Below are 54539 nucleotides of genomic sequence, written 5' to 3'. Positions count from 1 at the left end.
CCCATCGTCATCGGCCAGGCCTGCGAGTTCGACTATTCCGGCGCACAAGCCTGCAAGGCGCTGCGCGAGGAGGGCTACCGCGTCATCCTTGTGAACTCGAACCCCGCGACGATCATGACAGATCCGGGCATGGCCGATGCCACCTATATCGAGCCGATCACCCCCGAGGTCGTCGCCCGGATCATCGAAAAGGAACGTCCCGACGCGCTGTTGCCGACGATGGGCGGGCAGACCGGGCTGAACACCGCGCTGGCGCTGGCCGACATGGGGGTGCTGGAAAAATACGGCGTCGAACTGATCGGCGCCCGGCGCGAGGCCATCGAGATGGCCGAGGATCGCAAGCTGTTCCGCGAGGCGATGGACCGCATCGGGCTGGAAAACCCGCGCGCGACGATCATTTCCGCGCCGAAGCTGGCAAATGGCAAATATGACATCAATGCCGGTGTGGCGCAGGCCATGGCGGAACTGGATGCCATCGGCCTGCCCGCCATCATCCGCCCCGCCTTCACCCTGGGCGGCACCGGCGGCGGCGTCGCCTATAACGCCGATGAATATGAGGCGATCTGCCGGTCGGGTCTGGATGCCAGCCCGGTGGCGCAGATCCTGGTCGATGAATCCCTGCTCGGCTGGAAGGAATATGAGATGGAGGTGGTGCGCGATACCGCCGACAACTCCATCATCATCTGTTCCATCGAAAACGTCGATCCGATGGGCGTGCATACGGGCGATTCGATCACTGTCGCCCCGGCGCTGACGCTGACCGACCGCGAATACCAGATCATGCGCAACGGCAGCATCGCCGTCCTGCGCGAGATCGGCGTTGAAACCGGCGGATCGAACGTGCAATGGGCGATCAACCCCGCCGATGGCCGCATGGTGGTGATCGAGATGAACCCGCGGGTGTCGCGGTCTTCGGCGTTGGCCTCGAAGGCGACCGGCTTCCCCATTGCCAAGATCGCCGCGAAACTGGCCGTCGGTTACACGCTGGATGAGCTGGACAACGACATCACCAAGGTCACGCCCGCCAGTTTCGAGCCGACCATTGATTATGTCGTCACCAAGATCCCGCGCTTTGCGTTCGAGAAGTTCCCCGGATCGAAGCCCGAACTGACCACCGCGATGAAATCCGTGGGCGAGGTCATGGCGATCGGCCGGACCTTCCACGAAAGCCTGCAAAAGGCGCTGGCCAGCATGGAAAACGGCCTGACCGGCCTTGACGAAATCGCCATCCCCGGCGCCAGCGATGAGGGCAAGCCCGCCGTCATCAAGGCGCTGTCGCGCCAGACCCCCGACCGCATCCGTGTCATCGCCGAGGCGATGCGCTTTGGCATGTCCGACGCCGAGATCGGCCAGGCCACCGCCTTTGACCCCTGGTTCCTGGCCCGCATCCGCGAGATCGTGGACGCCGAGGCGCAGATCCGCGACAAGGGCCTGCCCGCCACCGAACCCGCCTTCCGCGCGCTCAAGATGCTGGGCTTTTCCGACGCGCGCCTTGCGCATCTGACCGACCAGCCCGAGGACGCCGTGCGCCGCGCCCGCCGCGCGCTGGACCTGCACCCGGTGTTCAAGCGCATCGACACCTGCGCCGCCGAGTTCGAGGCACAGACCCCCTATATGTATTCGACCTATGAAGCCCCCGCGATGGGCGAAGCCGAATGCGAGGCGCGCCCCTCGGATGCGAAAAAGGTCGTCATCCTGGGCGGCGGTCCGAACCGCATCGGCCAGGGGATCGAGTTCGATTACTGCTGCTGCCACGCCTGTTTCGCGCTGACCGATGCGGGCTATGAGACCATCATGGTCAACTGCAACCCGGAAACGGTCAGTACCGATTACGACACCTCGGATCGCCTCTATTTCGAGCCGCTGACCCTGGAACATGTCCTGGAAATCCTGCGCGTCGAACAGCAGAACGGCACCCTGCACGGCGTCATCGTGCAGTTCGGCGGCCAGACACCGCTGAAACTCGCCAACGCTTTGGAGGCCGAGGGCATCCCGATCCTGGGCACCACGCCCGACGCCATCGACCTGGCCGAAGACCGCGAACGGTTCCAGAAACTGCTGAACGATCTGGGCCTGAAACAGCCGGTCAACGGCATCGCCACCACCCGCGATCAGGCCTTCCAGATCGCCGCCCGCGTCGGCTATCCGCTGGTCATCCGCCCCTCCTACGTTCTTGGCGGCCGCGCGATGGAGATCGTGCGCTCCGACGACCACCTTGACCGCTACATCCGCGAGGCGGTGCAGGTTTCCGGCAAGAACCCGGTGCTGCTGGACAGCTATCTCGCCGGCGCGATCGAGGTTGATGTGGACGCCCTGTCCGACGGCAAGACCGTCCATGTCGCGGGTATCATGCAGCATATCGAGGAAGCGGGCGTGCATTCCGGCGACAGCGCCTGTTCGCTGCCCCCCTATTCGCTGTCGGCTGAGACCGTCGCGGAGCTGAAGCGGCAGACCGAACACATGGCCTTGGCTTTGGGCGTCGTCGGCCTGATGAACGTGCAATTCGCGATCAAGGACGGCACGATCTATGTGCTTGAGGTGAACCCCCGTGCCTCGCGCACCGTGCCCTTCGTCGCCAAGGCCACCGACAGCGCCATCGCCAGCATCGCCGCGCGGCTGATGGCGGGCGAGCCGATGTCGGCCTTCCCCGCGCGCGCGCCCTATCCGGCGGGCGTCGGTCCCGACACGCCCCTGCCCCTTGCCGATCCGCTGACCCTGGCCGATCCGAACACCCCCTGGTTCAGCGTGAAAGAGGCGGTGATGCCCTTCGCCCGCTTCCCCGGCGTCGACACGCTGCTGGGGCCGGAAATGCGCTCGACCGGTGAGGTGATGGGCTGGGATCGCACCTTCCCGCGCGCCTTCCTGAAGGCGCAACTGGGCGCCGGCACGCATCTGCCCGAAGGCGGCCGTGTGTTCATCTCGATCAAGGATGACGACAAGTCTGACCAGCTGGCCGCCGCCGCCCGCGACCTGCGCGCTATGGGCTTCGAGATCGTGGCGACGCGCGGCACCGCCGCATGGCTGACCGAACAGGGCATCCGCGCCGAGGCCGTGAACAAGGTCTATGAGGGGCGCCCGAATATCGTCGACCGGATGAAGAACGGCGATATCGCGCTGGTCTTTAACACCACCGACGGCAGCCAGGCGGTCAGCGACTCGCGCTCGATCCGGTCGGTCGCGCTGATGGACAAGATCCCCTATTTCACCACCGCCGCCGGCGCCATCTGCGCCGTCGCCGCCATGCGGTCGCGCGAGGACGGTGAAATCTGGGTGCGGCCGTTGCAGGCGTGATCGTGCCGAAAGAACGAACGCCCGGTCGATGACCGGGCGTTTTCATTTCAACATAAGAACCTTACAGCCCCGAATAAAGCCCCTCATAGATCGGCACCAAAGTGTCGGTCTCGAACAGCGAACTGACCGAGGTGCCGTTCCAGGTGTTCAGGATCGCCTGGGCGAACATCGGGGCGGTCGGCACGATGCGGATGTTCGGGGCGCCTTTCACGGCCTCGGTGGCCTCGATCGAGTCGGTGATGACCAGCGACTTCATAACCGAATTGGTGATCCGCTCGACCGCCGGGCCGGACAGCACGCCGTGGGTGATATAGGCGTGAACCTCGACCGCGCCGGCCTCGATCAGCACCTCGGCGGCCTTGCACAGGGTGCCTGCGGTGTCGCAGATGTCGTCCACGATGATGCAGGTCTTGCCCGTCACCTCACCGATGACGGTCATGCCTGCGACCTCACCGGCCTTTTCGCGGCGCTTGTCGACAATGGCCAGCGGCGCGCCGATGCGGGTCGCCAGTTCGCGCGCGCGGGCAACCCCGCCGACGTCGGGCGAGACGACCATAACGTCCTGAAGTTTCTCGCGGAAATGGTGCTTGATGTCCAAGGCAAAGACCGGCGCGGCGTACAGGTTGTCCACCGGAATATCGAAGAAGCCCTGGATCTGGGTCGCGTGCAGATCCAGCGTCAGGATCCGGTCGACGCCCGCCTCGGTCAGCAGGTTGGCGACCAGTTTGGCGGAAATCGGGGTGCGGGCCTTGGCGCGGCGATCCTGGCGGGCATAGCCGAAATAGGGGATCACGGCGGTGATGCGATCGGCCGAGGACCGCTTCAGCGCGTCGGTAATGATCAACAATTCCATCAAGTTGTCATTCGCCGGGTTTGAGGTCGGCTGGATGATATACATGTCCTCGCCACGGACGTTTTCGTAAACCTCGACGAAGATTTCCTGATCGTTGAAACGTTCCACGCGCGCATCGACCAGCCCGACATTCATGCCCCGGTGCATCGACATGCGCCGCGCGATCGACTGCGCCAGCGGCCGGTTGGCATTGCCGGAGATCAGCTTGGGTTCGGTCATGGCGGGCATGGGGGGCGTCCTTCCGGGCTGGCCCCGAGGCGGCGTCCGGGGCGGGATTCGCGTGATTGCGCCTGCCTTAGCACCCGGTTAGCCTTGCCGCAAATTGAACGGAGGGTTCGATGCCCCGGATCGACTATTATTTCGCCACGCTGTCGCCATACGCCTATCTGGCGGGGTCGCGTCTGGAACAGATCGCCGCGCGTCATGGCGCGACCATCACCTATAAGCCCATTGATATGATGGCGCTTTTTGATCGCACGGGGGGTGTGCCATTGGCCGCGCGCCACCCTAACCGTGTGGCCTATCGCACACAGGAACTGGCGCGCTGGTCGGCGCATCTGGGACTGCCCCTGAACCTGCGGCCTGCGCATTTTCCCACCAATGCGGCGCCGTCATCCTATGCAATCATCGCGGCGCAGGCGGCGCGGACCAAGGGGGGCGGCGGCGATCTGGGCGGGCTGGTGCAGGGCGTGCTGCGCGCCGTCTGGGCCGAGGATCGCGACATCGCCGACGATGCCGTGCTGCGCGATCTGCTGGCCGCGCATGGCTTTGATCCGGGCCTTGTCGATAGCGGTCTGTTCATCGGGGCCGAGACCTATGGACGCAACCTGGAACAGGCGGTCGATGCGGGTGTGTTCGGCTCACCCTTCTACATCACCGACGACGATGCCCGTTTCTGGGGCCAGGACCGGCTGGATTTCCTTGACGCGCATCTGGCAGCGCGCGGATGAGCGATACGTTGGCAGGCCACCCGACCCGCATCCGTCGCTTTGCGGGCAATGACGACCGTCCGGCCTTGGCGCTGCACTGCATGATGGGCCATTCCGGTGCCTTTCTCGGCATCGCCGAGGCCTTGGCCGATGCGGTGCAGATCACCGCCTTCGACCTGCCCGGCCATGGCGGTGCCGCGCCGTTTGATCCGGCTGCGGGGCTGGATTTGACCACGCTTTGTACGCGGATGGCGGGGGCCGCGATCAGCCGTCCGGTTGATCTGATCGGCCATAGTTTCGGCGCGGTCGTGGCGCTGCGCCTTGCGCTGCGCGCCCCGCAGGCTGTGCGGTCGCTGACCCTGATCGAACCCGTGCTGTTCGCCGCCGCGCAGGGCAGCGCCGCCTTTGCCCAGGCCCGTGACGAGGGGCTGGCGATGCGCGCCCATCTGGACCGGGGCGAGGCCGAGGCCGCCGCCCGCGCCTTCATGGCCCGCTGGGGCGGTGTCGGCGGTTGGGACACCTTGCCCGCCCCGGTGCGGGCGCAATTCACCGCCCAGGTTGCATTGGTCGATGCCACCGGGCCGGATGTCTTCGACGACCGTGGCGGCCTGCTGGCCGAGGGCGGGCTTGAGGCGCTGGACCTGCCGGTGATGCTGATCGCGGGTGCCGACAGCCCGCCGGTGATCGGCGCCATTCAGGACGCCATCGCCGATCGCCTGCCCGATGTCGCGCGCGCGCAGGTGCCGGGTGCGGGGCACATGCTGCCGATCACGCATCCGCTGGTGGTGGCCAATCTGATCCGCCTCAATCTGGACCGCAGCTAGGGGTGGCGGGGGCGGATGCCTCCGGCCGGGATATTTGGAGCAAGAAGAAAGCCCGTCTGGCGCGGCGCGCAGGATTGGGGCAGAAGGCGGCCATGACCGAGGCTTTTCTGAATGTCGTGCAGTCGCTGGGCGGGCGGCGCTGGATCGGGCCGGATGCGCAATCCGACCGCCTGACCGAGGCGATGGCGCAGGCCACGCGCCTTCCCCTGGCGCTGGCGCGGCTGCTGGTGGCGCGCGGTGTCGCGCCCGAGGATGCCGAGGGTTTCCTGCGTCCGTCGCTGCGCGATCTGCTGCCCGACCCCCGCAGCCTGCGCGACATGGAGCAGGCCGCCGCGCGGTTCGTCGCTGCCGTGCAGGCGGGCGAGCCGGTAGCGATTTTCGCGGATTATGATGTGGATGGCGGCGCCTCGGCGGCGCTGCTGATCCATTGGCTGCGCGCCATGGGGCGGCGCGCGACCCTGTATATTCCCGACCGCATCGATGAGGGTTACGGCCCCAATGACGCTGCGATGGCAATGCTGGCGCGCGATCACCGGCTGATCCTGTGCGTCGATTGCGGCACGCTGAGCCACGGTCCGGTGGCGGCCGCCGTGGGCGCGGATGTGGTCATTCTGGATCACCATCTGGGGGCCGAGACGCTGCCCCGCGCTTTGGCCGTGGTGAACCCGAACCGCCAGGATGAGGACGGCACACTTGCGCATCTCTGCGCCGCTTCGGTTGTGTTCCTGATGCTGGTCGAGGCCAACCGGCAGTTGCGGCAGCAGGGCATCGGCGGGCCGGATCTGATGGCGATGCTGGATCTGGTTGCACTGGCCACGGTCGCCGATGTGGCTCCGCTGGTCGGCGTGAACCGGGCCTTCGTGCGGCAGGGGCTGCGGGTGATGGCGGGGCGCGACCGGCCCGGCCTGCGCGCGCTTGCTGATGTGGCGCGGCTGGACCGCGCGCCTGCGGCCTATCATCTGGGCTTTGTGCTGGGGCCGCGCATCAATGCCGGGGGCAGGGTTGGCGCCTGCGATCTGGGCGCGCGTCTGCTGGCCACCGATGATCCCTCGGAAGCCGCGCGGCTGGCGCGCGAGTTGGACAGCCTGAATGAGGATCGCCGCGTGCTGGAGGCCGCCGTGCGCGACGAAGCCATGGCCCAGGCCGAGGCGCGGGGTCTGGATGGTCCACTGGCCTGGGCGGCGGGCGAGGGCTGGCATCCCGGCGTCGTCGGCATCGTCGCCGCGCGTCTGGCCGAGGCGACCCACCGGCCCGCCGTGGTCATCGGGCTGGACGGGGCGGTCGGCAAGGGGTCGGCCCGGTCGGTGCCGGGCGTCGATCTGGGCGCCTGCGTGCATCGGCTGGCCGAGGAAGGCCTGCTGATCAGGGGTGGCGGCCACAAGGCGGCAGCCGGGCTGACCGTCGCGCGCGACGCGCTGGAACCGGCGATGGACCGGCTGGGCGAATTGCTGGCGCGGCAGGGCGCGGGGGCGGCGGGGCCGCGCGATCTGAAGATCGACGGGCTGGTGATGCCGGGCGCGGTCAGCGCCGATCTGATCGAGGCGCTGGATCAGGCCGGCCCCTTTGGCGCCGCTGCCCCCGCGCCGCGCTTTGCGCTGTCGCGGCTAGCCGTCACCAGCTGGCGCGGGATGGGCGAACAGCATCTGTCGATTCGCCTGGCCCAGCCCGGTGCCGGCCCGACGATCGAGGCAGTCGCCTTCAACATCGTCGGCACACCCGTGGCGCAGGCGCTGACCAGTGGCGGCGCAGGGCTGTTTCACGTCGCCGGGCGGCTGGAAATCAACAGTTGGGGCGGGCGAAACACCCCGCGTCTGCGCCTGGACGATGCTGCCATCGCCATGTGAATTTTTCGCAAAAAACCGCTTGCAGAGGTCGCGCGAAGCCCCTAAATACCGCCCCACGCCAGCCAAGGCTGGTACGCGGAAACGCACAGTGGCCCGTTCGTCTATCGGTTAGGACGTCAGGTTTTCAACCTGAAAAGAGGGGTTCGACTCCCCTACGGGCTGCCACCATACTTCCCCACGCGTCCCAGATCGAACACAAGCCCTTGAATTGCAGGGGTGCCGCGTTTCATACATCCCAATGTTTGCCTATAATATTTCGGCGTTTATGGTCTTAAAATACGGTCTGTCCAGCCTAGCCCAGACCGCAGGGAAAGCCATGCCCCTTACGAGCGGATAAATATTCTCACGTGGCAACTCATGCGCCTGGTGCCGCCGATAGCGCGGAGCATCAAGGCTTCGCGGCGAGCGGGGGCTACGTCGAGACCGGCACATCCGTTTCCGCCAGTGCAGTCTTGTAAGCGTTCAACGCATCAACGAAGGCCAGCGCGGCGTTGGCATCCGATACCATGTACTCCTCGGTCACGCCCGTCTGGGACCGAAAGGCTATTTGCCCATAGAGGCAGATCGGGATTTGATAGTTCTCCTTGAACCGGCGATCCGGCGCGCCGTCCTTGTTCGTTTTTGCCCACGTGTGACCGACAACCTTCGCATCGCGAGGGACGCCCTCAGCCTCGTGGAATCTCACCCCCTCAACGCTAACCTGCAACTCCCGTATATCGATCAAAGCGAACAACCCGTCGGCACGTGGGATGACCGCTACGCCGGGGTAAATCAGAATGTCGTCGCCGTTCACATTCTCGAAACGCATTGCTCGTCCCGAAAACTGGATCAGGTCAGTTGAGCTAAACTCGAACGTCACTGGGCGCCTGTCGACGGTTCGGTTGGCAAGGGTGCGCTCCACGAACTGGTTCGTAGACCTGTCAGCCGTTACGTCCCATTTCCTTTCGCTCAGCCTCAGCGCGTCGAACGCACGAACCATTGACGAGTAGGCGCGTTGGGCAGCGTCGCCTGCTTCGAACGTCACCGCGATCTTGGTATTGTCCTGCCAGCTCGCAAGCCGGGCCACCTCTGCCTTTGTCACAGGCAGCTCCGCTTCCAGCTCGGCAATCCGTCTTTTGTAGAACCAACGGAACAAGCTCCCCTTGCGTCGGGTCAGTTCCCCTTGCTGCTTCGCTTCTTCTTCTCGCGCGTCTCTTAGATCAACTTTCACCTGCGCGTGCTGTTCACGTGCCTTCGCAATCAGGTCGCGCAGGGACATCAGCGAGGTGCTTGTCAGCACCTCCACCGAGGCGCTGGCAATCTCATTCATGCCTGCCTGCGGCATGTAGACCTTCGCAGAGGCAGGGCTATTTCCTGCCGCAGGGCTTTCGACCGGCGTCGGCATGAAACTGGCCGGGGTAGGTTCAGGCTGTGGTGACGGGCTTCCGCCTTGCCCGAACGGCATGACCAAGGCGCTGTATGAAAGCCCGGTGCCCGGCGCCCCGACTGTAGCCCGGACCCCTTGCCGTCCGATGTTTACGGTCGCGCCGGGGATGCCGATGCTCGTGCTGATGCCACGCTTTCCAACGTTGATTCGAACGCCGGGGAACAGTGTAAATGTCTGCCTGAAACGAAGTGTCATGTCACAACCTCAGAGATTCTCGGATCACCCTAGCCGGGTTCAGCCTCCGATGCGACAGAGCTAACTCGACCTCGCGCCGGGTTTGCGGGTTGTGAAGCCAGTCCACTGTGGTTTTCAGCGACAAGAAGGAGCTTTCGACGGCCGGATTGTTGCGGCAGCACCGTCAAACAGCAAGACCAAGCACCTAGCCGATCCGAGATTTTATGGTCCATCTTATGGTTCGAACCGAATCTTCCGCTTTACTTTCAATGATGAAAAGGCCCCTACGGGCTGCCACATCTCTCCAAATGACACTGCTGCCGCACAGGTCTCAGCCCGCCTGATCCTGCCCCATCCATGCCTCCACCCCGGCGCGGGCGGCGGTGCGGAGGTGGCGGAAGCGGTCGCCGCCCAGATGCGTGCCGCCGAACCAGCGGGTGACGATGACGACATGGCCGTGCAGGCCCGCCGCCTCAAGCTCGGCGCGCAGGATGGGCCAGGCGCCGGCCTCGCCATCATCATCGCCGATCGGTTCGCCGGTGGGCGTCAGCAGCGCCCAACTGTGATGGGTAGCGCGGCGGAACTTGCCCTTGCGGCAGAGTTCCGCAACCACCGCCTGCGCCTGGGCGCGGGTGGCCGCAGGGGCGACGGTCACCGCATAGCGCGATCCGCGATCGGACAGCAGCTTGTCCAGCACCAGCACCGACTACAGCCGGTTGCCCGCGCGCAATTGCCGGACGACCTCGCGCACCGCGTCGACGCGGCGGGCATTCGAAGGGTGCGTGCCCAGGAAATGATCGCCGGGGTCGGGCACGCGGGCAAAGAACACCGCGCCCCGCTCGGGATCGAAGCCACCGTTGAAGGCAATCACGGCGCCCAACTGGTCGGCCTGCAATTCCCAATCCTTCGCATAGGCGCGCGCGCCGACGGTCGAGCCGATCTCGCGCGCCGCACCGGCGGCCAGACCGCCCGCCCCCGCGACCGAGGCGATCGCCCCCGCCACCAGCCCACCCGCCATCGAGATCCGCTCTTTCTGGTCCAGATGGCCCAGGATGTGATGCGCGGCCTCGTGCCCCATCACAAAGGCCATTTCATCGGCGTTGCGGGCCTCGGCGATCAGCGGCAGGTTGAACCCAATGATCGGCCGACCCGAGGCATCGCGGGTCTGAAAGGCGTTCGGGCTTTGGCCGGGACGGTCATCCACCACGATGTCGTAATCGCAGTTCATCCGGCCGCCGGTGCGGGCCAGGCATTCGCGTTCGATCTGCGGCTCCATCCGCCGGGCGACCGCGACAAAGTTGCGCGCGGCGCTGCGGCTGTCCAGCGGCGGGGCGTTCAGCGTCGGCGGGGGCGTGCCGGGGGCTGCGGTCGCGGGCGGCATGTCTGTGGCCGGTTCGACCACCACGGGCACGCCACATGCCGTCAGCGCCAGCAGCGCCGCCAAAGTCAAACCGAACCGCCCCAAGGTCTTGCCCTGCATCGCCATCATCCTTGTCACCTGCCCCTGTTGCCGGGGTCTCGGCGCGACCATGCCACAGCCTTTCCGCCACGAAAAGATGGACGAATGTCCGGCCCGGTCACGACCGCGCCGCCGGGCGCTTGCGATCATGCCCCGGCGCACCTATCTGTTGCCCATGTTCACCATCGAGCACAATTTCGACGCCAGCGTCATCACCCTTGTCGATGAAGTCGACGGCGACGAGCCGTTGATGGAGGACGTCATCATCCGCAGCTATGAGGACCGGATCGAGGTCGAGCAATTCGACCCCGCCACTGGCGAGGTGATGCTGGTGATGCTGTCGATGGCGCAACTGAACGAATTGCGCCTGGCGCTGGACCTGCCCGAGGGATCCTATCGCCTGTCGCCGCGCCCTGCCGCGAAGGGCGACTAATCCAGCCGGAATACCTTGTCACGCCCCGTCGCTCCGCGCAGCAGGCTGAGACGCGACTTCGGCACGCCAAGGGTGCGGGCCAGCAGGTCGGTGACGGCGGCATTGGCCTTGCCGCCCTCGGGTGTGGCTGTCACGCCAATGCGGATGGTGCCGTCACCGTCGCGCGCAATCGCGTCGCGCGCGGCATTCGGGGTGACGCGCAGCGCGAATGTCGCCCCGCTCACCGCCAGATCCGCCCATGCGCCGCGCTTGACGATTGCCACCTCTGGTCCCCCCGTGCTTGCGGCGCTAACCTGCCCGGCGATGAAGGAGCTGTCCAGATGACCGATCACCCCCTGCCCCCCGATGACGCCGCGATGGCCTTTCTGCTACGCCGCCGGTCGCACCCGCCCGCGACGCTGCGCGACCCGGCCCCCGATGCCGAGACGCTGCACCGGCTGCTGACGGCAGCGACCCGCGTGCCCGACCATGGCAAGCTGGAGCCGTGGCGCTTTATCGTCATTGAGGGACCGGCGCGCGAGCGGCTGGCCGAACAGGCGCGCCAGACGGCGGACCGGCTGGGGATCGACCCCGCCAAGGCCGCCAAGGGGATCGCGGCCTTCACCGACACGCCGATGATCGTGGCGGTGATCGCCAGCCCCAAGGTCAGCGACAAGATCCCGGTGATCGAACAGACGCTGTCGGCGGGCGCGGTCTGCCTGGGGCTGGTGAATGCGGCGCTTGCCTCGGGCTTCGGGGCCTGCTGGCTGACCGGCTGGGCGGCCAGCGACATGGACTTCGCAACCGAGGCCCTGGGTCTGGCCGATCACGAATGGGTCGCCGGGATGATCCATCTGGGCACGCCCTCGGCGGTGTCACCCGACCGGCCGCGCCCGGATGTTGCCAGCCTGATCCGCTATCTTTGAAGCCGGTTGAACCAGTCGATATCGGCCAAGGTCACCCGCCCCGACACGATCACCGCCGCGATCGCCGCCCACAGCAGGGTGGCGATCACGGTGGTCCAGATCGCCTTGCGTCGGATCTGCGCGTCGGCAGGCGCCGATCGCGGCGTGCCGGGAACCACCGCCCCGACCTCATCCTGGGTTTTCAGGCGGATCGGCAGGATCACGAACAGGACCATGAACCAGACCACGGCATAAAGCACGATCGCGCCGGTCAGGTTCATCAGACCTGCTCCAGCTCGATCAGGCAGCCGTTGAAATCCTTGGGATGAAGGAACAGCACGGGCTTGCCATGGGCGCCGATCTTCGGCTCACCGCTGCCCAGAACGCGCGCGCCCTCGGCCTTCAGCCGGTCGCGTGCGGCGATGATGTCGTCGACCTCGAAGCACATGTGGTGGATCCCGCCCGAGGGGTTCTTGTCCAGAAACCCCTGGATCGGGCTGTTGTCGCCCAACGGATACAGCAGTTCGACCTTGGTGTTGGGCAGTTCGATGAACACCACCGTCACGCCGTGATCGGGTTCGTCCTGCGGGTCGCGCACGACCGCGCCCAGCGTGTTGCGATACTGGTCGGCCGCGGCGGTCAGGTCCGGCACGGCGATGGCGACATGGTTCAGGCGTCCGATCATGGTCATCTCCTTGGCTGGTTCCTGCATAACACCCCGCCGCCTTCGCGCAAGCGCGTTAACCAAGCCTTAGGCATTGCGGGCGTTAACTGCGCGCAGGGGCCGACACGCGGCCGATTCGGGACAAGGATATGACGATGCGCGAACAGATGCAGGACATGTCGGCGCCGACCTTGGCGCTGAACCGGGTGATGGCGATGGGGATGGCTGGCCGACCGCTGTCCGGGCTGACCGTTCTGGTGGTCGAGGATAGCCGCTATGCGTCCGAGGCGGTGCGGCTTTTGTGCCTGCGGTCGGGCGCGCGGATTCGGCGCGCGGATTGCCTGCGTTCGGCGCAGCGCCATCTTGCGACCTATCGCCCGGCGGTGGTGATCGTCGACATGGGCCTTCCGGATGGGTCGGGGGCCGATCTGATCGCCCAGATCGCGCGGATGCAGCCGAAGGTGCCGGTGGTGCTGGCGACCTCTGGCGACCCGGACCAGCAGGCTGTGGCACTGGCTGCCGGGGCGCAGGCGTTTCTGCCCAAGCCGATCGCCGGGCTTGCGGCGTTTCAGCAGATGATCCTGGCGCTGCTGCCTGACGAGGCCCGCCCGCTTGGCCTGCGGCTGATCGAGGATGACATCGTCCACCCCGACGCCGAGGCGCTGCGCGACGATCTGGCACATGTCGCCGATGTGCTGTCGGCCGCGCCCGACACGGCGGCGTTGGACTACATCGCGCAATTCCTGGCCGGTGTGGCGCGAACGGCGCGCGATGACGTGCTGGAACAGGCAGCCCGCGCGCTGAGTGCCGATCACCACGCCGGACGCGCCCTGGCCCCGGACCTGGCCCGGATCAGCGGGCTGGTGCAGGATCGTCTGGCCGCAGGGGGGCAGGCTTACTGAAGGGGTGTCGCGCGCGGTTCGCGGTGCGGTCGGCGCTGTCCCGGTCGGCGGGGTGCGGTGTGGATCGGTGCTGCGCAGTCAAGGCAAGGCCCGTGCAGGCGGCGGCCAAGGCATCCTGGGCCGCGGGCGGCGCAGCATATGGATCTGCGCAGGCAGGATGGCCAATAGGAAGGCGGCTGCCCTTGATGCGAGGGCCGAAGGCGCAGCACTCGCCTCCGCCAGCTTGCGTCCGCAATTGGTCAGGTCAGCCGATTGTGCGGTGACCATCTGCTGCGGGCGGCAATCGTCGATGGCGCAACGGCATGGCGAACTCGCGGGCTGGCGCGCTCACCATGCCTGGCAATGCCGCTGCTGCGGGCAACTGGCGTGTCGATTCATCTGACGCATGGAATCCTGCCGATCCTTCGGGGGCGACTGCTTGCCCGCCCCCATTCAGATCCGCGCAGCGACGACCTCGATCTTAGTTGCCGGACGGCGCCGCGGCGGATGTCGGCGCAGCCGCGGCTTTTGCCAAGGCGGGCCGAATGTCCGAGGCGATGCTGCGTTCGGTCAGCGGCCCGGAATAGCGGGTGATGACGGTCCCGTCGCCCGCGATCACAAAGGTTTCCGGCACCCCTGTAATACCCCATTCCAACGCGCCACGCCCATCGATGGCCGACAGACCGGCATAGGGATTGCCCAGCTCGGCCAGGAAGGCTTCGGCCTTGGCGGGGTCATCCTTGTAATTGATCCCATAGATCGTCAGCCCCTCGGCCGCCAAGGCGGTCAGGGCGGGGTGTTCGACGCGACACGGCCCGCACCAGCTTGCCCAGAAGTTGACCAGCTTGACCGTGCCATCGCGCAGCACCGCATCGGTGACCGTCGGATGTGCGCCCAGCGGCGTCACCGCCAGCGTCGGCGCCATGCGCCCGGCATAGGCCGTGGGCATCGCATTCGGATCCTCGCGGCCCATACCCCAGACGAACAACCCTGCAAGCGCCGCGAAAATCAGCGGCGGGGCCAGCATCAACGGCGACACCTTAGCCATGGCGCACCCCCTGCCCCGCAGCCCGACTCGCGGCCAGATGGCGCGCCTCTTGCGCGGCAAGGGCGCGGCGCACACGGGCCGCGCGGATCAGCGACAGCGCCACCAGCCCCAGGATCAACAGGATCGAGATCGCATAGGCCCACAGCACCGGCCCGGCATATTTTCCCAGATCTGGCAGCATCAACCCATCCTTTCGCGCGCTTCCAGCGCCTTCAGGCGGCGCAGGCGGATTTCGGTGCGGGTACGGATCAGCACCAGGGTGACGAACAGAAGGCCGAAACCGATCATCGTCAGATATAGCGGATAGCGATAAACCGCGCTCATCCGCTCACCCGGTGCAAGAGACAGGCTGGCGCCTTGGTGAAGGCCCTGGTTCCAGAACAGCACCGCATAGCGCGACAGGATCGCAAAGACCGAGCCGACAAGGCAGAGCACCGCCGTCAGATCAGCAGCGGTATCGGGATTCTCGATCGCTTCCCACAGGGCGATATAGCCGAGGTAGAACAGGAACAGGATCAGGAAACTGGTCAGACGTGGATCCCATTCCCACCAGGTGCCCCACATCGGCTGACCCCAGATCGCCCCGGTGATCAGCGCGATCGTCGTCATCACGATGCCGACCGGCGCGGCGGCGCGCGCGGCCAGCGCGCTGACATGGTGACGCCGCACGACCCAGATCAGCGACGTGACCAGCATCATCGCCCAGATGTTGATCGCCATCATCGCGGCTGGCACATGGATATAGATGATCTTGACGGTCGATCCCTGCTTGTAATCGTCCGGGGTCAGGAAAAAACCCCAGAACAGCCCGCCCAGAAGGGCGGCCAAAGCGGCAATCGTGACCCAGGGCAGCAACAGCCCCGAGGTCTGCATGAACTTTTTCGGGTTGGCATATTCCCAGATCGACATGGTGACTTGCTACTGTCCTTGGCTGGCCCGCTCAAGAGCTATCACAGGGCTTTCATAGATACCTTAGCGCAGATTGACGCGGAGCGCGGCGGCGGCGGCAAAGGGGACCAGGGCGACAACCCCGGCGGTAATCCCCGCCAGCAGCGCAAGCGGCGTGGTGACGTCGCCCCCGACCATGCCGCGCCGCACCAGTTCCGAGCCAAAGATCAGCGTCGGCACATAAAGCGGCAGCACCAAAAGCGACATCAGCAGCCCGCCGCGCCGCAGCCCGACCGTCAGCGCCGCGCCAAAGGCACCCAGCACCGACAGCGCCGGTGTGCCGACCGCGAGCGCGATGGTCAGCCACCAGGCCCCCGGTCCGGTCAGATGCAGCAAGATGCCAAACACCGGCGCCGCCATCACCAGCGGCAGGCCGGTGGTCAACCAATGCGCCAGCGCCTTGACCGTCACCGCCCCCTCAAGCGGCAGCGGCGATGTCGCCAACAGGTCCAGCGAGCCATCCTCCCAATCCAGCGCAAAGATGCGGTCGAGCGACAGAAGGCAGGCAAGCAGCGCCCCCAGCCACAGGATGCCCGGCGCGATGCGCGCCAGGATCCCGCCTTCGGGTCCAACACCAAAGGGCACCAGCGTGGTGACGATCAGGAAGAACGCCAGCCCCAGGCCAAAGCCGCCACCGGCGCGGACGGCAAGGCGAAGGTCGCGGATCAGCAGCGCGATCATGCCAAGCCCCCGGCCTGGGTGGAGCGTGCGGAATGCGTGTTTGGGCAAGAAAGAATGGCTGCTTCTTCCTTGTTCAAATACGCAAGAGGCAACGGTCCTGTCACAGGAAGGCCTCATCAAATGCGCCTTTCAGGCCGCCCTGTTCCGGCGCGCGGGCGCGGAAGGGGGCAAGGTCCAGAAGGCTGGCCTGCGGCAGGCCCAGGTCGATATGGGTGGCCATCAACGCGGCGCCGCCACGATCCAGATGTGCGCCGACCGCCGCGCCGAACAGCGCGACCGAGGCGGCATCCAGCGACACGGTGGGTTCGTCCAGCACCCAGACCGGGCGGCCGGTGACCAGCAGACGCGCAAGGCCCAGGCGGCGCTTTTGACCTGCCGACAGCGCCGCAGCCGGACGCGCGGCCAAGGCGCGCAGGTTCATCGCGTCCAACGCCCCCTGCACCGTGGCCTCATCCGTGCCAAAGACCGCAGCCCAGAAGCGCAGGTTCTCGGTCACGCTCAGCGCAGCCTTCAGCCCGTCGGCATGGCCGGCATAGGCGATGGCATCCGTCCCGCCCGTCACCTGCCCCGCGCGCGGCGGTTGCAGACCGGCGACGGTGCGCAGCAAGGTTGTCTTGCCAATGCCGTTCGGGCCGCGAAGGATCACAGCCTGACCGGGGTGCAGCGCAAGGTTCAGCCGCTCCAGCACGGTCACCCCGCCACGGTCGACGGCCAGATCGTGCAGGGTCAGCAGCGCGGTCATCCGGCAACCGGCAGCAGCGCGCAGGCGACGCTGCGATCCTCGGACAGCAGCACGTTATAGGTGCGCGCGGCAGAGGGCGTGGACATCGCCTCAACCCGCACACCGGCATCGTCCAGCGCCTCGGCCAGGCCCTGAGGCGGATGGGCGATGTCGGCGCCCATGCCCAGGAACAGCAGGTCAACCCGGTCGGCAAGCGCCATCAAAGCGGCGCGATCATCAAGCCCGGCCCAGGGCTGCACACCATCTGGCGTGACGATCACCGGGCCGCGATGGACCGCGCCGCCGACCCGGAAGAAGCCCGGACCGTAGCCGTCCACCGGCACGCGATTGCCATATTCGGCCTCGGTCAGCGGCATCCTAGCCCTGCCCCTCGGTCGTTTGCTCGGCCTTGGCAAAGGGGTTGCCGTCGTCGCTGCGCTTGGTCCAGTCGCGTTTGACGCCCAGCCACAGCACGATGTTCTTGGCGACATAGATGGTGGAATAGGTGCCGACGATCACCCCCCACAGCATCGCAAAGACGAAGCCACGGATCACGTCGCCGCCCAGGATCAGCAGCGCGGTCAGCGCGATCGCGGTGGTGACGGCCGTCATGATGGTGCGCGACAGGGTTTCGTTCACCGTCAGGTTCATCACGTCGATCAGCGGCATTGCCTTGTATTTGATCAGGTTTTCGCGCAGCCGGTCGAACACCACTACGGTATCGTTGATCGAATAGCCCAGGATCGTCAGCAGCGCGGCGATGGTTGTCAGGTCGAAGCGCAACTGGAACAGCGAGAAGATGCCGACCGTCAACAGCACGTCATGGATCAGCGCGACCACGCCGCCAACGGCGAACTGCCATTCGAACCGCACCCAGATGTAGAACAGAATGCCGATACAGGCAGCAGCCACCGCATAGAAAGCGGTCTTGATCAATTCGTTCGAGACTTTCGGTCCCACCGATTCCACCGCGGCAAAGCGCACATCGGGGTCGACGGCTTTCAGCGTCGCCTCGATCTGGGCCAGTTGCTCGGGGGTGATTGCCTCACCATCGGTGGCAGCGCCAATGCGCACCTGGGCCACATGGCGATCGGCGGCGAAACCGGGGTCGAACACCTCGGTGATCGACACATCGCCGATGTTCAGATCGGTCAGCACGCGGCGGTATTCGCCCAGATCGAAGGACGGCCCGCTTTCAGTGCGGATCGTCGTGCCACCCTTGAAGTCGATGCCGAAGTTCAACCCCATCATCAGCGTGATGACAACCGAGGCCACCATCAGGACCGCCGACAGGCCGAAGGTCAGGAACTGCCACCGGAAGAAGTTCCAGTTGGTCTGATCCGGGACGAGTTTAAGACGGAATGCCATTTCTGCCCCCTTACAGAACCAGTTCCTTGGGCCGACGCCAGTCGATCCAGACGATGATCAGCAGCCGCGTCAGGTAGATCGCGGTAAAGACCGAGGTGATCAGCCCGATGGTCAGCGTGACCGCGAAGCCCTTGACCGGGCCAGAGCCGAGATAGAACATCACCAATGCCGCGATGAAGGTGGTGACGTTGGCGTCGATGATCGCGCTCATCGCTTCGCTGAAGCCCACGTCGACGGCGCGGATCGGCTTCAGGCCTTTGCGCAATTCCTCGCGGATGCGTTCATAGATGATGACGTTGGCGTCGATCGCCGTGCCGACGGTCAGCACGATACCGGCGATGCCCGGCAGGGTCAGGGTCGCGCCCATCGCGGACATGACGGCCAGGATCATGATGACGTTCACGATAACGGCGATCGAGGCAAAAACGCCGAACAGACCATAGCTGGCGACGATATAGGCCACCACGCCGATCACCGCCGCGATCGAGGCGATGCGCCCGGCGTCGATACTGTCCTGGCCCAGTTCCGGGCCGATGGTGCGTTCCTCAAGAAAGGTCATGCCGGCGGGCAGCGCACCGGCGCGCAGCAGCACTGCCAGATTGGTCGATTCATCCACGGTGAAGCGGCCGGTGATGATGCCCGATCCGCCGGGAATATGGCTTTGGATCTGCGGCGCGCTGATGACCTGATCGTCCAGCACGATGGCGAACAACTGCCCGATATTCGACGCGGTATAATCGCCAAAGGCGCGCGCGCCGGTCGGGTTGAAGCGGAACGACACCGCCGGTCGGCTGTTCTGGTCGAAATCGGGGCGCGCGTCGGTCAGCTCCTCGCCGGTGACGACGGGGCTGGCGTCCAGCGTATAGGTGACGCCGGGTTCGTCGGCCGAGGAAAGGACGATCTCGCCCGCCGCAGCCACCGGCGATTCGCCGCCCGCATTGCGCGCCAGCACCGGATGGAAGGTCAGTTTCGCCGTGGTGCCGATCAGATCCTTCAGTTCCGCAGCCGAACCGATGCCCGGCACCTGGATCAGGATACGATCCGCGCCCTGGCGCATGATGGTGGGTTCCCGGGTGCCGACCTCATCGACGCGACGGCGGATGATTTCCAGGCTTTGCGCCATGGTGCGGTCATCGGTGGCGCGCTTTTCGGCATCTGACAGTTGCACGATCAACTGATCGCCCTGCGCGGTCACCGTGATGTCGTTCTGCCCGACATCGGTCAGGCTGACCACCGGGCTGGCCAGGGCGCGGGCGGCCTCGACCGCGGTGCCCATGGCATCGGGCGTGCCGATCTGCACGCGCAATTCGCCATCGGGCGCGGGGGCGCGGCGGATCGCGCCGACCTCGGCCCGCTTTTCGGCCAGCACCCGGCGCAGTTCCGGCCACAGCGCATCCATCCGCGCCTTGTAGACATCGCTGGTATGCACCTCGGCCAGCAGATGCGCGCCGCCGCGCAGGTCCAGGCCAAGATTGACCAGCCCCGAGGGCAGCCAAGTCGGCCAGGCCGCTGCCGCCGCGGTCTGATCTTCGGTCATGAAACCGTTGCGCTCTTGCGCAACCAGGGCATCGTTATGCCCCTCGACACGGGCGTAGAACAGGTTCGGCATCGCGATCAGCAGCGCCGCCAGAACGGCGCCGATGATCAGGATACGCTTCCACAACGGGATCAGCAGCATGGCATACTCGGGCAGAGGGGCGCGCGGGCCGGATCAGGAATTGGCGGCCGGTTCAGTCTTGTTCAGCACCTGGGTGATGGTCGCCTTGACGACATTCACCTTGACGCCCGGGGCGATCTCGACCTCGACCTGGCCGTCCTCACGGACATGGGTGACCTTGCCGACGATGCCGCCGCCGGTCACCACCTGATCGCCGCGACGCAGCGCCTCGACCATGGCACGGTGTTCGCGCAGGCGCTTTTGCTGGGGGCGGATCATCAGGAAATACATGATCGCGAAGATCAGGATCAGCGGGATGAACTGGCCGAAGGCGGCAGCGCCGGAGGAGGCACCGGCGGCCTGGGCGTAAGCGGGGGTCACGAACATGATCGCTCCGTTGCAAGGAAAGGGGACGGACGAAAGGCCCGCAGATTGCGCGCAACCTAAACCCCCATCCCCCCAAGCGCAAGGCAGCGGGGCAAAACGTCCCGACCGGCGGGCTAGCCCGCGACGGGCTGCGCGCGTTCGACCAGCCGGGCAAAGAAGCTGGCGCCAACCGGGGCGATTTCATCGTTGAAATCATAGGCCGGGTGGTGGACGCTGGCGGTATCGCCCTGGCCCAGGAACAGATAGCAGCCGGGACGTGCCTCCAGCATGTAGCTGAAATCCTCGGCCCCCATTTCGCGGCCCGCGTCGTCCTGCACGGCGGCCTCGCCCGCGATCTCGCGCGCGACGGACACGGCAAAGGCGGTGCGGTCGGGGTCATTGACGGTGGCGGGGTAATAATCGTGATAATCCAGCCGCGCTGTTACGCCATAGGCTGCCGCCTGCCCCGCGACGATGGCGGTCATGCGGTCCTTGACCATCGCCTTGACCTTGGGCCGGAAGGTGCGGACGGTGCCGCAGATATAGGCGGTGTCGGGCACGATGTTTTCCGCCGTGCCCGCATGGACCTGCGTGACCGAGACGACCAGATCCTCGATCGGCTCGTGGTTGCGGCTGACGATCGTTTGCAGCGCGGTGACGATACCCACCGCGGCGGTGATCGGATCGGCGGTCAGATGCGGCATGGCGGCGTGGCCGCCCCGGCCTTGGACATGGATTTCAAACGTATCCACGGCGGCCATGATCGGGCCGGGCGTGGTGCGGAAGCCGCCGGTGGGCGCGCCGGGGTTGTTGTGCAGGGCGTAAACCTCGGTGATGCCGAAGCGGTCCAGCACCCCTTCGGCCACCATCACCCCGCCGCCGCCGCCATCTTCCTCGGCGGGCTGAAAGATCAGCGCGACGCGACCGGCGAAGTTGCGCGTCTCGGCCAGGTATTTCGCGGCGCCCAGCAGCATCGTGGTGTGGCCGTCATGCCCGCAGGCGTGCATCTTCCCCGGATGCTCCGAGGCATAGGCCGCCCCCGTCACCTCAACCAGGGGCAGCGCATCCATATCGGCGCGCAGGCCCAGGGTCGTGCCGTTGCCCGGTGCGCGCCCGTTGATGATCGCCACGATGCCGGTGGTGGCGATACCTTCGTGAACCTCATCGACGCCGAAGTCGCGCAGCCGTTCGGCGACAAAGGCCGCCGTCTGGTGGCAGTCAAAACCCAGTTCCGGGTGGCGGTGCAGGTGCTGGCGCCACTCGACCATCTCGGGGGCGAAGGCGGCGATGCGGTTCAGAACGGGCATGGTGGACTTTGACCTTGGAATGACGAAGATGCGCGCAGGGTTTCGCAAGGGGGACGGAATGTCAAATCCGGGACAGGCGGTGAATGAACTGGCGGCGATCATGGCGCGGCTGCGCGACCCGGCCACCGGCTGCCCCTGGGATATCGAACAGACGTTTGAAACCATCGCCGCCTATACGATCGAAGAGGCGCATGAGGTGGCCGATGCCATCCAGCGCCAGGCCTGGGATGAGCTGCCGGGCGAATTGGGCGATCTGCTGTTCCAGGTCGTCTATCACGCGCAAATGGCGGATGAGGCCGGGATGTTCGATCTGGAAACGGTCGCCCGGCAGATCAGCGCCAAGATGATCGCCCGCCACCCGCATGTCTTTGGCAGCGAGAGCCGCGACAAAAGCGCCGATCAGCAGACTGCCGACTGGGAGAAGATCAAGGCCGCCGAACGCGGTGCGCGGGCGGGGGTGCTGGACGGCGTGGCTCTGGGCCTGCCGGGGCTGACGCGGGCGGTCAAGTTGCAAAACCGCGCCGCGCGGGTGGGGTTCGACTGGCCCGATGTCGCCCAGGTCGTCGACAAGATCGCCGAGGAGGCCGCCGAACTGGTCGAGGCCCGCGACCATCTGGATCACGACGCCCTGACCGATGAGTTCGGCGATCTGCTGTTCGTCATGGCCAATCTGGCCCGCCACCTGAAGATCGACCCCGAGGCGGCGCTGCGCGGTGCCAACGCCAAGTTCACCCGCCGCTTTCAGGGGATCGAGGCGCGGCTGGCCGCCGAGGGTCGCAGCCCCGCCGACAGCGATCTGGCGGAAATGGATGCGCTGTGGAACGCCGTCAAGGCGGCGGAACGCACGGGTTAGACCATTTCCCAATCGTCGTCATGCGCCAGCGGGCCGATCGCCAGCCAGTCGGCGCGCACCCGTGCAACGCGGGTATCGCCCCAGGTGCGGAACACGATCACAAAGCCCTCGGGCGTGATGTCGGCGGCAGAAATGTCGGCGCGCTGGTTCGACTGCTGGTCAATGTCCCACATCGACATCGACACATGCACGACCGGCGGCGCGACATAGGGCGTGGGAAAGCGGATCTGATGATGCGCCACGCGCGGGCCATGGCCCGTCCACATGTCGCCCCCGTCCTGAAAGGCCGAGAATAGCACCTGCGATCCTTGCGAAACGCCGACCGCATGACAATCGAACCGCCGCATCCGTCCCCCCAAACCCCGAAACCACGCACCGATGAAAACAAGAACGCCCCGGCCTGAACCAGGGCGTTCGCGTTTCTATCCGCACCACCCCGGCACCGCAACATCGTGCAGCGCCAAAGTGGTTTACGCAACGTCAATCAATGAAGTTCGCGTGGTTCGGATCCAGACCGATATGGGTGCCGACGGCAACCATGTCGGCCAGCAGCTTGGCGGCCGCGTCGACGATATTGGCATCGGCGCCCCGCTCCTTGTGCGCGGCATGGGCGGCGCGGGCCTCGGCGACCATCGACGAATAGATCGCCTGGGTCATCTCGGCCTTGGCATGGCCGCGCTCTGCCAGCAGCGTCACGCCGTCTTGGGCGATCTCGGCAAAGCCGCCGGTGACGACAAAGTCACTGGCCTGGCCGTCGGCGCCGATGACCGTCACCACGCCGGGGCGCAGGGTCAGGATCATGGGCGCATGGCCGGGCATCGCGGTCAGATCGCCGTCGGTGCCCGGCAGGCGCACCTCGCGCACCGGGCGGGCATCAAGGCTCCGCTCGGGTGACACGAGGTCGAACTGCATGGTGTCGGCCATGTCTTCCCCCTTACGCCGCGTCGGCGGCCAGACGCTGCGCCTTGGCTTTCACTTCCTCGATGCCGCCAACCATATAGAAGGCCGCCTCGGGCAGGTGGTCATATTCGCCAGCCACGACCGCCTTGAACGACTTGATCGTGTCTTCCAGCGGCACCTGCACCCCGTCCGAGCCGGTGAACACCTTGGCCACGTCGAAGGGCTGCGACAGGAAGCGCTGGATCTTGCGCGCGCGGGTCACGGTCAGCTTGTCCTCTTCGGACAGTTCGTCCATGCCCAGAATGGCGATGATGTCCTGCAACGACTTGTATTTCTGCAGGATGCCCTGCACGTCACGCGCCACCTGATAGTGTTCTTCGCCCACGACCTGCGGGTCCAGGATCCGCGACGAGCTGTCCAGCGGGTCCACCGCCGGATAGATGCCCAGTTCCGAAATCGCACGCGACAGAACGGTGGTCGCGTCCAGGTGGGCAAAGGTGGTGGCGGGCGCCGGGTCGGTCAGGTCGTCGGCCGGAACATAGACGGCCTGGATCGAGGTGATCGAGCCAGCCTTGGTCGAGGTGATGCGTTCCTGCATCGCGCCCATGTCGGTGGCCAGCGTCGGCTGGTAACCCACGGCGGAGGGGATGCGGCCCAGCAGCGCCGACACTTCCGAACCGGCCTGGGTAAAGCGGAAGATGTTGTCGACAAAGAACAGCACGTCGGTGCCGGTCGCGTCGCGGAACTGTTCGGCCAGCGTCAGACCGGTCAGCGCCACGCGGGCGCGCGCCCCCGGAGGTTCGTTCATCTGGCCGTAAACAAGCGCCACCTGCGATTCCGCCAGGTTGTCGGGCTTGATGACGCCGGATTCGATCATCTCGTGATACAGGTCGTTGCCTTCGCGGGTGCGTTCACCCACGCCCGCGAACACCGAATAACCCGAGTGCACCTTGGCGATGTTGTTGATCAGTTCCATGATCAGAACCGTCTTGCCCACGCCGGCGCCGCCGAACAGGCCGATCTTGCCGCCCTTGGAATAGGGGGCCAGCAGGTCGATGACCTTGATGCCGGTGACCAGGATTTCCGAGGCCGTCGACTGGTCCGCGAATTCGGGCGCGGGCTGGTGGATGGCGCGGGTCTGGGTCGCCGCGACCGGGCCTTTTTCGTCCACCGGCTCACCGATGACGTTCAGGATGCGGCCCAGGGTGGCGTCGCCCACCGGCACCGAGATCGGCTTGCCGGTGTCGGACACGCGCTCACCGCGGACCAGGCCTTCGGTGGCGTCCATGGCGATGGTGCGGACGGTGTTTTCGCCCAGGTGCTGAGCGACTTCCAGAACCAGTTTCTTGCCGTTGTTGGTGGTTTCCAGCGCGTTCAGAATCGCCGGAAGGTGGTCGTCGAACTGCACGTCGACGACGGCGCCGATCACCTGCGTGACTTTGCCCTGTGCTGCCATTGTCTTGTCTCCGGTAACGTCAGAGCGCCTCGGCGCCCGAGATGATTTCAATCAGTTCCTTGGTGATCGCGGCCTGACGCGAGCGGTTATACTGGATCGTCAGCCGGTTGATCATGTCGCCCGCGTTGCGCGTGGCGTTATCCATGGCCGACATCCGCGCGCCCTGTTCCGAGGCCGCGTTTTCCAGCAGCGCCGCGAACACCTGGGTGGTGATGGATCGCGGCAGCAGATCGGCCAGGATCGCTTCCTCGCCGGGCTCATAGTCATATTGCGCACTGGCACCGCCAGCGGCGCCTTCGGCCGTTTCGATCACCGCGGGGATGATCTGCTTTTCGGTCGGGATCTGGGCGATCACCGACTGGAAGCGGTTATAGAAGATCGTCGCCACGTCATATTCGCCGCCATCGAACCGCGACAGCACGTCACGGGCGATGTTCTGCGCGACGTCATAGGACATGCGCTTGACCTCGGACAGGTCGACATGGCCGACGAAATGCTGGCCCAGGTCGCGGCGCAGCTGCTCGCGGGCCTTCTTGCCGACGGTCAGGATCTTGACGGTCTTGCCCTGCCCCAGCAACTGCTGGGCACGGTAGCGCGCCAGTTTCACGATCGAGCTGTTGAACGCGCCCGCCAGGCCGCGTTCCGAGGTCATGACGACCAGCAGATGCACCTGATCCGCCCCCGTCCCCGACAACAGCCGGGGCGCGGTGGACGAACCGGCGACCGAACCCGCCAGCCCCGACATGACCGCGTTCATGCGGTCGGCATAGGGGCGGGCGGCCTCGGCGGCCTCTTGCGCGCGGCGCAGTTTCGCCGCGGCGACCATCTGCATGGCCTTGGTGATCTTCCGCGTGTTCTTGACGCTTCCGATCCGGTTTTTCAGATCCTTAAGGCTGGGCATGGCCGCGTCCTTTCAGGGCTTCAGGCGTAGGTTTTCGCGTAAGCGTCCAGCGCTTCGCGGATCTTGTCCTCGGCCTCGCCTTTCACCTTGGGGTCTTCGCGGGTGATATAGTCCAGCAGATCCTTGCGCTGACCGCGCAGGAAGGACAGCAGGCCCTGTTCCCACTTGGCGACATCGCGGACCGGGATCCCGTCCAGATAGCCCTTGGTGCCGGCGTAGATGACGCAGACGATTTCCGCGTTGGTCAGCGGCTGATACTGCGGCTGCTTCATCAGCTCGGTCAGGCGCGAACCACGGTTCAAGAGCTTCTGCGTGGCGGCGTCCAGATCCGAGCCGAACTGCGCAAAGGCCGCCATTTCGCGATACTGCGCCAGTTCCAGCTTGACCGGACCCGCGACCGATTTCATCGCATTGGTCTGCGCCGCCGAACCCACGCGCGACACCGACAGACCGGTGTTCACGGCAGGACGGATGCCCTGATAGAACAGTTCGGTTTCCAGGAAAATCTGGCCGTCGGTGATCGAAATCACGTTGGTCGGGATATAAGCCGACACGTCGCCCGCCTGGGTTTCGATGATCGGCAGCGCGGTCAGCGAGCCGGCACCGTTGTCCTCGTTCAGCTTGGCCGAACGCTCCAGCAGGCGGCTATGCAGATAGAACACGTCGCCCGGATAGGCTTCACGCCCCGGCGGACGGCGCAGCAGCAGCGACATCTGGCGGTAAGCGACGGCCTGCTTGGACAGGTCATCATAGATGATCAGCGCGTCCATGCCGTTGTCGCGGAAGTATTCCGCCATCGCGGTCGCGGCATAGGGGGCCAGGAACTGCATCGGCGCGGGGTCCGACGCGGTCGCGGCGATCACGGTGGTGTAGGCCATGGCGCCGGTTTCTTCCAGCTTCTTGACCAGCTGGGCAACGGTCGAACGCTTCTGGCCGATGGCGACGTAGAAGCAATGCAGCGTCTTCATGCCCTCGGCCTCGCGGCCGTTGTAGTTCTTCTGGTTCAGGATGGTGTCCAGCGCGATCGCGGTCTTGCCGGTCTGGCGGTCACCGATGATCAGTTCGCGCTGACCACGGCCAACCGGGATCATCGCGTCGACGGCCTTCAGGCCGGTCGCCATCGGTTCGTGCACCGATTTGCGCGGGATGATGCCGGGCGCCTTGACGTCAGCGATGCGACGCTCAGCGGCTTCGATCGGGCCTTTGCCGTCGATCGGGTTGCCCAGACCGTCCACGACGCGGCCCAGCAGGCCACGGCCCACGGGCACGTCCACGATGGCCTTGGTGCGCTTGACGGTATCGCCTTCCTTGATGTCGCGGTCGTCCCCGAAGATCACGATCCCGACGTTGTCGACTTCCAGGTTCAGCGCCATGCCCCGGATACCGCCCGGAAACTCGACCATTTCACCGGCCTGGATATTGTCCAGCCCGTGAACGCGCGCGATGCCGTCACCGACGGACAGCACGCGGCCAACTTCTGCGACCTCGGCGTCTTGACCGAAGTTCTTGATCTGCTCCTTGAGGATCGCAGAGATCTCGGCTGCTTGGATTCCCATTATCCGACCTCTTTCATGGCATTCTGGAGGGAGGCGAGCTTCGAGCGGACCGACGTGTCGATCATCTTCGAGCCCAGCTTGACGATCATGCCGCCGATGAGATCCTCATCGACGCGAATGTTCAGGTTGACTTTCTTGCCGGTCTTTCCGGCCAGGGTTTCGGCAAGGGCCTTTTCCTGCGCAGCGCTCAGCGCCTGGGCGGCGGTGACTTCGGCGGTCACTTCGCCCTTGTGATCTGCGATCATGTCCGCCAGCCGCGCCAGCAGCTGCGGCAGCGTGAACAGGCGGCGATTGGCGGCCATCAGCGACAGGGTATTGGCCAGGATGGTCGACAGGCCCATCTTTTTCGCCAGGGCCGAGATCGCACCCGCCTGCTGGTCGCGGCTGTAGATCGGCGAGGCGATCAGGTCGCGCAGATCGGCGCTGTCCTTCAGCGCCGCGCCCAGGGCCGCGACGTCCTGTTCAAGCGTCGGGATGGCATTGCCATCCTTGGCAAGATCGAAGACCGCGCTGGCATAGCGCCCGGCGATACTCGTGGAAATGGATGCTGATTCCGACACGTCCACCCTTTCGCAATCTGGCCGTCGCCGCCCGGATCGACCTGTCCGCGCCTGCTGGCAGGCACAGACCACGACCGGCGCGCGAGGCATCGCACGTCTGAAACTTGCACTGCCTCTAGCAGGAAGGCCATGGCCTCGCAACCGCCTTGGTCACGCATTTGCGACCTAAATCCGGTGCCGAAAGCCCCGCTTTGTGACGATGCGACAGCACGGCGGCGGCTGACGCGGACTGACCGACGCTAACACCCATCCGAATGGGGGATGGGGCGGCAAAAAGGGAATCGCCCGGCCCGTCGGGCCTGTTCCGCAGCGCCCGCGCGGTTCAGCGCCGGACGTGCGGGTTGCGGCGCCAGCATCGACAAGGGCCTGCGCACCCGCGCGCCAAGGCCAGGGTGCAGGGGCGCGTGGACCTGTTTGCTGACCTCGGCGATGATGACGCCGGCCACGATCAGCCGCCCCAGCCGCAGACCCAGCCGTTCCCACAGCGCCGCATTGCCCAGCCAGAACCGCCGATCCGATGGCGGGATATACAGCGCCGCGCCCATGTGTTCGGCCACGAAATCGACGCCGCGCAGCTGCGATTCCAGCTGCCCCGCCGTATAGGGGCGGCCCTGCCCAAAGGGCGTGGCATCGCTGCGCGACCACAGCCCCGCCCTGTTCGGCACGATCACCACGGCCCGCCCGCCGGGGCCGAGCACGCGCCACAGCTCATCCAAAAGGGCGGCGGGCTGGTCGGCGGTCTCAAGCCCGTGCAGCAGCACGGCGCGGTCGACCATCCCGGTTTCCAGCGGCCAGGCGGTTTCCTCGCACAGGGTGGCGACATTGGGCAGACCGGCGGGCCAGGGCATAACCCCCTGCGGCCCCGGCATCAGCCCGATCACCCGCCGCGCCGTGCCCAGATAGGGGCGCAGCAGCGGCACCGCAAAGCCGAAGCCCGCCACCGTCATGCCGGTCGTCTGCTCGGGCGGCCACAGCGCCACCAGCCGATCCCGGATCGCCCGCTGCGCCGCCCGGCCCAAAGCCGTGCGATAATAGAAATTGCGCAGGTCGCGGACGTCGTGGTGCATGGACAGATGCCGCCGTGTGGTTAATCTGCGCCTACCATAGCCGACAAGGGGAAGGATTCCATGCACGAACTGGTGGTTGTGCCCTGCCTTCAGGACAACTTCGCCTATCTCCTGCACGATCCGGTGACAGGCGGCACGGCCTGTATCGACGTGCCCGAGGTCGCGCCGATCATGGCCGCCCTGCAGGATCGCGGCTGGAAGCTGTCGCATATCCTGCTGACCCATCACCATGACGACCATGTTCAGGGGGTTGACGGGCTTCGCGCGACGACCGGCGCCAAGCTGCTGGGGGCCGCGGCCGATGCCCACCGCCTGCCACCGCTGGATCAGCCGCTGCACCCCGGCGACCTGGTCACCATCGGCGCGCTCGAGGGGGTGGTGATCGACGTGCCGGGCCATACCATCGGCCACATCGCCTTTCACTTCCCCGACGCGGGCATCGTCTTTACCGCCGACAGCCTGATGGGCCTGGGCTGCGGTCGCCTGTTCGAGGGCAGCCCCGCGCAGATGTGGGACAGCCTGTCGCGGCTGGCCGCGCTGCCGCCCGACACGCTGGTCTGTTCGGGCCACGATTACGGGCGCGGCAATGCGGCCTTTGCCCTGTCGGTCGATGCGGGCAATGCGGATCTGCGCGCCCGCGCCGATCAGATCGCGGCGGGCCATGTCTGCGTGCCCGCGCCGCTGTCGGTAGAGCTGGCGACGAACCCGTTCCTGCGCGCCGCCGATCCGGCGCTTGCGCGGGCGGCGGGCACCGATGGCTCCGACCCCGCAGCGACCTTTGCCGCGCTTCGCGCGATGAAGGACCGGTTCTGAGGCCCGCGCGCCGATCACATTTCGATGCCGGTGCAGGCGGAAAGGACGATTTATCGCAAAAGGGCTTGAAGCCGGGCAAAATGCACCGAACTTTAACCCTTGTGGTGCCAGACTTCCTGACACCCGCAAGGACAGGAGGCCCGCCATGCCATCTTTCACCACCTCGCTTGAGCAGGCCATTCACGCCGCGCTGTCGCTGGCCAACCAGCACCGCCACGAACTTGCGACGCTGGAACATCTGCTGCTGGCGCTGACCGACGAACCCGATGCCGCTCGCGTCATGCAGGCCTGCGGTGTCGATCTGGACGAATTGCGTCAGCGCCTGGCCGAGTTCATCGACGACGACCTGTCCAACCTGATCACCGATGTCGACGGCTCCGAGGCGGTGCCGACCGCCGCGTTCCAGCGGGTGATCCAGCGCGCCGCGATCCATGTGCAATCCTCGGGCCGGTCCGAGGTGACAGGGGCGAATGTGCTGGTCGCGATCTTCGCCGAACGCGAATCGAACGCCGCCTTCTTCCTTCAGGAACAGGACATGACCCGTTACGACGCGGTCAATTTCATCGCGCATGGGGTCGCCAAGGATCCCGATTATGCCGAACAGCGCCCCGTCAGCGGTGCCGATGACGACGCCCAGGGCGAGGCGCGGGCCGACGCCAAGGATTCGGCGCTGGCGAAATACTGCGTCGATCTGAACGCGAAATCGAAAAAGGGCGACATCGATCCGCTGATCGGCCGCGAGGCCGAGGTCGAGCGGGCGATTCAGGTGCTGTGCCGCCGTCGCAAGAATAACCCGCTGCTGGTCGGCGATCCTGGCGTCGGCAAGACCGCCATCGCCGAGGGGCTGGCGCTGAAGATCACCCGCGGCGAGACGCCGGACATCCTGTCGGGCGCGACGATCTACAGCCTCGACATGGGCGCGCTGCTGGCCGGCACGCGCTATCGCGGCGATTTCGAGGAGCGGCTGAAAGCCGTCGTCAAGGAGCTTGAGGACCACCCCGACGCGATCCTGTTCATCGACGAGATCCATACCGTGATCGGTGCCGGTGCGACCTCGGGCGGGGCGATGGATGCCTCGAACCTGCTGAAGCCCGCGTTGCAGGGCGGCAAGCTGCGCTGCATGGGCTCGACCACCTATAAGGAGTTCCGCCAGCACTTTGAAAAAGACCGCGCCCTGTCGCGCCGGTTCCAGAAGATCGACGTGAACGAACCCTCGGTCGCTGACACGATCAAGATTCTGATGGGGTTGAAGCCCTATTTCGAAAGCCACCACGATCTGCGCTATACCAATGACGCGATCAAGGCGGCGGTCGACTTGTCGGCGCGCTACATCCATGACCGCAAGCTGCCCGACAAGGCCATCGACGTGATCGACGAGGCCGGGGCCGCGCAGCATCTGCTGCCCGACAGCAAGCGCCGCAAGACCATCTCGCCCAAGGAGATCGAGGCGGTGGTGGCCAAGATCGCCCGCATCCCCCCGAAAAACGTCAGCAAGGACGATGCCGAGGTGCTGCGCGATCTGGAAAAGACGCTCAAGCGCGTCGTCTTCGGTCAGGATGCCGCCATCGAGACGTTGTCCAGCGCCATCAAGCTGGCCCGCGCCGGTCTGCGTGAGCCCGAAAAGCCCATCGGCAATTACCTGTTCGCCGGCCCCACCGGCGTCGGCAAGACCGAGGTCGCCAAGCAACTGGCCAACACGCTGGGGGTCGAGCTGCTGCGCTTTGACATGTCGGAATACATGGAAAAGCACGCCGTCAGCCGCCTGATCGGCGCGCCCCCCGGCTATGTCGGCTTCGATCAGGGCGGGATGCTGACCGATGGCGTTGATCAGCATCCGCATTGCGTGCTGCTGCTGGACGAGATCGAAAAGGCCCACCCGGATGTCTACAACATCCTGTTGCAGGTGATGGATAACGGCAAGCTGACCGATCACAACGGTCGGCAGGTCGATTTCCGCAACGTGATCCTGATCATGACGACCAACGCCGGGGCCGCCGATCAGGCCAGGTCAGCCATCGGCTTTGGCCGCGATCGCCGCGAGGGCGAGGACACGGCGGCGATCGAGCGCACCTTCACGCCCGAGTTCCGCAACCGTCTGGATGCCGTCGTCAGCTTTGCGCCGCTGCCGCGCGAGGTGATCATGCAAGTGGTCGAAAAGTTCGTCCTGCAACTTGAGGCGCAACTGATCGACCGCAACGTGCATATCGAACTGACGCCCGCCGCCGCCGGTTGGTTGGCCGAAAAGGGTTATGACGACAAGATGGGTGCGCGTCCCTTGGGCCGGGTGATCCAGGAGCATATCAAGAAGCCTCTGGCCGAGGAGCTGCTGTTCGGCCGCCTGACCAAGGGCGGGGTGGTGCGCGTCACCCTGCGTGACGACGCGCTGGTGCTGGATGTCGAAGGCCCGGAGAAGCCGCGTCTGGCAAAGGACAAGCCACCGCTGCTGACAGCAGAGTGACCCCTGCCCGGCCGCCCGTTCATGGCGGCCGGGTCGCCTCTGTCGAAAGGCGCGCCGGTGGGCCTGTCGGTGCCTCCGGCGGGGATATCTGGGCCAAGAAGAAGGCGGCCTTGTCTGGTTGGGCGTGTGGTTGACCCGACAGCGGCTGACCCGTGACGATGGCCGTTCAGAGGCGGCCGGTGGGCTTCAGGTGCCGATGGTATCGCGGTGCGAACGTGATGACGGATGGCGTCAGATCCGACAAGACGGCGAAGGCGGAACGGTCAGCGAATGCGTGAGCCACGGCCCCTTGGTGCGGTCGTTCATCATGGCGAGAGGCAGGTGAATCGGCCGGCCCTTGCCCCGCACCACCGGCGCGCTGTCACGGGTCACCACGCCGCCCCCAGGCGCGACGGCGGGGCCACCGAACGAACGGCCGCACGATAGGAATGCCGCGTGACTGGTGATGCGGGCGGCCCGTGGAGAAAGGCGCGCGATGCGCGCTCATCGGGCAGAGGGACAGCGGGGCCAGGGGGGGCAGAACGATCATCATGAGGGATCACGGCCTGCACGATCCATAGGCGGTTGCGCAGCACATCTTGTCATGCCTAGCCCCGGCCACCCGTTTCGGCGCGGCATGGGGATAGGGCTTGGCTGGGAGGGTTGGCAAGGCCGGTCCGCCATAACCTGCGGCCGGATCTGCCGCGGCAAGGCCGATCCCTGGCCGAAGTTTCGGGCATTCCCAATCCAGCATATTCGAGGTGTGGCGAGGGCCAGACCACGACACCAGTGGCAACAGGCACGCCGGTCGTCGCCATGCGACAAGACTGCGCGACCTTCCGTCGCCCGCCCCTTCGTCTGCAACCTTGCGCCCCGCGCCTGTCGCGGCTGGCCGCCCCCACTTGCGGCCTCAGTCGTGGGCCCGCCCGCCGACCCTTGCGGCGCCCCGCGCAACTGCCTAGGCTCCGCCCGCCGACCGGAGGAACCATGCCCGACCAGACCGATACCCGCATCCCCGTCACCCTGCTGACCGGCTTTCTTGGCTCGGGCAAGACCACCGTCCTGAACCACCTCATCCGCGATCCCGGCGCCGGGCGGATCGCCGTCGTGATGAATGAATTCGGCGAGGCGGGCCTTGATCACGACCTGATCGAGGAGGCGACCGAAGAGACCGTGCTGCTGGCCTCGGGCTGCGTCTGCTGTTCGATCCGGGGCGATCTGGCGCGCACGTTGATGTCGCTGCTGGGGCGGCGCACGCGCGGCGAACTGGCGTTTGACCGGGTGGTGATCGAAACCACGGGCCTTGCCGACCCCGGCCCGATCCTGCAAACGCTGCTGGTCGACGACACCCTGGCCGCGCATTTTCGGATGGATGGTGTGATCACCACCGTCGATTGCGTGCTGGCCCCGGCGACGCTGGACCGCCAGTTCGAGGCCGTCAGCCAGATCGCCATGGCCGACCTGATCCTGCTGACGAAGACCGATCAGGTCAGCGCCAGCCAGATCGAGGCGCTGTCGCGCCGCATCGACGGCATCAACCCCGGCGCGCGGCGCATCCGCGCCGACCATGGGAAGGTGGCGCCCGGCAAGCTGTTCGCGCTGTCGGGCCTGCGCGCCGACGCGACCGAGGCCGAGGCGATCGGCTGGGTCAATGCCGCCGCCCATTCCGGCGCCCCCGCGCCCTTTGTGCTGGCCCGCCCCGAGACCGACCCCTTTGCCGGGATCAGTGGCCTGACGCTGACCCACGACAGGCCACTGGCCGCCGCACATCCGCATGACGCGCGGATCGGGTCGGCCTCGATCACCGTCGATCAGCCGCTGTCGGATGAGGTGTTCGATTACTGGATGAACGCGCTGATCAACCTGCGCGGCAAGGACATCCTGCGCATGAAGGGCATCGTGCATGTGCAGGGGATCGATCACCCGTTCGTCTTCCACGCTGTCCAGCATGTGTTCGACCCGCCGGTTGCGATGACGCATTGGACCGGCGCCGACACGACATCGCGCGTGGTCATCATCGCGCGCGACATCGACCGCGCCGATCTGCGCGACTGCCTGGAAACGCTGCGCCTGCGGGTGGGCGAGGACGCCGGGCCGGTGCGCGTTCACCGTCTGGACGACGCATTTTGACATGTCGCTATGTCGCAGGCTAACCCCGTGACGGCATTCACGATTTTCACCCCTCGGCCCGCCCTTCCTTGACAAGGCGCGGCAGCCTGTCGCAGATTGGCAGAACCTATCTATTCGACAGGCACAAGGAGGGTCACATGAATATCGACCTCTCTCGCCGCGGCTTTCTAAGGCTCGCGGGCGCGGGGGTTGCCGCAACGTCGCTGGGGGCCATGGGCTTCGGCGGCGCCGAGGCCGCCGAGGCTGCGCATGTGCGCGCCTTCAAGCTGGCCACCACAACGGAAACGCGCAACACCTGCCCCTATTGCTCGGTCGCCTGCGGGGTGATCATGTACAGCAAGGGCGACGCCAAAGCCGGCGACCCGGCCGAGGTGCTGCACCTGGAGGGCGACGCCGATCACCCGACGAACCGCGGCACCCTGTGCCCCAAGGGCGCGGCGCTGAAGGATTTCGTCCATTCCGAGCATCGACTGACCGAACCGAAGATCCGCCGCCCCGGCAGCGACCGGTTCGAGCCGATCACCTGGGAGGAGGCGCTGGACAAGATCGCCCGCGCCCTCAAGGATGACCGCGACGCGAACATGGTTCAGGTGAACGAGGCCGGCGTGCCCGTGAACCGCTGGACCACCGCCGGTTTCCTGGCCGCATCCGCCACCACGAACGAAACCGCCTGGGCCACCTTCAAGGTTGTGCGCGGGATGGGGATCGCAGGATTCGATAACCAGGCGCGCGTCTGACACGGCCCCACGGTGTCCAGTTTGGGCCCGACCTTTGGCCGTGGAGCGATGACGAACTCCTGGACCGATATCAAGAACGCCGATCTGGTGATCGTGATGGGCGGCAATGCCGCCGAAGCCCACCCCTGTGGGTTCAAATGGGTGACGGAAGCCAAAGCGCATCGCGGCGCCAAGCTGATCGTCGTGGACCCCCGGTTCACGCGCACGGCAAGCGTGTCCGATTACTATGCCCCGATCCGTCCCGGTTCCGACATCGTGTTCCTGATGGCGCTGATCCGCTGGATGATCGAGAACGACAAGGTTCAGTGGGAATACGTCAAGAACTTCACCAACGCCGCCTTCCTGGTGAAGGAGGAATTCGGCTGGTCCGATGGCCTGTTCACCGGCTATGACGAAGGCAAGCGCGATTACGACCGTTCAAGCTGGGATTACCAGATCGGCGAGGACGGTTTTGCCAAGGTTGACACGACGCTGACTGACCCTCGCTGCGTGTGGAACCTGCTGAAGGCGCATGTCGATCAGTATACGCCGGAACTGGTGGAACGGGTCTGCGGCACGCCGAAGGACCGGTTCCTGAAGATCGCCGCGATGATCGGGGAAACCTCGGCGCCCGACAAGACCATGACCTCGATGTATGCGCTTGGCTGGACCCAGCATTCCAAGGGCAGCCAGAACATTCGCGGCATGGCGATGTTGCAGCTGATCCTGGGCAACATCGGCGTCCGCGGTGGCGGGATGAACGCGCTGCGCGGCCATTCCAACATCCAGGGCCTGACCGACATGGGCCTGATGTCGAACCTGATGCCCGGCTATCTGAACATGCCGACCGAGAAAGAGGTGGATCTGGCGACCTATATGACCTCGCGCCAGTTCAAGCCCCTGCGGCCCGGTCAGACAAGTTATTGGCAGAACTATCCCAAGTTCTTCGTCAGCTTCATGAAGGCGATGTGGGGCGATGCCGCACAGCCCGAAAACGACTGGGGCTATCACTATCTGTCCAAGCTGGATGTGCCGACCTATGACATCCTGCGCATGGTCGAGCTGATGAACGAGGGGCGGATCAACCTGTATTTCTGCCAGGGCTTCAACCCGCTGCTGGCCTTCCCCAACCGGGGCAAGGTCACCTCGGGTCTGGCCAAGGTGAAGATGCTGGTGATCATGGACCCGCTGGAAACCGAGACCGCGCGGTTCTGGGAAAACCATGGCGAACACAACAACGTCGCCACGGCCGATATCCAGACCGAGGTGATCCAGCTTCCCACCTCGTGCTTTGCCGAGGACGAAGGCTCGCTGACCAACTCGGGCCGGTGGCTGCAATGGCACTGGCCGGCGGGTGCGCCCCCCGGACAGGCCAAGCATGACACCTGGATCATGGCGCAGATCTTCCTGCGGATGCGCGATCTGTATCAAAAGGAAGGCGGCGTATTCCCCGATCCGATCGTCAATCTGTCGTGGAACTATGCCGACCCCGGCGATCCCAAGGCCGATGAACTGGCCATGGAAATCAACGGGCGCGCCTTGGCGCCGGTCTATGACCTGAAGGACACGACCAAAGTGCTGGCCGAGCCCGGCAAACTGGTCACGAACTTCACGCAACTGCGCGACGACGGATCGACCGCTTGCGGCTGCTGGATCTATTCCGGCTGCTGGAACGAGAACGGCAACATGATGGCGCGGCGGGACAATTCCGATCCCGACGACACCGGCACCTATCCGAACTGGACCTATTCCTGGCCGGTCAACCGGCGCACGCTGTATAACCGTGCCTCGGCCGACATGAACGGCAAGCCCTGGGATCCCAGCCGGAAGATCATCGAATGGGATGGCGAAAAGTGGTCGGGTTACGACGTGCCCGACATTTCACCGACCGCCAAACCCGATGAGGTCGGGCCGTTCATCATGAACCCCGAGGGCGTCAGCCGCCTGTTCACCCGCGGCATGATGCGCGACGGGCCGTTCCCGACGCATATGGAGCCGTTCGAAAGCCCGGTTCCCAACGTCTTCAACGCGAAGATGCGCGGCAACCCGGTGGCGCGGGTGTTCCAGTCGGATGTCGAACATATGGGCACCTCGGATGAGTTCCCCTTTGTCGCGACATCCTATCGCCTGACCGAGCATTTCCATTACTGGACCAAGACCAACCGGGTGAACGCCGCCCTTCAGCCCGAGTTCTTCGTGGAAATCAGCGAGGAACTGGCGGCGGAAAAGGGCATCGCCAAGGGGTCGTGGGTGCGGGTCTGGTCGAAGCGCGGCCAGGTGCGCGCCAAGGCACTGGTGACCAAGCGGATCAAGCCGCTGACCTGTGACGGCAAGACCGTCCATGTCATCGGCATCCCGCTGCACTGGGGCTTTGTCGGCAACGCGCGCAAGGGTTGGGGGCCGAACAGCCTGACGCCCTTCGTCGGTGATGCGAACGTGGAAACGCCCGAGTTCAAGGCCTTCCTTGTCAATATCGAACCCTCGACCGGGGAGGCCCTGGCATGACCGAACTTGCCCCTCAGCCGACGACGGCGATGGCCAACCCGCCGGTGCAACCGCTGGAAGCCAACCTGACGGCGCGCGATGTGGTGCGGGCCTCGGCAATGCCGAACCTGCCCAAGCCGGATCGCGAGCTGACCAAGGTGGCCAAGCTGATCGATGTGTCCAAATGCATCGGCTGCAAGGCTTGCCAGTCGGCCTGCGTGGAATGGAATGACACCCATCCCGATGTCGAAACCAACGTGGGGGTTTACGAAAACCCCCACGATCTGACCGCCGACATGTTCACCCTGATGCGCTTCAGCGAATGGGAAAATCCGGCGACCAACGATCTGGAATGGCTGATCCGCAAGGACGGCTGCATGCATTGCGAAGACCCCGGCTGCCTCAAGGCTTGCCCGGCGCCGGGGGCGATCGTGCAGTATTCCAACGGGATCGTGGATTTCATCCATGAAAACTGCATCGGCTGCGGCTATTGCGTGACCGGCTGCCCGTTCGACATCCCCCGCATCAGCCAGAAGGATCACAAGAGCTACAAATGCACCTTGTGTTCCGACCGGGTGGCCGTGGGGCAAGGTCCGGCTTGCGCCAAGGCCTGCCCGACCCAGGCCATCGTCTTTGGCACCAAGGACGACATGATCGCCCATGCCAATGACCGGATCGCGGATCTGAAATCGCGCGGCTATGACAATGCCGGGCTTTACGATCCGCAAGGCGTGGGCGGCACGCATGTGATGTATGTGCTGCATCACGCCGACCAGCCGGCGATCTATTCGGACCTGCCGGTCGAACCGCAGGTCGCCCCCACCGTTCAGGCGTGGAAGGGCGGCGCCAAGACCCTGGGCCTTGCGGCCATCGGTCTGGCTGCGGTCGGCAGCCTGCTGCACGGGCTGATCGCGCGGGCCAACAAGGTCGAACCCGAGGATGAGGCCGCGGCGGAACGCCTGGTCTCGGGCAAGGAGGACGTGTGATGGCGCGGCGCGAATATTCCGAATCCGGCGATCATCTGGTCAGCCGCCAACCCGTCGAGGTCAGCCGCTATCGCTGGTTCACGCGGGCAAATCACTGGATCATCGCGATCTCGACGATCCTGCTGATGCTATCGGGCTTTGCGCTGTTTCACCCGTCGCTGTTCGGGCTGACCGCCCTGTTCGGCGGCGGGCAGACGGCGCGGTGGCTGCACCCGTTCCTTGGGATCGTGCTGGCGGTCGGCTATACGCTGATCTTCATCCAGCTTGTGCCGCGCAACATCTTTCGGCGCGACGATGCCGTTTGGGTGCGTCACATCCGTGACGTGATGGACCAGAACGAACACAAGCTGCCCACGCTTGGCAAATACAACGCCGGGCAGAAGTTCGTGTTCTGGGCGATGGCGATCCTGATCCTGGTGCTTTTGGGCACCGGCATCGCGATCTGGCATGAATACTTCCCGACGCTGGTCGACATCGGCACCCGTCGCTGGGCCTCGCTGCTGCACGCGGCGGCGGCGGTGGCGATGGTGCTGGTGTTCATCCTGCATGTCTATGCCGCGATCTGGACACGGGGCACGATCCGGGCGATGACTCGGGGGACTGTCACCGGTGGCTGGGCCTGGCGCCACCATCGCAAATGGTTGAAAGAGGTCGTGACCCGCGACCGCCAGAAGCCCGCCGAATAATGCCGAACCGCCCCCCGTGGCCGGTCGGCCCGAGGAGCGAGATGACCACACGGATCGAACCCAATCCCGCAATGATCGGCGGCGTCGGCAAGGCGCCGCTGGTTGTCCTTCCCCAGCCGTCTGCGCTGTTTTCCACCCGTGCCGAGCGGCTGGCCTTTCTGGCGGCCAGCGGCGGCAATCTGGCCCCCTATCTGGCCTTCCTGGCCGATCTGACCCGCGTTCAGGCGCGGCTGGCGGACGAAGGCCCCGGCCCTGAACCGCTTCCCGCGGATCACCTGAAAACCTGTCGTGAATCGCGGATGCCGCCCATCGACCGGTCGCGTCTGCGCGATGACGCAGATCTGCGCGCCACGCTGACGGCGCTGTGCGATCAGGCCGTGGCGCTGGATATGCCTGAACCCGCGCGGCTGGCGCTGAATGCCGTGCGCGGGGCTGACGCCGCCGATCTGGACTGGCTGATCGGCAATGTGCTTTCAGGGCTGATCCCCGCTGACGCCGCCGCGCCGCATCTGTTCGTCGCGGCCGCCGTGCAACTGCATCTGGCGCGGCTGGCGGCAACCCTGCCCGGCCCCGATCTGGTGGCGATCCAGACCGGCACCTGCCCGGCCTGCGGCGGGCGGCCCCATGCCTCGATCGTCACCACGGTCGCGGGGGTGGAAAATGTCCGCTATGCCTGCTGCGCGACCTGCACGACCCAGTGGAACGAGGTGCGGGTGAAATGCCTGTGCTGCGGATCGACCAAGGGCATCAGCTATCGCTCCGTCGAGACCGGCGAGGCCGCGATCAAGGCCGAGCTGTGCAGCGAATGCGACCACTGGCTGAAGATCCTGTATCACCCGCGCAACCACAGCCTCGAGCCGATGGCCGATGACGTCGCCAGCCTTGGCCTGGACATGATGATGCAGGGCACGGGCCTGACGCGCGGCGGCAGCAATCCCTTTACGGTCGGTTACTGATGCAGGCCCTGCGCGACCTGCCCTCGGTCGACCGGCTGCTGGCCAGCCCGCAGGGCGGGGCCTTGGCGGCCGAACATGGGCGCGCCGCGACGCTGGCCGCGCTCCGCGCCGCGCTTGACGCCGCGCGCAGCGCGATCCGCGCGGGCCAGCCTGCCCCCGACCCCATGGATCAGGCCACCGCCGATCTGGCCGCGCAGGCGCGCAGCCCCTTGCAGCCGCTGCTGAACCTGACCGGCACCGTGCTGCACACCAATCTGGGCCGCGCGATCTGGGCAGAGGCCGCCGTGCAGGCTGCCGTCAACGCCATGCGCAACCCGCTGGCGCTTGAGTTCGACCTGACCACCGGCGGGCGCGGCGAACGCGACAGCCACCTGCGTGGGCTGCTGTGCGAATTGACCGGGGCCGAGGATGCCACCGTCGTCAACAACAATGCCGCCGCCGTGCTGATCGCGCTGAACACGCTGGGGTCGGGGCGATCCGCCATCGTGTCGCGTGGCGAGCTGATCGAGATCGGCGGGGCGTTCCGCATGCCCGACATCATGGCCCGTGCCGGTGTTCGCCTGGTCGAGGTCGGCACGACGAACCGCACCCATCCGCGCGACTACCAATCCGCGCTTGACGGCGACACCGCGCTGATCCTCAAGGTGCATACGTCGAACTATCGCATCCAGGGCTTCACCGCCGAGGTCGCGGCCCCCGATCTGGCCGCCATCGCGCGTGGCGCCGGGGTGGCACTGGTCAATGACCTCGGGTCCGGGTCGCTGGTCGATCTGGGCGCGCATGGGATGCGACGCGAACCGACCGTGGCCGAGGCCGTGGCCGAGGGCGCCGATCTGGTCACCTTTTCCGGTGACAAGCTGCTGGGCGGCCCGCAAGCGGGCTTCATCGTCGGGCGGCGCGATCTAATCGCGCAGATCAACAAGAACCCGCTGAAGCGCGCCCTGCGGCTGGACAAGATCCGCATTGCCGCGATCGAGGCGACGCTGCGGCTTTACCGCGACCCCGACCGGCTGGCCGAGCGTCTGCCGACGCTGGCGATGCTGACCCGCCCGGCGGATCAGATCGCGGCGCAGGCGGCGCGGCTGGCCGGTCCGGTCGGGGCGCTGCTGGCGCCTTTGGGCTATCAGGTCGCCCCCTGCACCTGCGACAGCCAGATCGGGTCGGGCGCGCTGCCCACCGATACGCTACCCTCGGCCGGGCTGCGGATCACCGGCAGCGGGGGCGATGCGCCCGACCGGCTGGCCACGCATCTGCGCGCCCTGCCCCGCCCCGTCATCGGCCATATCCACGACGGCGCGCTGATCCTGGATCTGCGCTGTCTGGGCCATGATGCCGACCTGCTGGGGGCTTTGGCCGGGTCATGATCGTCGGCACGGCGGGGCATATCGACCACGGCAAGACCGCATTGGTGAAGGCGCTGACCGGCACCGATGCCGACCGCCTGGCCGAGGAAAAGGCGCGCGGCATCACCATCGAGCTGGGCTTTGCCTATGCCGATCTGGGCGGTGGTCGCGTCACCGGTTTCGTCGATGTGCCGGGGCATGAGCGTTTCATCCACACCATGCTGGCCGGTGCGGGCGGCATTGATCTGGCGCTGATCGTAGTGGCTGCCGATGACGGATTGATGCCGCAAACGCGCGAGCATCTGGCGATCCTGGATCTGCTGGGCATCACGCGCGGCATCGTGGCGCTGACCAAGGCCGATCTGGCCGATGCCGCGCTGCGCGCCGAAAGGATCGCCCAGATCCACGATACGCTGTCGGCGACCAGCCTGGCGGGCTCGCCGGCGATCGCCGTGTCGTCCGTGACAGGCGAGGGTCTGGCCGATCTGCGCAATGCCCTGCTCGAGGCCGAGGCCGCAACCACCCGGCAGGGCAGCGACCGCCGCTTTCGTCTGGCCATCGACCGCAGCTTTACCCTGTCGGGCGCGGGCACGGTGGTGACCGGCACGGTGCTGTCGGGCAGCGTCGCGGTCGGTGACAGTGTGACGATCAGCCCCCTGGGCCTGACCGCGCGGGTGCGCGCCATCCACGCCCAGAACCGCCCAGCCGGAGCCGCCGAAGCCGGTCAGCGCGCCGCGCTGAACCTGACCGGCGAGGCGATCCGCAAGGACGCCATCACGCGCGGCGACATGGTGATCGACCCCGCGCTGCACGCGCCGACCGACCGGATCGACGCCGAGCTGACCGTGCTGGCCAGCGAGCCGAAAGCCCTGACCACCTGGTTTCCCGCCCGCCTGCATTGCCACGCCGCCGAGGTCGGCGCGCGGATCGTGCCGCTGGCCGACCCGCTGCAACCCGGCCAGACCGGGCGCGTGCAACTGGTGCTGGACCGCCCGATTGCCGCGAGCCATGGCGACCGCTTCATCCTGCGCGATGTGTCGGCCAGCCGCACCATCGGCGGCGGGCGACTGATCGACCTGCGTGCGCCCTCGCGCAAGCGGCGCGGGCCGGACCGGATCGCGGCGCTTGCGGCCGGCGCGACCGAGGACGCCGCGGCGGCCCTGGCCGGGCTGGCGGCGGTCGGCCCGGTCGATCTGGCGGTCTTTGGCCGCGACCGCGCGCTGACGGATGCGGCGCTGACGGCGGCCACGCAGGCCGCGGGGATCACCCGGATCGGGGATCTGGCGCTGTCGGCGGATCACGCGCGGGGCCTTGATGCCGGGCTGACCGCTGCGCTTTCCGATTTCCACGCGGCCAATCCCGATCTGCCGGGTCTTGGCCGCGAACGGCTGCGGCTGGCGCTGACGCCGCGCCTGCCGAAGGACGCCTTCCTGGCCTATCTGCGCGCGCAATCGCAGGCCGAACGCATCGTGCTGGACGGCGCCTTCCTGCGCCTGCCCGGCCACGAGGTGCGCCTGACCCCTGACGATGAGGCGCTATTCGACCGCATCCACCCCGCACTGCTGGGCGAGACCCGCTTTCGCCCGCCACGCGTGCGCGACTTTGCCACCGACCTGGACACCCCCGAACCCGAGGTTCGCCGCGTCCTGCGCCTGACGCAAAAGCTGGGCCGCACCGATCAGATCGCGCATGACCACTTTTTCGCGCGCGCTGTCACGCGCGAGATGGTGGCGATCATCCGCGATGTCGCCGCACAGGCACCGGATGGCTGGTTCACCGCCGCCGCCTTCCGCGACCGCGTGCAGAATGGCCGCAAGGTCGCCATCGAGATCCTTGATTTCATGGATCGTCTGGGCGTGACCTTGCGGCGCGGCGACCTGCGCCGTATCAATCCGCATCGGGTCGACCTGTTCGGCGATCCCGAGGCTTAGGAAGGGAATCGTCCCCGGTGGGGCGGCCGGACTTCAAATCCGGTTGGGGCAGCGAGACTGTCCTGGGTGGGTTCGACTCCCATTCCCTTCCGCCAGACTCCTTACGGCTTGGCCACAGGATCAGCGACACCCATCAGATCCAGCCCGCGTGCCGTCGGCGGCTGCCAGGTTTTCGACGTCGCCACCGCGCCCTGCGGGTTGGTGCCGATGTTCGAGCCGCCGGTGCCGCCGGTCCAGCCGGTGCTGCCGTCATTGCCCGGCGCGGTGCCATCGGCAGCGGCAGGTTGCGCGTCGGTCGCGGGCTCGGCCATGCCTGCGGGCTGCGCGCCTGCCCCCTCGGTCGCTTGGCCCGACGGCGGGTTGGCCATGACCGGGCTTGACCCAGCCATGCCGGTCATGCCATCCGGCGTCATGAACGGCGGCGGCGGGATCGGCACGCTGACCGCCGGTGCGCCAACCGGGCCATTCGCGGCGATCGGCGGCGGCGGCACCTGGGCGTTGGCCAGACCCGCGCCCAGAATGATCGCGCCAAGCGCGGCAAGGGCCAGCGGGGCGGTTTTCGGATTGCGGTTCATGTCTGCCTCCTGTTCGGTCTGGGTCGGGCCTGATGCAGGCCGGTCCTGGGGGAAACGCCGCGCGCAGGCTTCGGGTTGCGATCTGGCGCCATTGGCGGCGATGTTAGCACCCCTGCCCCGCGCATCCAGCATTTCCTGCGCCGTCAGGGCAAAAACAGCGCCCATGACCTTGCGCCAGACCTCTGGCCCTTGGCCGCGCAATCCGCTAAGCCCGCGCGAAAGGATGCCACCCATGTCGTATGAAAAACCCGGTTCGGTCGAAACCTCGCTGCGCGATGCCATTTCGCCGGTCGAACAGATTCTGGCCGATGCCCGCGCCGGTCGCATGTTCGTGCTGGTCGACCACGAGGACCGCGAGAATGAGGGCGACCTGGTGATCCCCGCGCAGATGGCCACGCCCGAGGCGATCAACTTCATGGCGACCCACGGACGCGGGCTGATCTGCCTGTCGATGACAGCCGAGCGGATCGACGCGCTTGGCCTGCCGATGATGAGCCCGCGCAACTCCAGCCGCCACGAGACCGCCTTTACCCTGTCGATCGAGGCGCGCGAGGGCGTGACCACCGGCATCAGCGCCGCCGACCGGGCCCGCACCATCGCGGTGGCCATCGACCCGGCCTGCGGGCCGACCGACATCGCCACGCCCGGCCATGTCTTCCCGCTGCGCGCCCGCGCCGGGGGCGTGCTTGTGCGCGCCGGCCATACCGAGGCCGCCGTCGACATCGCCCGCCTGGCCGGGCTGACCCCCGCCGGGGTGATCTGCGAGATCATGAATGACGACGGCACGATGGCGCGGCTGCCCGATCTGGTCGGCTTTGCGCGCCGCCACGGGCTGAAGATCGGCACGATCAGCGACCTGATCGCCTATCGCCGCCGCCACGACAGCCTGGTGCGCGAAACCCGCGACGAGGTGGTGACCTCGGCCCATGGCGGCGACTGGCGGATGCGGGTGTTCACCGACCAGACGCATGGGTCGGAACATATCGTCCTGTCCAAGGGTGATCTTGCGGGCGATGATCCGGTGCTGGTGCGGATGCACCCGCTGGACCCGCTGGCCGATGTGCTGGGCATCGGTCCGGGCGCGGGCAAGCTGGCAGGGGCCATGACCGCCATCGCCGCCGAAGGGCGTGGCGCGGTCGTGCTGCTGCGCGACACCGGAATGAAGATGACCGGCCCCGAGGACGTCAGCCCGCATGTGCTGCGCAACTATGGCCTGGGCGCCGAAATCCTCTCGGCGCTTGGGATGCAGACCATCACCCTGTTGACCAATTCCGGCCGCCCCCGCGTCGTCGGGCTGGAGGGCTACGGCCTGACCATCGCCGGCATCCGCCCCATTCACGAGATTTGACATGGCCGCCACCGAACAGCATCACAGCCTGGACCTGCCGCGATTTGACGCCCCCGTGCGCCTGCTGATCGTGGTCGCGCCCTATTACAAGGACATCGCCGATCAACTGGTCGCGGGCGCGCGCGCCGTGGCCGAACAGGCCGGCGCCACCGTCGATCTGGTCGAGGTGCCGGGCGCGCTGGAAATCCCGCCCGCCATCGGCATGGCCGGGCGAATGGCAAACTACGATGGCTTCGTCGCGCTTGGCTGCGTGATCCGGGGCGAAACCACGCATTATGAGACCGTCTGCAACGACAGTTCGCGCGGGTTGATGAACCTGGGGCTGGCCGGTTACTGCATCGGCAACGCGATCCTGACCGTCGAAAACCGCGATCAGGCCTGGGTCCGCGCCGAGGCTGCGGGCCAGAACAAGGGCGGCGGCGCGGCGGCGGCGGCCCTGCATCTGATCGCGCTGTCGCGGCAATGGGCGGGCGCGAAAAAGGGCATGGGCTTCGTTCCCGAAGGCACCATCCGGCTGGCGGGCGATGCGCAAAAAGGGGATGTGGCATGACGAAACCCAACCGCCAGGCGCGTTCCGCCGCCCGTCTTTACGCCGTGCAGGCGCTGTTTCAGATGGAGGCCGGGGGCATCTCGGCCGACCGCGTGCGGCGCGAGTTTGAAAGCTATCGCTTTGGCGCCGTCTATGATGACGACGAGATGGCCGAGGGCGACCCCGATCTGTTCCGCGACCTTCTGGACAATGCGGTGATGTGGCAGGCCAGGATCGACCAGGCTACCGACCGCGCCTTGGTCGCCCGCTGGCCCATCGACCGCATCGACCCGGTGCTGCGCGCCCTGTTCCGCGCCGCCGGGGCCGAGCTGGTGTTGACCGCAACCCCGCCCAAGGTCGTCATCAACGAATTCGTGGATGTCGCACAGGCCTTTTTCCCCGATGGCCGCGAACCGAAGTTCGTGAATGCCGTGCTGGATCACATGGCGCGCGAGTTGCGCCCCGGCGCGCTGTAGGCGGCGGCGCGATTCCGCTTTGCTTTGACGGCGGCGGTGTTAATCTGGCGCGATCAACCCAAGGGGGATCGGCCATGACGGAACTTGTCCGCCTGTATATCCGCAATGTATTCATCGGCTTTCTGCTGGCCGTGGCCTTCACCGCCGCGCTTCTGGCGCTGAATGTGGCAAACCTGTGGCATCTGGTCAGCCATACCAGCGGCGGCATCATCGCCGTCATCATGCTGGTGGTGTTCAACACCATCGTCTTTGCCGGGGTGCAGTTTTCCATCGCGGTGATGCGCATGGCCGACCGCGAACCCGGCCCGCCCCGCGGCCCACGCGCGCCCGCACTGGGCCTGACCCTGCGTCAGGTGCCCGTCACGGCAGCCAAGGACCGCGCGCGCGGTCAAAAATAAACTTCCGCATTCGTTGCAATCGTGCAACAGCGGCGTCGGCAGCTCCGGCGCCGCTTTTCACAGCCGGTTACCCGCATGTTTCCGGCCGTGATCGTCCGTTTGCGCAGGATTTTGCCTAATCCTATTTTTCTTATGTTTTCCGGGATGTTGCAGGTCATTCAAACCCCCGTGATCCGACGCCCGACCCCTTGAAATCGCGCGATCACGCAGGTTCTTGCGCGGACCTGCCCAAGTCCGGGTTTTGCGGCATTCCGGCGACACATCCGGTTTCGCGGCTGCGTGGAAAAACTGTTCCCGAAACGGTTGCGACCGGAACCCAAACCCTTAGGTAGCACGTTGCCAAGGTGCTCGGCACGTCGATCAAGAAACGGATCAATGGCCGGAAACCGAAACGAACGGTTCATGAGGACTGAAAGATGAAAAACACTGCACTTCTGGGCGCGACCGCCCTTGTCATGTCGCTGTCGGCTCTGCCGGCTTTCGCGCAGACCGAAATCGCTGCCGGCGCCAACGCCACCGGCGTGTCGGCCATCAACACCCGCATCACCGACATCCAGGACGACGTGAAGGACGACTTCGCCCGTTCGCAGGACGCCGACCGCTTTGGTCCGTCGGATCGTCGTGAAGGCCTGTCGGGCGGCATCTCGGCGAGCTACACCGGCCGCAAGGGCACTGTCGACAACCAGGACTTCGCCCTGGCTGGCCGCATGTCCTTTACCCAGGCTCAGTTCTCGCAGAACGTCGGCCTGGCGCTGACCTTCGGTGAAGACAACACCGGCGCCAAGGACGAAGAAGAAGTGTTCGTCGTCTATGACGCGCAATACTACTTCAACGACCGCTTCTATGCCTTCGCTCTGGGCCGCCTGAAGCAGGACGCTCTGGCCGGCAAGATCGCGGGCAAGGAAGACACCCTGTACCGTGACGGCTTCCTGGGCTTTGGTCCGGGCTACCGCGTGATCAACACCCCGGACACCGCGTGGCGCGTTCAGGCCGGTGTGGGCGTGCGCTACACCAAGCAGTCGGCCGTCAACGGCGGCGCTTCGGACACCGAAGTCGGCTACATCGCTTCGTCGCGCTTCTACCACCGCTTCAGCGACACGATGTTCGTGACCAACGACACCGACATGCTGTACTCGAAAGATCAGGGCAAGGCCGTGAACAACGAGCTGGGCCTGAACTTCAAGATGTCGGACGCTTTCGCGACCCGCGTCAGCTACATCACCGACTACCAGGAAGGTCGCAAGACCGACAACAAACTGGGCGTGTCGCTGGTTTACGGCTTCTGATCCAGGTCAGATCGAAACGGAAAAAGGGGCGGGCAACCGCCCCTTTTTTCATGGCCAATCGGCAAGGGATCATGAAAAAACCGGCCCGAAGGGGCCGGTTCATGTGGCGGGAACCGCAGCGACCGTGGCTGGCTGGGATTCCCGAGAGCCTGGATTACCAGGTGGGCGCCAGATAGCCGGACCTGGATCCGGCCAGAGCCAGCACCCTCGGAGAACTTATAGGCCACTGGAAAAAGGCCACCCACGAGAAGAGCAGAAACCCGCCAGCACCCCAGATAGGGTCGCGGGGCGGCCGCTGCAAGAGGGCGGCGGGTGCTTGCCAAATGTTCGCCTTGCGTTCACATTAGCGCCATGCAAATCCAGCCCGCCCCCCTTCCCCTTGCCCCCGGCACGCGCCTTGCCCGCGGCGTTGCGCGGATGCTGTTCGACCACGGTTTCACCAGCCTGCCCGAACTGGTGCTGGCCGATGGCTTGCGCGCCGATGTGATCGGTCTTGGTCCCAAGGGTGAGCTGTGGATCATCGAATGCAAATCCGGCCGCGCCGATTTTCGCGCCGATCACAAATGGCAGGGCTATCTGCCGTGGTGCGATCGGTTTTTCTGGGCGGTGGATGATGCCTTCCCGGATGAGATCCTGCCCCCCGAAAGCGGCCTGATCCGCGCCGACGACTGGGGCGCGGAAATCCTGCGGATGCCGGATGCGCAGCCCTTGGCCGGTGCCCGCCGCACCGCGCTGACGCGGCGCATTGCGCGCTGTGCCATGGCGCGACTGATGGGGCGCGACGATCCGGCGGTTGGTTAGCGGCCCTTCTTGCCCGGCTTGCCCGCGTCATCGCCCATCGCGCGCGCGGCCTCGGCGGCGGCCAGCAGCTCTTCGGCGATTTCCTCGGCCTCGTCGGGGTCGAAATCCAGCGGCAGGTCGATGCCTTCCCCCTCCAGATAAATGCGGACCATGCCCAGGCTGGTCGGGCCGATCTGAAGGTTCGCGGCCAGGTCGCTTTGCTTGTTGATGCCCATCTTGGCCCCCTTTGCTCTGCCGGATATCCGGTCGTCATCCTTGCGTAACCGCGCCGTTCAGGCACCGCAAGAGTTGGGCGGGGGCATGCACGCAAAACCCCCGCCTTCGCCCTTGCATTCCCCCGCCCGTGCGGCTAAATGCCCGCTCAGTGCCGCCTTAGCTCAGTTGGTTAGAGCGCTGGATTGTGGATCCAGAGGTCCCCCGTTCAAGCCGGGGAGGCGGTACCATCCCCCCACATGCCGCTTCGCAAATTGCGCTTACTGCTGCGTTTTCTTTTCCCGCCGTGGAACTGTCCCGCAAATCTGGCGTTGGTCATCCAAATCGAACCTTCATCAGGAGTGACCGACATGAGCGCCCAAGACGCTGCCCGCACCGCCAAGAAAGCCGCCGAAGACACCGCCGAAGATCTGCGCGATGCCGCCCGTACCGCCGCCTCTGGCGCTCGTGAGGCTGCTGCCGACGCCGCCGAAGTGGCGCGCGAAAAGGCCCGCGAATATTCGGAAGCCGCCCGCGCCAAGGCCGCCGATCTTTACGCCGCCGGCGAAGCGCGCCTGACCGATGCCGCCGCCCGCGCCGAAGACATGTATGGCGAAATCAGCGACATGGTTCGCCGTCAGCCCGCCGCCGCCCTGGGCGTCGCCGCTGGCGTCGGCTTCCTGGTCGGCCTGCTGCTGGCCCGTCGTTGATCCAGGGAAAGGGCTGAACCGATGTTCAACTATGTCAAGAACATGAAGGCGTCGGTTCAGGATGCCGTTGCGCGTTATGGCATGATGGCTGGCGCCGGGGCGATCCTTGTTGTCGCCCTGGGCTTCCTTCTGGGTGCGCTGTGGGTGTTCGCCGCGCGGGAATGGGGGGCGCTGATTACCAACCTGGCCTTTGCGGGCGGCTTCACGCTGATCGCGTTGATCATGTTCGCCGTCGCCCGCGCCCGCCGCGTGGAACCGCCGACGGTCGAGGATCTGCGCGACGAGGTGCAGGCCCGCATCGCCGAAACCGCCAGCAATCTGGTCAGCACCGCCGAACACAAGGTCAACCGCTTTGTGTCGCAGGCCGAATACCGGGTGTCGTCGCTGGCGAAATCGGCGGGCGATCAGATGAGCCAGGCCGCAGGCTTTGCGCCCGAGCTGTTGCAGACGGCGCGTGATAAAAGCTTCAAGGCCGGGGTCATTCCGCCGCTGCTGGGGGCCTTCATGGTCGGGCTGAACATCGCCGTCAGGATGCGCCGCCGCTAAGGCGCATCAGTCGATCAGCGCCGCCATCAGCGCGGCCAGATCGTCACCGGCAAAGGGCGAGGGCAGGATATGGTCGGCCTCGGCCAGATCATCTTCGGCATAGCCGCTGACCAGCACCAGCACGGCGTCCTGCTCCCTGGCCTTGTCCGCAATCCCCGCCGCCCGGCGATCTTCGGGCCGGGCCGAGATCACCAGGACCAGACGCCGACCCGCCGCCTGCGCATCCGCCGCGCCAGATGCTGCGGCTGCATCATGGCCAACCAGTCGCTCGCTCAGCGCCGCCAGGCTGGGCAGCGCCTCGGCCTGACAGCCAGGCGCACAGTCCTGAAAGCCGGCGATCATGTCCTGGGCGACGAAGCTGTTGGATTCGACGATCAGCAGATGCAGCCCGCGTCCAGGCTGCGGAACGTGTGGATCAAGGTTCTGCGGGGTCGGATCGGACATGGAAACAAAGGGCCTTTCGACGACGAATCGCACAGATCTATTGTCGGCGATCATATTGCCGCGTTCCGGTTGTGCATTAAACTATGACATAGGGGAAAGCCGATGACGACGCCTTGCCACGATTGCCCTTTGCGCTGCCACGATCTGTTCGAGCCGCTGACCGCGGACGAGATCGCCTTGAACCAGCGTCTGAAGGCAGGCGAGATGACCGTCGATCCCCAGGCCATCCTGCTGATGGAGGGCGCGCCCAGCCCGCATATGATGACCGTTCTTGACGGGATGGGCCTGCGCTACAAGCTGCTGCCGGATGGCGAACGGCAGGTTCTGAACTTTGTTTTCCCCGGCGATTTCCTTGGCTTGCAGGCAGGCACCATGGGTGAGATGCGCCACAGCGTGATCGCCGTCACGCCGATGACCGTCTGCCTGTTCCGCCGCAGCGATCTGGAAACCATGGTGCGCGCGGTGCCGCAGCGGGCGCTGGATCTGGCCCATATCTCGACTGTCGAGGAACATTTCCTGGGCGAGGCCCTGGCGCGCGTCGGCCAACAATCCGCGACCGAGCGGATGGCCTGGGCGCTGCTGCGCGTGTTCTGCCGCCTGCGCGCCATCGGCATGTCGGCCGATAATCGCGTGCCCTTCCCCTATCGTCAGCGCGACCTGGCCGATGCGCTTGGCCTGTCGCTGGTCCATACCAACAAGACGCTGGCGCGGCTGCGCGAAAGCGGCGTCGCGGATTGGGCCGGAGGCTGGCTGATCGTGCATGACATCGCCCGGCTGTCCGACATTGCCGAGGCCACGCCCGACGATCTGCTGACCCGCCGCCCGCTGTTCTGACGACCTTTGCCGCAGCGCGGCAATCAGGGCTTGGCGCGCCACCAGCTTTTTGCCATCAAGGCCCCTGCGCCAGCGACGGCGCGGTGGGGGGCGAATGATCCGGATCGACGACGTGCATCTGGCGCTCGGTGGGCGGACGGTCCTGGACGGGATCGACCTGACCCTGACGGAAGGCCGGATTGGCCTGATCGGTGCCAATGGCAGCGGCAAAAGCACGCTGGCGCGGCTGCTGAATGGCCTGATCCTGCCCGACCGGGGCCGCGTGACCGTTGACGGGCTGGACAGCCGCCGCGATGGCCGCGCCCTGCGCCGCCAGGTCGGCTTTGTTTTTCAGAACCCCGACAACCAGATCGTCATGCCCACCGTGGCCGAGGATCTGGCCTTTGGCCTGACCCATCTTGGTCTGCCCCGCGACCAGATCGCCGCCCGCACCGATGAGGCCTTGCGCCGTCACGGCCTGTGGGATCTGCGCGATCACCCCGCCCATCAGCTTTCGGGCGGACAAAAGCAGCTTCTGGCGATTGCCGGGGTGCTGGCGATGCAGCCCGCGCGCATTGTTCTGGATGAGCCGACCACCCTGTTGGACCTGCGCAACGCCCGCGACATCGCCCGCAGACTGGCGGCGCTGGATCAGAAACTGGTAGTGGTCACGCATGATCTGGACCTGCTGGCCGATTTCGACCGCGTGGTGATGATCGAGGCTGGCCGCGTCGCCGCCGATGGCCCGCCCGGCCCGGTGCTGGCCGAATACGCCGCGCGGATGACCGGATGAACGGCCTTTACCATCCCGGCGACAGCCTGATTCACCGCCTTCCCGCCGGTGCCAAGCTGGTGGCCCTGGCGGCTGCGGGAACGCTGATGGTCCTGACCGCCGCACCGGCGGTGATCGGCGGTTTTCTGGTGGCGGTGCTGGCACTTTATGCGGCGGCGCAGGCGCCCGCGCGGCTGATCTGGGCGCAGATCCGGCCGCTGATCTGGGTGCTGGCCATCCTGTTTGCCGCGCAATGGGTCTTTGTGGGGCCGCTGCCCGCCGTTGTCATCGTCACCCGCCTGGCCGGGCTGGTGCTGCTGGCCGGGCTGGTGACACTGACCACCCGGTCCAGCGCGATGATCGAGACCATAACCCGCGCGCTTTCGCCGCTGGCGCGGTTCGGGCTGCGCCCCGCGCGGATCAGCCTGACGCTTTCCCTTGCCCTGCGCTTCATCCCGGTCATGGCCCAGATCACCGATGAGGTCCGCCAGGCGCAGCGCGCGCGCGGGCTGGATCGGTCGATCATCGCACTGACCGTGCCGGTGATCGTGCGGATGCTGAAGATGGCCGATGACATCGCCCAGGCCATCGACGCGCGCGGCTTTGACAGCCCCGCAACCCCCTTCCCAACCAAAGGACAAGACGAATGAGCACACGCGACCTGGTTCACATTGCGCTGTTTGCGGCGCTGACCGCCGCTTTGGGGCTGTTTCCGCCCCTGACCATGCCGGTGACCGGCGTGCCGGTGACGGCGCAATCCATGGGCGTGATGCTGGCCGGGGCACTGGTGGGCGCGCGTCGCGGCGGTCTGGCCCTGGTGCTGTTCGTGGCCCTTGTCGCCGTGGGCCTGCCGCTGATGGCGGGCGGTCGCGGAGGCCTTGGCGTGCTGCAAGGCCCCAGCGGCGGCTTTGTGCTGGGCTTCCCGGTCGCGGCTTTCGTCATCGGCTGGCTGTTTGACCGCCACCGTGGCGCGCCGGTGCCAGTCGGCCTGGCCATCGGCTATCTGCTGCTGGGCGGCGTCGCGGTGCTGTATCTGATCGGCGTGCCGTGGCTTGCGATGGTCGGCGGGCTGCCCTTTGACAAGGCGCTGATCGGCTCGGCCGTCTATCTGCCGGGCGACCTGCTGAAGGCAGTGCTGACCGCGCTGATCGCCCGCGCCGTGCGCCGCGCCTATCCGGGGCTGTGATCGGACGCCAGCCCCTGCCGCAGCCGGTCGGGCAGCGGCACGGGGCGGCGGTGGCCCGCATCCAGTGCCACCCAGGTCACATCGGCGCGGGCGCGCAGATCGCCGCCCGCGCCGGTCAAATCGACCTGAAAGCCAAGGCTGGTGGTGCCCATCCGCAGTATCCGCACTGCCAGATGCAGCACGTCGCCAAAGCCCGTCGGCGCGTGAAAAACGACCGAGGCCGCCTTGACCGCAAAGATAACCGGCCCTTTCGGATCAATCACTTGAGCCATCCCGCGCGCGGCCAGATGCGCGGTGATCGCGGCCTCGGCATAGGCCAGATGCGTGGCGTTGTGCAGATGTCCGTGCAGGTCGACATCGCGAAACGGCACCGTGACGACAAGATCAGGCATCCCCCACCCCCGGCTTGCGCAATGCGCGCCAAAGCGGTCTAACCCAAGCCGATGCCCCCTGACCAGAGCCGCGCCTTGCCCGACCACCCCACCCTTGCCACCGCGCTGACCGCCGACCGCTTCGGCCCCGCCGATCAGGTGATCCGCGCCGTCACCGCGCCGCTGCCTGCACCCGCTCCGGGTCAGGTCGCGCTGTCGCTGATCGCGGCCTCGATCAACCCCTCGGATCTGATCAGCCTGTCGGGCGCCTATGCCGCGCGGCTGAGCCTGCCGATGGTCGGCGGCTATGAAAGCGTGGCGCGGGTGATCGCCTGCGGGCCGGGCGTGACCGGGCTTGCGCCGGGGGATCGGGTCTGGCCGCTGGGCGGGCCGGGCGCCTGGGCAAGCGCCCGGCTGGCCGATGCCGACTGGTGTATCCGGGTCGACCCGCGGCTGGGTGACGATCAGGCCGCGACCGCCTATGTAAACCCGCTGACCGCCTGGCTGATGCTGGATGACGCCCAGATCACCCCCCAGACCCGGCTGGTGGTCAGCGCCG

The 54539-nt window shown here is 66.3% G+C and carries 58 protein-coding genes, 3 tRNA genes and 1 other RNA gene (2 of these 62 cut by a window edge); 33 read left to right on the top strand and 29 right to left on the bottom strand.

Annotation, left to right across the window (positions count from 1 at the left end):
* Positions 1-3291 carry the 3' portion of a carbamoyl-phosphate synthase large subunit gene (gene carB, locus ACEYYA_RS02035; RefSeq protein WP_374797044.1) on the top strand. Its footprint begins 48 nt before the window's first position, so the window shows 3291 of its 3339 coding nt (coding positions 49-3339); its start codon lies off the left edge, out of view; the stop codon is at positions 3289-3291.
* 61 nt (positions 3292-3352) lie between these two features.
* Here carB and ACEYYA_RS02030 read toward each other — a convergent pair whose 3' ends face one another.
* Positions 3353-4372, bottom strand: coding sequence for a ribose-phosphate pyrophosphokinase (locus ACEYYA_RS02030; RefSeq protein WP_374797042.1), 1020 nt, complete (start codon positions 4370-4372; stop codon positions 3353-3355).
* Positions 4373-4482: 110 nt separating this feature from the next.
* Between ACEYYA_RS02030 and ACEYYA_RS02025 the strand changes: the two genes are divergently transcribed.
* The 4 genes from ACEYYA_RS02025 (at position 4483) to ACEYYA_RS02010 (ending at position 7906) form a co-directional block, all read left to right on the top strand.
* A complete protein-coding gene (locus ACEYYA_RS02025) occupies positions 4483-5094 on the top strand; it encodes a 2-hydroxychromene-2-carboxylate isomerase (protein WP_374797040.1) in 612 nt (203 codons plus the stop codon).
* Complete coding sequence (locus ACEYYA_RS02020) at positions 5091-5897, top strand: alpha/beta fold hydrolase (RefSeq protein ID WP_374797038.1); 807 nt, start codon at positions 5091-5093, stop codon at positions 5895-5897. The genes ACEYYA_RS02025 and ACEYYA_RS02020 overlap by 4 nt, the downstream gene beginning before the upstream one ends.
* Positions 5898-5989: 92 nt before the next feature.
* Positions 5990-7741: a single-stranded-DNA-specific exonuclease RecJ gene (gene recJ, locus ACEYYA_RS02015; RefSeq protein WP_374797036.1), complete on the top strand. Its 1752-nt coding sequence runs from the start codon at positions 5990-5992 to the stop codon at positions 7739-7741.
* A 90-nt stretch (positions 7742-7831) separates the two neighbouring features.
* Positions 7832-7906, top strand: a tRNA-Glu gene (locus tag ACEYYA_RS02010).
* Positions 7907-8153: 247 nt separating this feature from the next.
* Here ACEYYA_RS02010 and ACEYYA_RS02005 read toward each other — a convergent pair.
* The 3 genes from ACEYYA_RS02005 to ACEYYA_RS01995 all read right to left on the bottom strand — a co-directional run bounded on the left by ACEYYA_RS02005 (position 8154) and on the right by ACEYYA_RS01995 (position 10821).
* The gene (locus ACEYYA_RS02005) at positions 8154-9362 is read right to left on the bottom strand and encodes a DUF4236 domain-containing protein (RefSeq protein ID WP_374797034.1); all 1209 of its coding nucleotides are present in this window, start codon (positions 9360-9362) and stop codon (positions 8154-8156) included.
* Between the two features lie 310 nt (positions 9363-9672).
* Positions 9673-10038, bottom strand: a complete 366-nt coding sequence (locus ACEYYA_RS02000; protein ID WP_374797032.1) for a YigZ family protein — start codon at positions 10036-10038, stop codon at positions 9673-9675.
* Positions 10039-10047: 9 nt separating this feature from the next.
* Complete coding sequence (locus tag ACEYYA_RS01995; protein WP_374797030.1) at positions 10048-10821, bottom strand: M48 family metallopeptidase; 774 nt, start codon at positions 10819-10821, stop codon at positions 10048-10050.
* Positions 10822-10975: 154 nt separating this feature from the next.
* Between ACEYYA_RS01995 and ACEYYA_RS01990 the strand changes: the two genes are divergently transcribed.
* Entirely contained in the window at positions 10976-11233 is a 258-nt protein-coding gene (locus ACEYYA_RS01990; protein WP_374797402.1) for a hypothetical protein, read from the top strand.
* Here the strand turns inward: ACEYYA_RS01990 and ACEYYA_RS01985 are convergent.
* Positions 11230-11490, bottom strand: a complete 261-nt coding sequence (locus tag ACEYYA_RS01985; protein ID WP_459253765.1) for a DUF167 domain-containing protein — start codon at positions 11488-11490, stop codon at positions 11230-11232. The two genes, ACEYYA_RS01990 and ACEYYA_RS01985, sit on opposite strands and share 4 nt — an antisense overlap.
* Positions 11491-11553: 63 nt before the next feature.
* On the opposite strand from ACEYYA_RS01985, the gene ACEYYA_RS01980 reads away from it, so the two are divergent.
* Positions 11554-12138: a nitroreductase family protein gene (locus tag ACEYYA_RS01980; protein WP_374797026.1), complete on the top strand. Its 585-nt coding sequence runs from the start codon at positions 11554-11556 to the stop codon at positions 12136-12138.
* Here the strand turns inward: ACEYYA_RS01980 and ACEYYA_RS01975 are convergent.
* The gene (locus ACEYYA_RS01975) at positions 12129-12398 is read right to left on the bottom strand and encodes a DUF1467 family protein (RefSeq protein WP_374797024.1); all 270 of its coding nucleotides are present in this window, start codon (positions 12396-12398) and stop codon (positions 12129-12131) included. The genes ACEYYA_RS01980 and ACEYYA_RS01975 overlap by 10 nt on opposite strands.
* The gene (mce, locus tag ACEYYA_RS01970; protein ID WP_374797022.1) at positions 12398-12802 is read right to left on the bottom strand and encodes a methylmalonyl-CoA epimerase; all 405 of its coding nucleotides are present in this window, start codon (positions 12800-12802) and stop codon (positions 12398-12400) included. Before mce ends, ACEYYA_RS01975 begins: the two co-directional genes overlap by 1 nt.
* 155 nt (positions 12803-12957) lie before the next feature.
* Between mce and ACEYYA_RS01965 the strand changes: the two genes are divergently transcribed.
* Positions 12958-13683 carry a response regulator gene (locus ACEYYA_RS01965; protein WP_374797400.1) on the top strand — a complete coding sequence of 242 codons (726 nt, stop codon included), beginning with the start codon at positions 12958-12960 and terminating at the stop codon, positions 13681-13683.
* A 460-nt stretch (positions 13684-14143) separates the two neighbouring features.
* On the opposite strand, the gene ACEYYA_RS01960 is transcribed toward ACEYYA_RS01965, so the two are convergent.
* The 10 genes from ACEYYA_RS01960 to ACEYYA_RS01915 form a co-directional block, all read right to left on the bottom strand.
* A complete protein-coding gene (locus ACEYYA_RS01960) occupies positions 14144-14710 on the bottom strand; it encodes a DsbE family thiol:disulfide interchange protein (RefSeq protein WP_374797020.1) in 567 nt (188 codons plus the stop codon).
* Positions 14703-14891 (bottom strand): heme exporter protein CcmD, encoded by a 189-nt coding sequence (gene ccmD, locus ACEYYA_RS01955; protein WP_374797018.1) that lies wholly within the window; start codon positions 14889-14891, stop codon positions 14703-14705. The genes ACEYYA_RS01960 and ccmD overlap by 8 nt, the downstream gene beginning before the upstream one ends.
* Entirely contained in the window at positions 14891-15619 is a 729-nt protein-coding gene (locus ACEYYA_RS01950; protein WP_374797016.1) for a heme ABC transporter permease, read from the bottom strand. The genes ccmD and ACEYYA_RS01950 overlap by 1 nt, the downstream gene beginning before the upstream one ends.
* A 63-nt stretch (positions 15620-15682) precedes the next feature.
* On the bottom strand, positions 15683-16339 hold the full coding sequence (gene ccmB, locus ACEYYA_RS01945; RefSeq protein ID WP_374797014.1) for a heme exporter protein CcmB: 657 nt from the start codon (positions 16337-16339) through the stop codon (positions 15683-15685).
* Positions 16340-16439: 100 nt separating this feature from the next.
* Positions 16440-17081, bottom strand: a complete 642-nt coding sequence (ccmA, locus tag ACEYYA_RS01940) for a heme ABC exporter ATP-binding protein CcmA (RefSeq protein WP_374797012.1) — start codon at positions 17079-17081, stop codon at positions 16440-16442.
* A complete protein-coding gene (locus tag ACEYYA_RS01935; RefSeq protein ID WP_374797010.1) occupies positions 17078-17437 on the bottom strand; it encodes an Mth938-like domain-containing protein in 360 nt (119 codons plus the stop codon). Before ACEYYA_RS01935 ends, ccmA begins: the two co-directional genes overlap by 4 nt.
* Position 17438: 1 nt before the next feature.
* Positions 17439-18428, bottom strand: a complete 990-nt coding sequence (gene secF, locus ACEYYA_RS01930; RefSeq protein ID WP_374797008.1) for a protein translocase subunit SecF — start codon at positions 18426-18428, stop codon at positions 17439-17441.
* Positions 18429-18438: 10 nt separating this feature from the next.
* Positions 18439-20106, bottom strand: a complete 1668-nt coding sequence (gene secD, locus ACEYYA_RS01925; protein WP_374797006.1) for a protein translocase subunit SecD — start codon at positions 20104-20106, stop codon at positions 18439-18441.
* A gap of 33 nt (positions 20107-20139) precedes the next feature.
* Positions 20140-20472: a preprotein translocase subunit YajC gene (gene yajC, locus ACEYYA_RS01920; protein ID WP_374797004.1), complete on the bottom strand. Its 333-nt coding sequence runs from the start codon at positions 20470-20472 to the stop codon at positions 20140-20142.
* Between the two features lie 113 nt (positions 20473-20585).
* A complete protein-coding gene (locus ACEYYA_RS01915; RefSeq protein ID WP_374797002.1) occupies positions 20586-21758 on the bottom strand; it encodes a M20 aminoacylase family protein in 1173 nt (390 codons plus the stop codon).
* Between the two features lie 58 nt (positions 21759-21816).
* Between ACEYYA_RS01915 and mazG the strand changes: the two genes are divergently transcribed.
* Entirely contained in the window at positions 21817-22611 is a 795-nt protein-coding gene (gene mazG, locus ACEYYA_RS01910; protein ID WP_374797000.1) for a nucleoside triphosphate pyrophosphohydrolase, read from the top strand.
* Here the strand turns inward: mazG and ACEYYA_RS01905 are convergent.
* The 7 genes from ACEYYA_RS01905 to ACEYYA_RS01875 all read right to left on the bottom strand — a co-directional run bounded on the left by ACEYYA_RS01905 (position 22608) and on the right by ACEYYA_RS01875 (position 29051).
* Positions 22608-22910 (bottom strand): H-type lectin domain-containing protein, encoded by a 303-nt coding sequence (locus tag ACEYYA_RS01905; protein ID WP_374796998.1) that lies wholly within the window; start codon positions 22908-22910, stop codon positions 22608-22610. The genes mazG and ACEYYA_RS01905 overlap by 4 nt on opposite strands.
* 181 nt (positions 22911-23091) lie before the next feature.
* The gene (locus ACEYYA_RS01900; RefSeq protein WP_374796996.1) at positions 23092-23535 is read right to left on the bottom strand and encodes a F0F1 ATP synthase subunit epsilon; all 444 of its coding nucleotides are present in this window, start codon (positions 23533-23535) and stop codon (positions 23092-23094) included.
* A gap of 10 nt (positions 23536-23545) precedes the next feature.
* Positions 23546-24967, bottom strand: a complete 1422-nt coding sequence (gene atpD, locus ACEYYA_RS01895; RefSeq protein WP_374796994.1) for a F0F1 ATP synthase subunit beta — start codon at positions 24965-24967, stop codon at positions 23546-23548.
* Between the two features lie 19 nt (positions 24968-24986).
* Positions 24987-25868, bottom strand: coding sequence for a F0F1 ATP synthase subunit gamma (locus ACEYYA_RS01890; protein ID WP_374796992.1), 882 nt, complete (start codon positions 25866-25868; stop codon positions 24987-24989).
* Positions 25869-25888: 20 nt separating this feature from the next.
* Positions 25889-27424, bottom strand: a complete 1536-nt coding sequence (atpA, locus tag ACEYYA_RS01885; RefSeq protein ID WP_374796990.1) for a F0F1 ATP synthase subunit alpha — start codon at positions 27422-27424, stop codon at positions 25889-25891.
* Positions 27424-27984, bottom strand: coding sequence for a F0F1 ATP synthase subunit delta (locus ACEYYA_RS01880; RefSeq protein WP_374796988.1), 561 nt, complete (start codon positions 27982-27984; stop codon positions 27424-27426). Before ACEYYA_RS01880 ends, atpA begins: the two co-directional genes overlap by 1 nt.
* A 239-nt stretch (positions 27985-28223) precedes the next feature.
* Entirely contained in the window at positions 28224-29051 is an 828-nt protein-coding gene (locus ACEYYA_RS01875; protein WP_374796986.1) for a methyltransferase domain-containing protein, read from the bottom strand.
* A gap of 60 nt (positions 29052-29111) precedes the next feature.
* On the opposite strand from ACEYYA_RS01875, the gene gloB reads away from it, so the two are divergent.
* From gloB to ACEYYA_RS01825, 10 genes are all read left to right on the top strand, one after another.
* Entirely contained in the window at positions 29112-29864 is a 753-nt protein-coding gene (gene gloB, locus ACEYYA_RS01870; RefSeq protein WP_374796984.1) for a hydroxyacylglutathione hydrolase, read from the top strand.
* A 145-nt stretch (positions 29865-30009) separates the two neighbouring features.
* Positions 30010-32322, top strand: a complete 2313-nt coding sequence (gene clpA / locus ACEYYA_RS01865; protein ID WP_374796982.1) for an ATP-dependent Clp protease ATP-binding subunit ClpA — start codon at positions 30010-30012, stop codon at positions 32320-32322.
* A gap of 966 nt (positions 32323-33288) precedes the next feature.
* Positions 33289-34431, top strand: a complete 1143-nt coding sequence (locus tag ACEYYA_RS01860) for a CobW family GTP-binding protein (protein ID WP_374796980.1) — start codon at positions 33289-33291, stop codon at positions 34429-34431.
* A 137-nt stretch (positions 34432-34568) separates the two neighbouring features.
* Positions 34569-37652 (top strand): formate dehydrogenase-N subunit alpha, encoded by a 3084-nt coding sequence (fdnG, locus tag ACEYYA_RS01855; RefSeq protein ID WP_374796978.1) that lies wholly within the window; start codon positions 34569-34571, stop codon positions 37650-37652.
* Complete coding sequence (gene fdxH, locus ACEYYA_RS01850) at positions 37649-38617, top strand: formate dehydrogenase subunit beta (RefSeq protein WP_374796976.1); 969 nt, start codon at positions 37649-37651, stop codon at positions 38615-38617. Before fdnG ends, fdxH begins: the two co-directional genes overlap by 4 nt.
* The gene (locus ACEYYA_RS01845; protein WP_374796974.1) at positions 38617-39303 is read left to right on the top strand and encodes a formate dehydrogenase subunit gamma; all 687 of its coding nucleotides are present in this window, start codon (positions 38617-38619) and stop codon (positions 39301-39303) included. Before fdxH ends, ACEYYA_RS01845 begins: the two co-directional genes overlap by 1 nt.
* 41 nt (positions 39304-39344) lie before the next feature.
* Entirely contained in the window at positions 39345-40259 is a 915-nt protein-coding gene (gene fdhE, locus ACEYYA_RS01840; protein ID WP_374796972.1) for a formate dehydrogenase accessory protein FdhE, read from the top strand.
* Positions 40259-41623, top strand: coding sequence for an L-seryl-tRNA(Sec) selenium transferase (gene selA / locus ACEYYA_RS01835; protein ID WP_374796970.1), 1365 nt, complete (start codon positions 40259-40261; stop codon positions 41621-41623). Before fdhE ends, selA begins: the two co-directional genes overlap by 1 nt.
* Positions 41620-43533: a selenocysteine-specific translation elongation factor gene (gene selB / locus ACEYYA_RS01830; protein WP_374796968.1), complete on the top strand. Its 1914-nt coding sequence runs from the start codon at positions 41620-41622 to the stop codon at positions 43531-43533. The genes selA and selB overlap by 4 nt, the downstream gene beginning before the upstream one ends.
* A tRNA-Sec gene (locus ACEYYA_RS01825) sits at positions 43533-43628 on the top strand. The genes selB and ACEYYA_RS01825 overlap by 1 nt, the downstream gene beginning before the upstream one ends.
* A gap of 6 nt (positions 43629-43634) precedes the next feature.
* Here the strand turns inward: ACEYYA_RS01825 and ACEYYA_RS01820 are convergent.
* Positions 43635-44108: a hypothetical protein gene (locus tag ACEYYA_RS01820; RefSeq protein ID WP_374796966.1), complete on the bottom strand. Its 474-nt coding sequence runs from the start codon at positions 44106-44108 to the stop codon at positions 43635-43637.
* Positions 44109-44340: 232 nt separating this feature from the next.
* On the opposite strand from ACEYYA_RS01820, the gene ribB reads away from it, so the two are divergent.
* The 5 genes from ribB (at position 44341) to ACEYYA_RS01795 (ending at position 48145) form a co-directional block, all read left to right on the top strand.
* On the top strand, positions 44341-45456 hold the full coding sequence (gene ribB, locus ACEYYA_RS01815) for a 3,4-dihydroxy-2-butanone-4-phosphate synthase (protein WP_374796964.1): 1116 nt from the start codon (positions 44341-44343) through the stop codon (positions 45454-45456).
* 1 nt (position 45457) lies between these two features.
* Entirely contained in the window at positions 45458-46006 is a 549-nt protein-coding gene (locus ACEYYA_RS01810; protein WP_374796962.1) for a 6,7-dimethyl-8-ribityllumazine synthase, read from the top strand.
* Positions 46003-46461: a transcription antitermination factor NusB gene (gene nusB, locus ACEYYA_RS01805; RefSeq protein WP_374796960.1), complete on the top strand. Its 459-nt coding sequence runs from the start codon at positions 46003-46005 to the stop codon at positions 46459-46461. The genes ACEYYA_RS01810 and nusB overlap by 4 nt, the downstream gene beginning before the upstream one ends.
* A gap of 74 nt (positions 46462-46535) precedes the next feature.
* A complete protein-coding gene (locus ACEYYA_RS01800) occupies positions 46536-46859 on the top strand; it encodes a hypothetical protein (RefSeq protein ID WP_374796958.1) in 324 nt (107 codons plus the stop codon).
* A 416-nt stretch (positions 46860-47275) separates the two neighbouring features.
* A complete protein-coding gene (locus tag ACEYYA_RS01795) occupies positions 47276-48145 on the top strand; it encodes a DUF481 domain-containing protein (protein WP_374796956.1) in 870 nt (289 codons plus the stop codon).
* Positions 48146-48251: 106 nt separating this feature from the next.
* Here ACEYYA_RS01795 and ssrS read toward each other — a convergent pair.
* A non-coding RNA gene (ssrS, locus tag ACEYYA_RS01790) (6S RNA) lies at positions 48252-48407 on the bottom strand.
* An 89-nt stretch (positions 48408-48496) separates the two neighbouring features.
* Between ssrS and ACEYYA_RS01785 the strand changes: the two genes are divergently transcribed.
* Positions 48497-48946 carry an MmcB family DNA repair protein gene (locus ACEYYA_RS01785; protein ID WP_374796954.1) on the top strand — a complete coding sequence of 150 codons (450 nt, stop codon included), beginning with the start codon at positions 48497-48499 and terminating at the stop codon, positions 48944-48946.
* Here ACEYYA_RS01785 and ACEYYA_RS01780 read toward each other — a convergent pair.
* On the bottom strand, positions 48943-49161 hold the full coding sequence (locus ACEYYA_RS01780; protein WP_374796952.1) for a DUF6324 family protein: 219 nt from the start codon (positions 49159-49161) through the stop codon (positions 48943-48945). The genes ACEYYA_RS01785 and ACEYYA_RS01780 overlap by 4 nt on opposite strands.
* Before the next feature lie 151 nt (positions 49162-49312).
* Between ACEYYA_RS01780 and ACEYYA_RS01775 the strand changes: the two genes are divergently transcribed.
* The 3 genes from ACEYYA_RS01775 (at position 49313) to ACEYYA_RS01765 (ending at position 50394) form a co-directional block, all read left to right on the top strand.
* Positions 49313-49389 (top strand) — tRNA-His (locus ACEYYA_RS01775).
* A 120-nt stretch (positions 49390-49509) separates the two neighbouring features.
* Positions 49510-49848, top strand: a complete 339-nt coding sequence (locus ACEYYA_RS01770; protein WP_374796950.1) for a glycine zipper domain-containing protein — start codon at positions 49510-49512, stop codon at positions 49846-49848.
* Between the two features lie 21 nt (positions 49849-49869).
* Positions 49870-50394 (top strand): phage holin family protein, encoded by a 525-nt coding sequence (locus tag ACEYYA_RS01765; RefSeq protein ID WP_374796948.1) that lies wholly within the window; start codon positions 49870-49872, stop codon positions 50392-50394.
* Positions 50395-50400: 6 nt separating this feature from the next.
* Here the strand turns inward: ACEYYA_RS01765 and ACEYYA_RS01760 are convergent, their stop codons facing one another.
* On the bottom strand, positions 50401-50838 hold the full coding sequence (locus ACEYYA_RS01760; RefSeq protein WP_374796946.1) for a hypothetical protein: 438 nt from the start codon (positions 50836-50838) through the stop codon (positions 50401-50403).
* A gap of 102 nt (positions 50839-50940) precedes the next feature.
* Between ACEYYA_RS01760 and ACEYYA_RS01755 the strand changes: the two genes are divergently transcribed.
* The 4 genes from ACEYYA_RS01755 to ACEYYA_RS01740 all read left to right on the top strand — a co-directional run bounded on the left by ACEYYA_RS01755 (position 50941) and on the right by ACEYYA_RS01740 (position 53609).
* The gene (locus tag ACEYYA_RS01755) at positions 50941-51672 is read left to right on the top strand and encodes a Crp/Fnr family transcriptional regulator (RefSeq protein WP_374796944.1); all 732 of its coding nucleotides are present in this window, start codon (positions 50941-50943) and stop codon (positions 51670-51672) included.
* Positions 51673-51766: 94 nt separating this feature from the next.
* Positions 51767-52444, top strand: coding sequence for an energy-coupling factor ABC transporter ATP-binding protein (locus ACEYYA_RS01750; protein ID WP_374796942.1), 678 nt, complete (start codon positions 51767-51769; stop codon positions 52442-52444).
* The gene (locus tag ACEYYA_RS01745) at positions 52441-53073 is read left to right on the top strand and encodes an energy-coupling factor transporter transmembrane component T family protein (protein ID WP_374796940.1); all 633 of its coding nucleotides are present in this window, start codon (positions 52441-52443) and stop codon (positions 53071-53073) included. Before ACEYYA_RS01750 ends, ACEYYA_RS01745 begins: the two co-directional genes overlap by 4 nt.
* The gene (locus ACEYYA_RS01740) at positions 53070-53609 is read left to right on the top strand and encodes a biotin transporter BioY (RefSeq protein WP_374796938.1); all 540 of its coding nucleotides are present in this window, start codon (positions 53070-53072) and stop codon (positions 53607-53609) included. The genes ACEYYA_RS01745 and ACEYYA_RS01740 overlap by 4 nt, the downstream gene beginning before the upstream one ends.
* Here ACEYYA_RS01740 and ACEYYA_RS01735 read toward each other — a convergent pair.
* Positions 53594-54001, bottom strand: a complete 408-nt coding sequence (locus tag ACEYYA_RS01735) for an acyl-CoA thioesterase (protein ID WP_374796936.1) — start codon at positions 53999-54001, stop codon at positions 53594-53596. The genes ACEYYA_RS01740 and ACEYYA_RS01735 overlap by 16 nt on opposite strands.
* Positions 54002-54052: 51 nt before the next feature.
* Between ACEYYA_RS01735 and ACEYYA_RS01730 the strand changes: the two genes are divergently transcribed.
* Positions 54053-54539, top strand: partial view of a zinc-dependent alcohol dehydrogenase family protein gene (locus tag ACEYYA_RS01730; protein ID WP_374796934.1) — the start only. The gene runs 539 nt beyond the window's last position; 487 of the gene's 1026 nt are visible here — the first part of the coding sequence; its start codon is at positions 54053-54055; the stop codon falls past the right edge of the window.

Origin of the sequence: Paracoccus zhouxuedongae, assembly GCF_041927815.1 — a bacterium.
Taxonomy (GTDB): Bacteria; Pseudomonadota; Alphaproteobacteria; order Rhodobacterales; family Rhodobacteraceae; genus Paracoccus.
The sequence above is the reverse complement of the archived record's forward strand: the minus strand, read 5'-3'. Positions and strand labels throughout refer to the sequence as shown.

Bases quoted from the DNA above. Each gene is read 5' to 3' on its own strand.
- ACEYYA_RS02030 (WP_374797042.1), bottom strand. From the start codon at position 4,372: ATGCCCGCCATGACCGAACCCAAGCTGATCTCCGGCAATGCCAACCGG.
- ACEYYA_RS02025 (WP_374797040.1), top strand. From the start codon at position 4,483: ATGCCCCGGATCGACTATTATTTCGCCACGCTGTCGCCATACGCCTAT.
- ACEYYA_RS02020 (WP_374797038.1), top strand. From the start codon at position 5,091: ATGAGCGATACGTTGGCAGGCCACCCGACCCGCATCCGTCGCTTTGCG.
- recJ (WP_374797036.1), top strand. From the start codon at position 5,990: ATGACCGAGGCTTTTCTGAATGTCGTGCAGTCGCTGGGCGGGCGGCGC.
- ACEYYA_RS02005 (WP_374797034.1), bottom strand. From the start codon at position 9,362: ATGACACTTCGTTTCAGGCAGACATTTACACTGTTCCCCGGCGTTCGA.
- ACEYYA_RS01995 (WP_374797030.1), bottom strand. From the start codon at position 10,821: ATGCAGGGCAAGACCTTGGGGCGGTTCGGTTTGACTTTGGCGGCGCTG.
- ACEYYA_RS01990 (WP_374797402.1), top strand. From the start codon at position 10,976: ATGTTCACCATCGAGCACAATTTCGACGCCAGCGTCATCACCCTTGTC.
- ACEYYA_RS01980 (WP_374797026.1), top strand. From the start codon at position 11,554: ATGACCGATCACCCCCTGCCCCCCGATGACGCCGCGATGGCCTTTCTG.
- ACEYYA_RS01975 (WP_374797024.1), bottom strand. From the start codon at position 12,398: ATGAACCTGACCGGCGCGATCGTGCTTTATGCCGTGGTCTGGTTCATG.
- mce (WP_374797022.1), bottom strand. From the start codon at position 12,802: ATGATCGGACGCCTGAACCATGTCGCCATCGCCGTGCCGGACCTGACC.
- ACEYYA_RS01965 (WP_374797400.1), top strand. From the start codon at position 12,958: ATGTCGGCGCCGACCTTGGCGCTGAACCGGGTGATGGCGATGGGGATG.
- ACEYYA_RS01960 (WP_374797020.1), bottom strand. From the start codon at position 14,710: ATGGCTAAGGTGTCGCCGTTGATGCTGGCCCCGCCGCTGATTTTCGCG.
- ccmD (WP_374797018.1), bottom strand. From the start codon at position 14,891: ATGCTGCCAGATCTGGGAAAATATGCCGGGCCGGTGCTGTGGGCCTAT.
- ACEYYA_RS01950 (WP_374797016.1), bottom strand. From the start codon at position 15,619: ATGTCGATCTGGGAATATGCCAACCCGAAAAAGTTCATGCAGACCTCG.
- ccmB (WP_374797014.1), bottom strand. From the start codon at position 16,339: ATGATCGCGCTGCTGATCCGCGACCTTCGCCTTGCCGTCCGCGCCGGT.
- ccmA (WP_374797012.1), bottom strand. From the start codon at position 17,081: ATGACCGCGCTGCTGACCCTGCACGATCTGGCCGTCGACCGTGGCGGG.
- ACEYYA_RS01935 (WP_374797010.1), bottom strand. From the start codon at position 17,437: ATGCCGCTGACCGAGGCCGAATATGGCAATCGCGTGCCGGTGGACGGC.
- secF (WP_374797008.1), bottom strand. From the start codon at position 18,428: ATGGCATTCCGTCTTAAACTCGTCCCGGATCAGACCAACTGGAACTTC.
- secD (WP_374797006.1), bottom strand. From the start codon at position 20,106: ATGCTGCTGATCCCGTTGTGGAAGCGTATCCTGATCATCGGCGCCGTT.
- yajC (WP_374797004.1), bottom strand. From the start codon at position 20,472: ATGTTCGTGACCCCCGCTTACGCCCAGGCCGCCGGTGCCTCCTCCGGC.
- ACEYYA_RS01915 (WP_374797002.1), bottom strand. From the start codon at position 21,758: ATGCCCGTTCTGAACCGCATCGCCGCCTTCGCCCCCGAGATGGTCGAG.
- mazG (WP_374797000.1), top strand. From the start codon at position 21,817: ATGTCAAATCCGGGACAGGCGGTGAATGAACTGGCGGCGATCATGGCG.
- ACEYYA_RS01900 (WP_374796996.1), bottom strand. From the start codon at position 23,535: ATGGCCGACACCATGCAGTTCGACCTCGTGTCACCCGAGCGGAGCCTT.
- atpD (WP_374796994.1), bottom strand. From the start codon at position 24,967: ATGGCAGCACAGGGCAAAGTCACGCAGGTGATCGGCGCCGTCGTCGAC.
- ACEYYA_RS01890 (WP_374796992.1), bottom strand. From the start codon at position 25,868: ATGCCCAGCCTTAAGGATCTGAAAAACCGGATCGGAAGCGTCAAGAAC.
- atpA (WP_374796990.1), bottom strand. From the start codon at position 27,424: ATGGGAATCCAAGCAGCCGAGATCTCTGCGATCCTCAAGGAGCAGATC.
- ACEYYA_RS01875 (WP_374796986.1), bottom strand. From the start codon at position 29,051: ATGCACCACGACGTCCGCGACCTGCGCAATTTCTATTATCGCACGGCT.
- gloB (WP_374796984.1), top strand. From the start codon at position 29,112: ATGCACGAACTGGTGGTTGTGCCCTGCCTTCAGGACAACTTCGCCTAT.
- clpA (WP_374796982.1), top strand. From the start codon at position 30,010: ATGCCATCTTTCACCACCTCGCTTGAGCAGGCCATTCACGCCGCGCTG.
- ACEYYA_RS01860 (WP_374796980.1), top strand. From the start codon at position 33,289: ATGCCCGACCAGACCGATACCCGCATCCCCGTCACCCTGCTGACCGGC.
- fdxH (WP_374796976.1), top strand. From the start codon at position 37,649: ATGACCGAACTTGCCCCTCAGCCGACGACGGCGATGGCCAACCCGCCG.
- ACEYYA_RS01845 (WP_374796974.1), top strand. From the start codon at position 38,617: ATGGCGCGGCGCGAATATTCCGAATCCGGCGATCATCTGGTCAGCCGC.
- fdhE (WP_374796972.1), top strand. From the start codon at position 39,345: ATGACCACACGGATCGAACCCAATCCCGCAATGATCGGCGGCGTCGGC.
- selA (WP_374796970.1), top strand. From the start codon at position 40,259: ATGCAGGCCCTGCGCGACCTGCCCTCGGTCGACCGGCTGCTGGCCAGC.
- selB (WP_374796968.1), top strand. From the start codon at position 41,620: ATGATCGTCGGCACGGCGGGGCATATCGACCACGGCAAGACCGCATTG.
- ACEYYA_RS01820 (WP_374796966.1), bottom strand. From the start codon at position 44,108: ATGAACCGCAATCCGAAAACCGCCCCGCTGGCCCTTGCCGCGCTTGGC.
- ribB (WP_374796964.1), top strand. From the start codon at position 44,341: ATGTCGTATGAAAAACCCGGTTCGGTCGAAACCTCGCTGCGCGATGCC.
- ACEYYA_RS01810 (WP_374796962.1), top strand. From the start codon at position 45,458: ATGGCCGCCACCGAACAGCATCACAGCCTGGACCTGCCGCGATTTGAC.
- nusB (WP_374796960.1), top strand. From the start codon at position 46,003: ATGACGAAACCCAACCGCCAGGCGCGTTCCGCCGCCCGTCTTTACGCC.
- ACEYYA_RS01800 (WP_374796958.1), top strand. From the start codon at position 46,536: ATGACGGAACTTGTCCGCCTGTATATCCGCAATGTATTCATCGGCTTT.
- ACEYYA_RS01795 (WP_374796956.1), top strand. From the start codon at position 47,276: ATGAAAAACACTGCACTTCTGGGCGCGACCGCCCTTGTCATGTCGCTG.
- ACEYYA_RS01785 (WP_374796954.1), top strand. From the start codon at position 48,497: ATGCAAATCCAGCCCGCCCCCCTTCCCCTTGCCCCCGGCACGCGCCTT.
- ACEYYA_RS01780 (WP_374796952.1), bottom strand. From the start codon at position 49,161: ATGGGCATCAACAAGCAAAGCGACCTGGCCGCGAACCTTCAGATCGGC.
- ACEYYA_RS01770 (WP_374796950.1), top strand. From the start codon at position 49,510: ATGAGCGCCCAAGACGCTGCCCGCACCGCCAAGAAAGCCGCCGAAGAC.
- ACEYYA_RS01765 (WP_374796948.1), top strand. From the start codon at position 49,870: ATGTTCAACTATGTCAAGAACATGAAGGCGTCGGTTCAGGATGCCGTT.
- ACEYYA_RS01760 (WP_374796946.1), bottom strand. From the start codon at position 50,838: ATGTCCGATCCGACCCCGCAGAACCTTGATCCACACGTTCCGCAGCCT.
- ACEYYA_RS01755 (WP_374796944.1), top strand. From the start codon at position 50,941: ATGACGACGCCTTGCCACGATTGCCCTTTGCGCTGCCACGATCTGTTC.
- ACEYYA_RS01750 (WP_374796942.1), top strand. From the start codon at position 51,767: ATGATCCGGATCGACGACGTGCATCTGGCGCTCGGTGGGCGGACGGTC.
- ACEYYA_RS01745 (WP_374796940.1), top strand. From the start codon at position 52,441: ATGAACGGCCTTTACCATCCCGGCGACAGCCTGATTCACCGCCTTCCC.
- ACEYYA_RS01740 (WP_374796938.1), top strand. From the start codon at position 53,070: ATGAGCACACGCGACCTGGTTCACATTGCGCTGTTTGCGGCGCTGACC.
- ACEYYA_RS01735 (WP_374796936.1), bottom strand. From the start codon at position 54,001: ATGCCTGATCTTGTCGTCACGGTGCCGTTTCGCGATGTCGACCTGCAC.